The sequence below is a fragment of the Agrobacterium sp. ST15.16.024 genome, from assembly GCF_027956545.1.
Classification (GTDB): domain Bacteria; phylum Pseudomonadota; class Alphaproteobacteria; order Rhizobiales; family Rhizobiaceae; genus Agrobacterium; species Agrobacterium cucumeris.
On sequence record NZ_JAQKGO010000006.1, the window covers coordinates 1 to 57,671 of the forward strand.

The 57,671-nt window shown below is 58.0% G+C and carries 49 protein-coding genes and 1 tRNA gene (1 of these 50 running past the window's edge); 26 read left to right on the plus strand and 24 right to left on the minus strand.

All coding sequences use genetic code 11. The annotated features are described in order from the left end of the window. The first annotated feature begins 21 nt into the window (after positions 1–21). Positions 22–98 (plus strand) — tRNA-Met (locus PL640_RS17730). A 484-nt stretch (positions 99–582) separates the two neighbouring features. Here the strand turns inward: PL640_RS17730 and ureG are convergent. From ureG to PL640_RS17750, 4 genes are all read right to left on the minus strand, one after another. After that, complete coding sequence (gene ureG, locus PL640_RS17735; protein WP_269702265.1) at positions 583–1,194, minus strand: urease accessory protein UreG; 612 nt, start codon at positions 1,192–1,194, stop codon at positions 583–585. Positions 1,195–2,064: 870 nt separating this feature from the next. Continuing rightward, positions 2,065–3,126 carry an AI-2E family transporter gene (locus PL640_RS17740; RefSeq protein WP_405049196.1) on the minus strand — a complete coding sequence of 354 codons (1,062 nt, stop codon included), beginning with the start codon at positions 3,124–3,126 and terminating at the stop codon, positions 2,065–2,067. Between the two features lie 144 nt (positions 3,127–3,270). Continuing rightward, positions 3,271–5,082 (minus strand): SLC13 family permease, encoded by a 1,812-nt coding sequence (locus PL640_RS17745; RefSeq protein ID WP_271362855.1) that lies wholly within the window; start codon positions 5,080–5,082, stop codon positions 3,271–3,273. 216 nt (positions 5,083–5,298) lie between these two features. Beyond that, entirely contained in the window at positions 5,299–6,402 is a 1,104-nt protein-coding gene (locus tag PL640_RS17750; protein ID WP_271362857.1) for an alpha/beta hydrolase, read from the minus strand. Positions 6,403–6,717: 315 nt separating this feature from the next. On the opposite strand from PL640_RS17750, the gene PL640_RS17755 reads away from it, so the two are divergent. The 6 genes from PL640_RS17755 (at position 6,718) to PL640_RS17780 (ending at position 16,659) form a co-directional block, all read left to right on the plus strand. Beyond that, entirely contained in the window at positions 6,718–8,547 is a 1,830-nt protein-coding gene (locus tag PL640_RS17755; RefSeq protein WP_271362859.1) for an SLC13 family permease, read from the plus strand. A 145-nt stretch (positions 8,548–8,692) separates the two neighbouring features. Continuing rightward, positions 8,693–9,448, plus strand: coding sequence for an alpha/beta fold hydrolase (locus PL640_RS17760; protein ID WP_271362860.1), 756 nt, complete (start codon positions 8,693–8,695; stop codon positions 9,446–9,448). 241 nt (positions 9,449–9,689) lie between these two features. Beyond that, the gene (locus tag PL640_RS17765; protein ID WP_271362862.1) at positions 9,690–10,754 is read left to right on the plus strand and encodes a helix-turn-helix domain-containing protein; all 1,065 of its coding nucleotides are present in this window, start codon (positions 9,690–9,692) and stop codon (positions 10,752–10,754) included. 315 nt (positions 10,755–11,069) lie between these two features. Beyond that, a complete protein-coding gene (locus tag PL640_RS17770) occupies positions 11,070–12,134 on the plus strand; it encodes a helix-turn-helix domain-containing protein (RefSeq protein ID WP_271362863.1) in 1,065 nt (354 codons plus the stop codon). A gap of 245 nt (positions 12,135–12,379) precedes the next feature. Next, positions 12,380–13,516: an efflux RND transporter periplasmic adaptor subunit gene (locus tag PL640_RS17775; RefSeq protein ID WP_271362864.1), complete on the plus strand. Its 1,137-nt coding sequence runs from the start codon at positions 12,380–12,382 to the stop codon at positions 13,514–13,516. Then, a complete protein-coding gene (locus PL640_RS17780) occupies positions 13,513–16,659 on the plus strand; it encodes an efflux RND transporter permease subunit (RefSeq protein ID WP_271362865.1) in 3,147 nt (1,048 codons plus the stop codon). Before PL640_RS17775 ends, PL640_RS17780 begins: the two co-directional genes overlap by 4 nt. Positions 16,660–16,848: 189 nt before the next feature. On the opposite strand, the gene PL640_RS17785 is transcribed toward PL640_RS17780, so the two are convergent. From PL640_RS17785 to PL640_RS17830, 10 genes are all read right to left on the minus strand, one after another. Further along, a complete protein-coding gene (locus PL640_RS17785; protein ID WP_271362866.1) occupies positions 16,849–17,880 on the minus strand; it encodes an urea transporter in 1,032 nt (343 codons plus the stop codon). 86 nt (positions 17,881–17,966) lie between these two features. Beyond that, positions 17,967–19,670 (minus strand): urease subunit alpha, encoded by a 1,704-nt coding sequence (gene ureC / locus PL640_RS17790; protein ID WP_271362867.1) that lies wholly within the window; start codon positions 19,668–19,670, stop codon positions 17,967–17,969. Positions 19,671–19,679: 9 nt separating this feature from the next. Beyond that, the gene (locus PL640_RS17795) at positions 19,680–19,985 is read right to left on the minus strand and encodes an urease subunit beta (RefSeq protein WP_142842997.1); all 306 of its coding nucleotides are present in this window, start codon (positions 19,983–19,985) and stop codon (positions 19,680–19,682) included. 10 nt (positions 19,986–19,995) lie between these two features. After that, positions 19,996–20,298, minus strand: a complete 303-nt coding sequence (gene ureA / locus PL640_RS17800) for an urease subunit gamma (RefSeq protein ID WP_142842996.1) — start codon at positions 20,296–20,298, stop codon at positions 19,996–19,998. 25 nt (positions 20,299–20,323) lie between these two features. Next, positions 20,324–21,082: an urease accessory protein UreD gene (locus tag PL640_RS17805; RefSeq protein ID WP_269702289.1), complete on the minus strand. Its 759-nt coding sequence runs from the start codon at positions 21,080–21,082 to the stop codon at positions 20,324–20,326. A 135-nt stretch (positions 21,083–21,217) separates the two neighbouring features. After that, on the minus strand, positions 21,218–21,778 hold the full coding sequence (locus PL640_RS17810; RefSeq protein ID WP_237681451.1) for a YqhA family protein: 561 nt from the start codon (positions 21,776–21,778) through the stop codon (positions 21,218–21,220). A gap of 66 nt (positions 21,779–21,844) precedes the next feature. Beyond that, positions 21,845–22,525 carry an urease accessory protein UreF gene (locus PL640_RS17815; protein ID WP_271362868.1) on the minus strand — a complete coding sequence of 227 codons (681 nt, stop codon included), beginning with the start codon at positions 22,523–22,525 and terminating at the stop codon, positions 21,845–21,847. An 83-nt stretch (positions 22,526–22,608) separates the two neighbouring features. After that, positions 22,609–23,187: a HupE/UreJ family protein gene (locus tag PL640_RS17820; RefSeq protein WP_271362869.1), complete on the minus strand. Its 579-nt coding sequence runs from the start codon at positions 23,185–23,187 to the stop codon at positions 22,609–22,611. A gap of 84 nt (positions 23,188–23,271) precedes the next feature. Continuing rightward, positions 23,272–24,708 (minus strand): GntP family permease, encoded by a 1,437-nt coding sequence (locus PL640_RS17825; RefSeq protein WP_269702295.1) that lies wholly within the window; start codon positions 24,706–24,708, stop codon positions 23,272–23,274. 622 nt (positions 24,709–25,330) lie between these two features. Beyond that, positions 25,331–26,248, minus strand: a complete 918-nt coding sequence (locus PL640_RS17830) for a LysR family transcriptional regulator (protein WP_271362870.1) — start codon at positions 26,246–26,248, stop codon at positions 25,331–25,333. Positions 26,249–26,403: 155 nt separating this feature from the next. Between PL640_RS17830 and PL640_RS17835 the strand changes: the two genes are divergently transcribed. Both PL640_RS17835 and PL640_RS17840 read left to right on the plus strand, forming a co-directional pair. After that, positions 26,404–27,177 (plus strand): type 1 glutamine amidotransferase domain-containing protein, encoded by a 774-nt coding sequence (locus PL640_RS17835; protein ID WP_271362871.1) that lies wholly within the window; start codon positions 26,404–26,406, stop codon positions 27,175–27,177. A 358-nt stretch (positions 27,178–27,535) separates the two neighbouring features. Then, positions 27,536–30,583 carry an autotransporter family protein gene (locus PL640_RS17840; protein ID WP_271362872.1) on the plus strand — a complete coding sequence of 1,016 codons (3,048 nt, stop codon included), beginning with the start codon at positions 27,536–27,538 and terminating at the stop codon, positions 30,581–30,583. 54 nt (positions 30,584–30,637) lie between these two features. Here PL640_RS17840 and PL640_RS17845 read toward each other — a convergent pair whose 3' ends face one another. Further along, a complete protein-coding gene (locus PL640_RS17845) occupies positions 30,638–31,096 on the minus strand; it encodes an Lrp/AsnC family transcriptional regulator (protein WP_142842991.1) in 459 nt (152 codons plus the stop codon). A 123-nt stretch (positions 31,097–31,219) separates the two neighbouring features. Between PL640_RS17845 and PL640_RS17850 the strand changes: the two genes are divergently transcribed. Next, entirely contained in the window at positions 31,220–32,503 is a 1,284-nt protein-coding gene (locus PL640_RS17850) for a cystathionine gamma-synthase family protein (protein WP_271362873.1), read from the plus strand. Positions 32,504–32,620: 117 nt separating this feature from the next. Here the strand turns inward: PL640_RS17850 and PL640_RS17855 are convergent, their stop codons facing one another. From PL640_RS17855 to PL640_RS17885, 7 genes are all read right to left on the minus strand, one after another. Then, complete coding sequence (locus tag PL640_RS17855) at positions 32,621–33,349, minus strand: ABC transporter ATP-binding protein (RefSeq protein ID WP_271362874.1); 729 nt, start codon at positions 33,347–33,349, stop codon at positions 32,621–32,623. Then, entirely contained in the window at positions 33,346–34,215 is an 870-nt protein-coding gene (locus PL640_RS17860; RefSeq protein ID WP_271362875.1) for an ABC transporter permease, read from the minus strand. Before PL640_RS17860 ends, PL640_RS17855 begins: the two co-directional genes overlap by 4 nt. Further along, entirely contained in the window at positions 34,212–35,207 is a 996-nt protein-coding gene (locus tag PL640_RS17865) for an aliphatic sulfonate ABC transporter substrate-binding protein (protein ID WP_271362876.1), read from the minus strand. Before PL640_RS17865 ends, PL640_RS17860 begins: the two co-directional genes overlap by 4 nt. A gap of 149 nt (positions 35,208–35,356) precedes the next feature. Next, complete coding sequence (locus PL640_RS17870; RefSeq protein ID WP_269702307.1) at positions 35,357–36,685, minus strand: LLM class flavin-dependent oxidoreductase; 1,329 nt, start codon at positions 36,683–36,685, stop codon at positions 35,357–35,359. Between the two features lie 314 nt (positions 36,686–36,999). Continuing rightward, positions 37,000–38,754: a gamma-glutamyltransferase gene (gene ggt / locus PL640_RS17875; protein WP_271362877.1), complete on the minus strand. Its 1,755-nt coding sequence runs from the start codon at positions 38,752–38,754 to the stop codon at positions 37,000–37,002. A gap of 472 nt (positions 38,755–39,226) precedes the next feature. Continuing rightward, complete coding sequence (locus PL640_RS17880; RefSeq protein ID WP_271362878.1) at positions 39,227–40,129, minus strand: LysR family transcriptional regulator; 903 nt, start codon at positions 40,127–40,129, stop codon at positions 39,227–39,229. 141 nt (positions 40,130–40,270) lie between these two features. Then, complete coding sequence (locus PL640_RS17885; RefSeq protein ID WP_271362879.1) at positions 40,271–40,849, minus strand: hypothetical protein; 579 nt, start codon at positions 40,847–40,849, stop codon at positions 40,271–40,273. Positions 40,850–41,096: 247 nt separating this feature from the next. On the opposite strand from PL640_RS17885, the gene PL640_RS17890 reads away from it, so the two are divergent. From PL640_RS17890 to PL640_RS17945, 12 genes are all read left to right on the plus strand, one after another. Continuing rightward, positions 41,097–41,315, plus strand: a complete 219-nt coding sequence (locus tag PL640_RS17890; RefSeq protein WP_271362881.1) for a hypothetical protein — start codon at positions 41,097–41,099, stop codon at positions 41,313–41,315. Positions 41,316–41,341: 26 nt separating this feature from the next. Further along, positions 41,342–42,355, plus strand: a complete 1,014-nt coding sequence (locus PL640_RS17895) for a zinc-binding alcohol dehydrogenase family protein (protein WP_271362882.1) — start codon at positions 41,342–41,344, stop codon at positions 42,353–42,355. A gap of 110 nt (positions 42,356–42,465) precedes the next feature. Beyond that, entirely contained in the window at positions 42,466–43,530 is a 1,065-nt protein-coding gene (locus tag PL640_RS17900) for an L-dopachrome tautomerase-related protein (protein ID WP_271362883.1), read from the plus strand. Positions 43,531–43,587: 57 nt separating this feature from the next. Next, positions 43,588–43,890: a putative quinol monooxygenase gene (locus PL640_RS25825; protein WP_405049197.1), complete on the plus strand. Its 303-nt coding sequence runs from the start codon at positions 43,588–43,590 to the stop codon at positions 43,888–43,890. 18 nt (positions 43,891–43,908) lie between these two features. Further along, positions 43,909–44,049 (plus strand): hypothetical protein, encoded by a 141-nt coding sequence (locus PL640_RS17910; RefSeq protein ID WP_271362885.1) that lies wholly within the window; start codon positions 43,909–43,911, stop codon positions 44,047–44,049. 134 nt (positions 44,050–44,183) lie between these two features. Next, positions 44,184–44,762, plus strand: a complete 579-nt coding sequence (locus PL640_RS17915; protein ID WP_271362887.1) for a YybH family protein — start codon at positions 44,184–44,186, stop codon at positions 44,760–44,762. Between the two features lie 203 nt (positions 44,763–44,965). After that, positions 44,966–46,936, plus strand: a complete 1,971-nt coding sequence (locus tag PL640_RS17920; protein ID WP_271362888.1) for a TonB-dependent receptor domain-containing protein — start codon at positions 44,966–44,968, stop codon at positions 46,934–46,936. 2 nt (positions 46,937–46,938) lie between these two features. Beyond that, positions 46,939–50,835: a cobaltochelatase subunit CobN gene (gene cobN / locus PL640_RS17925; protein WP_271362889.1), complete on the plus strand. Its 3,897-nt coding sequence runs from the start codon at positions 46,939–46,941 to the stop codon at positions 50,833–50,835. 18 nt (positions 50,836–50,853) lie between these two features. Next, positions 50,854–51,312, plus strand: coding sequence for a MotA/TolQ/ExbB proton channel family protein (locus PL640_RS17930; protein ID WP_271362890.1), 459 nt, complete (start codon positions 50,854–50,856; stop codon positions 51,310–51,312). Further along, the gene (locus PL640_RS17935; RefSeq protein WP_271362892.1) at positions 51,312–51,638 is read left to right on the plus strand and encodes a DUF2149 domain-containing protein; all 327 of its coding nucleotides are present in this window, start codon (positions 51,312–51,314) and stop codon (positions 51,636–51,638) included. Before PL640_RS17930 ends, PL640_RS17935 begins: the two co-directional genes overlap by 1 nt. A 283-nt stretch (positions 51,639–51,921) precedes the next feature. Then, positions 51,922–52,668 carry a TOBE domain-containing protein gene (locus tag PL640_RS17940; protein WP_271362893.1) on the plus strand — a complete coding sequence of 249 codons (747 nt, stop codon included), beginning with the start codon at positions 51,922–51,924 and terminating at the stop codon, positions 52,666–52,668. A 115-nt stretch (positions 52,669–52,783) separates the two neighbouring features. Beyond that, complete coding sequence (locus tag PL640_RS17945; RefSeq protein ID WP_271362894.1) at positions 52,784–53,695, plus strand: HNH endonuclease; 912 nt, start codon at positions 52,784–52,786, stop codon at positions 53,693–53,695. A 122-nt stretch (positions 53,696–53,817) separates the two neighbouring features. Here the strand turns inward: PL640_RS17945 and PL640_RS17950 are convergent, their stop codons facing one another. Then, positions 53,818–54,123 carry a hypothetical protein gene (locus tag PL640_RS17950; RefSeq protein ID WP_046801073.1) on the minus strand — a complete coding sequence of 102 codons (306 nt, stop codon included), beginning with the start codon at positions 54,121–54,123 and terminating at the stop codon, positions 53,818–53,820. A gap of 265 nt (positions 54,124–54,388) precedes the next feature. On the opposite strand from PL640_RS17950, the gene PL640_RS17955 reads away from it, so the two are divergent. From PL640_RS17955 to gst, 4 genes are all read left to right on the plus strand, one after another. Continuing rightward, positions 54,389–56,077 (plus strand): dihydroxyacetone kinase family protein, encoded by a 1,689-nt coding sequence (locus PL640_RS17955; protein WP_271362896.1) that lies wholly within the window; start codon positions 54,389–54,391, stop codon positions 56,075–56,077. A 39-nt stretch (positions 56,078–56,116) separates the two neighbouring features. Beyond that, a complete protein-coding gene (locus tag PL640_RS17960) occupies positions 56,117–56,296 on the plus strand; it encodes a hypothetical protein (protein WP_142842982.1) in 180 nt (59 codons plus the stop codon). A gap of 36 nt (positions 56,297–56,332) precedes the next feature. After that, on the plus strand, positions 56,333–56,629 hold the full coding sequence (locus PL640_RS17965; RefSeq protein ID WP_271362897.1) for a hypothetical protein: 297 nt from the start codon (positions 56,333–56,335) through the stop codon (positions 56,627–56,629). A 184-nt stretch (positions 56,630–56,813) separates the two neighbouring features. Then, the gene (gene gst, locus PL640_RS17970) at positions 56,814–57,512 is read left to right on the plus strand and encodes a glutathione S-transferase (protein ID WP_271362898.1); all 699 of its coding nucleotides are present in this window, start codon (positions 56,814–56,816) and stop codon (positions 57,510–57,512) included. A 128-nt stretch (positions 57,513–57,640) separates the two neighbouring features. On the opposite strand, the gene PL640_RS17975 is transcribed toward gst, so the two are convergent. Beyond that, a protein-coding gene (locus PL640_RS17975) for a VOC family protein (RefSeq protein WP_269702320.1) crosses the window boundary here: on the minus strand, positions 57,641–57,671 show its end. The gene runs 374 nt beyond the window's last position; 31 of the gene's 405 nt are visible here — the last part of the coding sequence; its start codon lies off the right edge, out of view — the gene reads right to left on this strand; it ends in the stop codon at positions 57,641–57,643.

Consider the following 57,671-nt stretch of genomic DNA (forward strand, 5'->3'; position numbering starts at 1 on the left):
TCTGCGAACTTGCGCTGGTAACGCGGGGTGGAGCAGCCCGGTAGCTCGTCAGGCTCATAACCTGAAGGCCGCAGGTTCAAATCCTGCCCCCGCAACCAAATCCCCTCAAAGACTATCATACAATAAAATGCCCTCCCGCCGCGGAGGGTTTTTGCGTTCCAAGCACTCAAACCTATGCATCTTCTGGCTCGTAATCTGCCTCTCTTTCTGTGCCGATCCAGCCGTTCGAGATTGCCATAAATCCGGATTTGGCCATGATGCGCAAATCATCCAACGCAGAAGAAAGACGCCGTGACCGCCGAACCTTTGCAGATACTCAAGACCATCTACGGCTATGATACATTCCGTGGACGCCAGGGTGAGCTGGGTTCCGTGCTCGAGCCCGTGTCTTCGAGGATTGCTCTAATTAGACCCAGACCGCGCGCCGGGTCTTATTTGAACATGCGGCATTTCGTAGGCATGGTATCGCCCTGGAAGGGGTGGCCTAAGCGAGGCTATCATTCAGGAAGCTGAGATGCCCGACACGTGGCAGAATGGCTGCCGGAGCATACGTTGATTGTGTGAGAAGTCGCAGCATGCAGTCTAAAGCCCGCCCTGGACCTGCAGGAACTGCAACACCCTGTCGACCCCGTCTCCGCGTTTCATGTCAGAGAAAACGAAGGGCAATGCCGCGCGCATGCGCAGTGCATCCTTATTCATGACATCAAGATCGACGCCGACATGAGGCGCGAGGTCCATCTTGTTGATAACCAGAAGATCGGACCGGGTGATGCCAGGTCCGCCCTTGCGAGGGATTTCTTCACCCTGGCAGACCGAGATAACATAGATCGTCAGGTCTGCGAGATCCGGTGAAAATGTTGCGGCGAGATTGTCTCCGCCAGATTCGATAAACACCACGTCAAGATCCGGAAAGCGGCCATTGAGGTCTGCTATGGCCTGAAGATTGATCGAGGCGTCCTCACGGATTGCCGTATGCGGGCATCCGCCGGTTTCCACGCCGACGATGCGGTCGGATGACAAGGCCTGCATGCGAACCAGTGCCTCGGCGTCTTCCTTCGTGTAGATATCGTTCGTGACGACGGCGACCGAATAATGGTCGCGCATGGCCTTGCATAATTTTTCGGTCAAAGCCGTTTTGCCCGAGCCTACGGGACCACCGATGCCGACACGCAGGGGACCATTCTTCGACGTCATCGCAACCTCCAACGTTAGAGCGCGGGAAAAATCCCATCAACCGGTTAACAGTGTTTTCGCATGGAAAAACCACGCTTATTACGGATTTCGATACTGCAGGCATGAGAGCGGTTAGAGGAACTGCAACGCATATCGGCCCAGAATCTGCCGCAGGGTCTTTCAGACAAGGTACAACCTTTCACGGGAGGACGTGCGACGTCATGACCAGTGCGCAGGTGAGCAGGTCGCTATTCTCATGTCAATCCACACAATTCTGGCTGCCGAGAATTCACGTCGGTCTGCAGAAGCCGAAATGAAATCTGAAATGACCACACCGCGCCTTTCTCGCATGTGATGCGTAAATCGTCCCCGAAATTGGCGCTGCGTCCCTAATATATCCATGATTTACGCCCCGTTGTTGACATCGTCCCGCAGACCCAAACTATTCCCTGAGCGTCTCACTGGTGGAGGAAACAAGATGCGCCCCGCAACATGGTCTGCGTTTGCTCTCGCTGCTTGCCTTATCTTGCCTGTATCGGTACCGGCTCCAGCCTATGCCGTGTCGATCAACATTCATGTCGGTTCCAATCTCAATTTTGGCCGCGCGATAACGTGCAGGCAGGGTCAACAACTCATTCAGAACCGCGGCTTCCGAAATGTCCGCCGCGTCGATTGCAGGGGCCGGACATTCGTTTATCATGCCAGGCGAGGCAGCGGCGATTTCGAAATTTCGCTCAGTTCCCGCACTGGACGCGTGATGGAGATACGACGGCTTCGTCGGTAGTAATCCAAGGCGGTATTCGGGGCTGATGGTCCGTTGGGTTGCTGCGAACGTATCTCCCTGGATACTATTGATGCGTTCGTGCCGATACCGTGAAAGAGACCCGACATTCATGTCTGGCTGCCGCTGTCAGGCACGTCGTCTGTTGTATCTCGCCCGGAAGATGCGCCAAGAACCACTGCTATCCAGCGGGTTCCGGCGAACTGTGCGCAGAACGTGATGATCGCGATCGTGATCGGCACGCCGATGAATGCGCCGAACACACCCCATATTGATGACCAGAAAAACACCGAGAACAACACCAGGAAAGGCGACATCGCCAGCGCATATCCTGCAACACGCGGCTCTATATAGCTTCCGATCGCGAATTGTATCACGTTCAGGCCGGCGAAAATAAAGATCGCTGCTTCCGGCGATCCAAACTGCGCCAGAGCGTAGGCACTTGGCAGAAGCGTCGCAATGAACGGCCCCATGAAGGGAATGTAGTTCAGCGCAAACGCAATGACGCCCCATTCTGTGGCAAAGCGCAATCCGAAGACCGCCGACAACACCCAGACCATAATGCCAGTCGCAAGGCTCATCAGCGTGCGTACAAACATGTAGCGTCGGAGCTTGGCCGCGGTCTGCATAGCACCACCAATGACTGCATCCGCCGTGTCTTTTGCCAATGCCCTTCGGATATTGCGCGCGACGGCGTCGGTATCGAGGAGCCCGAGCAATACATAGACGACGACAACGATCCAGAAGGAAATCGTCGTATTCAGCCGGGCTGTCACGCCCTGCAGCATTCGAAGCAGCCAACCGACGTTAAAATGTTCGGCCCACAGCCCGGCGACAACGATGCCATGTCCTTCCAGCCACGTCACAAGATTGCTGTAAAGCATCTGGAAGCGGGGGGCGTCGCTGACGACGGAGCGACCGATACGGCCGAAACCCCATGCACTGACGGATGCAAGCGCTGTGAAGACACAGATGATTATCCCGACCACAATCGCCAGTGCCAGCAGTCTTGGAAGGCGGTTCTGGAGAGTCTTCTGAACCGGCCAGACAAGGGCAATCACAAGAAGTGCACCGGCGATCGGTGCAAAAACCGCAGCGGCGACCTGCAGCGCAGATATAAACGCGATCGTTGCGATCAGAAAAACAGGGCCGACCAGCGTTGGGTTACTCATAAAGTCGATGTCCCTTCCTGGAGAGGATCGCCAATGGCTGCGACCTGCGGTGCAGGGCAATCAGGCATAGTTGCAAAAATCCGAGTTGGAACAATCGGTTCACTGTCCCAAAACCATGCGTTCCGTCTCAAATCGATCATGCGGCTAGAACGGCCAGATCAGCGGAACCATGAAAACGGCGATCAGGAAGAAAAACACCATGAGCGGCGTCCCAAGCTTCCAGTAATCACCGAACCGGTAGCCGCCTGGTCCCATCACCATCATGTTGGTTGTCGTGGCAATCGGCGTCATGAAGGACGCGGAACCGGCAACACAGAGGCTCATGAGAACCGGCTGCGGATCAATTTGCATGGCAGATGCAGCCGCCATTGCGATTGGAATGACAAGCATGGTTGTAGCCGTATTGCTCATCACCTGCCCAAGAGAGGCCGTGAGCACAAATAAACCGGCAACGAGCGCTGTCGGACCGGCTGAGCCGATTGCCGAGACAAGTTCATCGGCCACGAAAGCTGCCGTACCTGATTGCATCATGGCGGTCGAAATCGGCATCATCGCCCCCACGAGCATTACCGTCGTCCAGTGAACGGCGCGATAGGATTGCTCGGGCGTAATAACGCCCGACGCGACCAGAACACATGCGCACAGAATGCCCGCAACCGCGGGCGGCACGATGTTGGTCGCCAGCATCACGACAAGGCCGATCAGTGCCACCACCGCAACCTTTGCTCCCGGCCCCATTGGAACGGCCTGCCGGCGAACGAGGTCGGGTGAATCGACAACCAGCACATCGGGATCGTTGAGGCGCAGGTCGAGCGCTTCCCAACTGCCTTCGAGAAGAATGGTGTCACCTGCCTCCAGCGTCGGGTTGGCGTAATCGATTTCCTCGCCCCTTCGATGCACCGCCAAAACGATCAGATCACCACTTTCCGTCGCAATGCCTGGAAACATCGGGCGCCCTATGAGGCCGGAGCGTGGCGGAACCATCACCTCTGCCAGGCCGGAGCGCCGGTTGAAGGCCGAATTTCCACCCTCTACAGGCGCGTCCTCGCGAATGGCAAGATGAAGCCGTGCGGCTGCTTCCGCAACAGCCTGTGCGGTGCCTCGAACGAGCAGATAGTCATCCGGTGTGATGCTCCTGCTGCGAGCAGGTAAACCAGAGGCAAGTGCCTGAACGGCCATGACCTGTATCTCGCTTCCACCGCCCAGATCGACGTTGTCCGCCGTTACTCCGACCAAGGGAGAACTGTCGCGGATCCTCAACCGGAAGAGCCCGTCCCGCAGACCGTAGTGTTCGACAAGCGTCTGGGCATGGCGGCTGAAGTCGGCGGGCAGCCGGACATTGCTTTTACGTGGAAGCAGGTATCTTCCGACCAGGAGTACGATCAGGATTGTTCCGGCGAGAAGCGGCACGCCGATATAGGCAAATTCGATGAACCCGAACCCCTCTCGCCCGGAATCTTCCAAAGCCTCGGAGACGAGGAAATTCTTGGGCGAACCAGTCAGAAGGAGATTGGCCCCGGCGTGGGCAGCAAAAGCGAGCGGCATCAGCAATTGCGCAGGCGATTGACCGAGGCGAACAGCCGCCAGCACGGCAACAGGCATCATCGCTGCAACAGCCCCGCTTCCGCTGACGAGCGACGTCAGGCAACCGACGGCGAGCATGAGAATAAGCAGGAGCCTGGTGCGATTGTTTCCGCCAGCCTGAGCGATCAGCCTTTGTCCGCACCATGCGGTCACGCCGGTCCGTTCAAGCGCAGCGCTGATGATGAAGAGACTGGCGATAAACAGAACGGCACGATCCCCGAAACCCGCAAAGGCCTGTTCCAAGGTGACAAGCCCTGCGGCCCAGAGCGAAAGTGTCGCCGCGAAAGCGACAGCAATAACCGGCAGCCTGTTCCATGCGAAAAGAGCGATTGTCGCAAAGATTATCAGACCGGTGCTCTGGATTGGCGACAAACAAAATCTCCCTGCTTGCAGCGCCGGCCTCGTTCACGCCCGCCTTCAGTGCCGAGTTGCGGGACATCACGTGACCGGATCTCTCTGCCGGGCAAGGTCACCTCGCTACGCTAGCAACTGCGGCAACATTAATGATGAGCGACAAATCCCAAAATTGGGCTGATCGTCCCATTTTCAGCGCCGCATCGAGGGCTTCGCAAAGCAGAATTGGAAAATCTAGGGGGTCGTGGCCATGTCGAATATCAGGATCGGAGCGGTCACCGCAAAGGTTGCGACAGCACCAATGGCATCAATTGTCGTTGCCGGACCTGCGACGTCGACATCCGAGATTTTCTGGCCTCGCAGCAGTCGATCGCCGATCAAGCGGACGGCCTCGGGCCGGGTGGCATAGAGCGCGTGGTTGGTACGATCTCCCGAACTCAGCGCGCTGAGATCAAGAACGGTCACGCCGGAAAGATCAGCCAAGGCTCGCTGGTAGTCTTCCTGCGATGGATCGATCCCCCCGAGACGGGCACCACCGCGCGCGATAAACTGCGAAAGCCGAAGAGCCCGATCTGTCTGCGCCGCGAAAATGGTGATCTGCGGACGCGTCGCCCCCATGTCTTCGACCTGTCGCCGGAAGACGCCGACGTCGAGATCCGGAGATGCAAGGATGAGGTTGGAGATTTTACGCGGGACACCGTGTCGTTGAAGAGCAACCTGTCTGACCGCCTCAACCGCAAGCCAGGCACCCATCGAATGGGCCAGCACGACAACTTCATCGATGGATTTACTATCTATGGCGGCTTGCAACAGGTTCGCCAGATCCGATCGGGAATAGGACGCGTTGTCGAAGTCGCGCTTGTAGTCCAGAAACTGCCCGCGAGATGGCCAGGAAAAAAGGATCGGCACGGCGTCTGCATCCGTATCGTGCACTAGTTGTGCGAAGCGGAAAACGGAGCGGTCAAACGTTGTTCTGAAACCATGCACATAGACGAAAGCCTTGCGCCGGTGTGGCCCCCGGAATGCAGCCGCAACATCCTCAGTTTTGATCGAGGTCACCGATGTCGCGACAAAATTGCGATCCGGATTTCCGGGCGGCCGCCGGGGGAGTTCAAGTGTACCGGGTTTTCGATTGCGAGGGACTGAAACGACGATCCTGCTATAGGAAACCGAGGCGCCGCGATCACCGCCGAACAATACGCCGGGATCTTTGACCGGCTCCCGCGTTGTTGCGGCAATAAGAGTAATCTGATCGGCGTTCGCGACAGGCGACGTTACGGTCAGCAATCCCGTTCGTGGTGCACAGGCCACCAGACAGGCAGAAAAAACAGCAACCAAGAATATGCTTCGCCTGCGCATTTTTACCTCAGTGAGCCGAAGCGCTGGTGCATTACCTTCCGGCACACTCAAAGCCACTGAGCGACCGGCGGCATACTAACTCAGCTCAAACCGGTCGTCACATGGGATCAACGGCTTACCACGAAAAATCGCCCTTGTTCCGCCAGTCCGGGACGGGTTGCGTAGATTCGGGACTGTGATCCCATGACTTATCGCGGCCTCCGGCTCATCCTGATCATCGAGGTTCAGGCGTGCTGGCGTCAGGCAGCCGTATTGAAAACCGTATCAAGTCGGGTTTGTCAAAGGGAAGCAGGATTGAGCCCGGTAGCCCTCGTTGCAATCATCATCGTTGCCGCAATAGTTTTGTTCATCTCGAACAGGGTGCCGGCCGTTGTCGTCGCCATGCTGACTTGCCTGTCCCTGTGGGCGACAGGCCTGCTCAGTCTTGACCAGACCCTTGCCGGCTTCGGTGATCCCGCTGTCATTTTTATAGCAACGCTTTTCGTCGTCAGCTCCGCGCTTGAGCTCACCGGCGTCACGGTCTGGATGGGCAAGCGGTTATTGTGGGATGCCGGGAAAAAAAGCCGCAGCCGGTTCTTCCTTATCATGATGAGCCTGGTTGCCATGCTGACGGCACTGACCGGTATCTATGGAGCGGTGGCGGCCTTTTTACCTGTCGTTGTCGTCACTTCGGTTCGGCTTGGACAAAAAACGTCCCAATTCCTTCTCCCGCTCGTCTTCGCCGCCCATGCGGGGTCGATGTTGACGTTGACCGGCACCCCGGTAAACGTTCTTGTCTCCGACGCGAGTATCGACGCCGGCGCTGCAGGTTTCGCATTCTTCGAATTTGCTCTTGTCGGGCTACCCCTTCTCGCTGGCAGCATGCTGATCATCATCCTGTTCGGCGAACGACTGTTACCGCAACGAAACGGTCCTTCGATCCCTTCGGATTTCAGCCGTCATGCACGGACGTTGGTGGAACAATACGGGATTGGAGCAAATCTCCACCGCCTGCGTGTTCGCTCCACCTCGCCCTGCATGGGCAAGGCTGTCTCGACGGTCGACATGGCCCCCTATGTCGGCGCCCGGCTGGTGGCGGTGCATGAGGGTGACACCGCCCAGCCGATAAGACGGGCGCATATCGAGGAAAATGATCATCTCCTTTTGAGCGGAAATCCCGACGTGATCGCCAAACTTGCCGTGGACCTGCATTTGTCGTTGCGGGAACACGAGGAAAACTCGGACGATATCCTTTTCAATCACCAGTCCGGACTGGCGGAAGTTGCTATCCCGCCGCGATCGCAACTGATCGGCCAGACAGTCTTTCCCGGCATGGTCACCGAAAGTGGTGATCTTATCATTCTTGCCGTCCAGAAGGCGGGCAAGTCTGTCGATGGCCTCAGTGCCAACGGCGATGCAGGCGCGACCTCGCTGGAGGCCGGAGACACGATGCTGCTGCAGGGAACATGGAAGGCACTTGATGTGCGCCTGAACGACCCGGACGTGCTCATCGTCAGTTCGCCCGAACTCGTTCGCAGGCAGGCTGTCCCCATGGGGGCCGCTGCCAGGCAAACAGTCGCAATCCTGGCCGCCATGATCGTTCTGCTTGTAACCGGTATCGTTCCTCCAGCCGTCGCCGGTATTCTCGCGGCAGGCGCGATCGTTCTTTCCGGCATCCTGACACCAGAACAATGCTTCAGGGCTATAGGATGGAGCACTGTCATTCTCATAGCAGCAATGAAGCCGCTTGCTGCAGTCATGATTGAGACGGGCGCTGCACCGCTGATCTCGAGGCAACTTGCCAATCTGGTTGGAGACATCAGCCCGACGGGACTTCTGGCCGGCCTGTTCCTGCTGACCGCAATACTTGGACAGTTGATCAGCAACACGGCAACCGCCCTGATCATGGTCCCGATTGGGATCGCAGCAGCGACCGGCATGGGCATCTCACCGCGTCCTGTTCTGATGAGCATCGCAATTGCAACTGCGGCAGCGTTCTTGACGCCGATAGCATCACCCGCCAACGCAATGGTCATGGGGCCTGGCGGTTATCGCTTTCGTGAATACTGGAGGCTTGGTCTGCCGCTGTTCGTCTGGTTCTTCATCGTTTCAGTCTTCGTCGTCCCACTCTTCTGGTCTTTCTAGGATGAGGGACTGGTGGCGTCATTACCTTGCACTGGTCGAAATCCGCGATCGAATTTCGCGCTGCTCATGAAGGATGGTCATATACAAACGTACACTCTGAAAATTTTGGAGTAACGGCATGCTGGCGTCAGGACACACGAAAGCCATGACGTATCTTGTCATGCTGATGTGGCTCGTTCTTCATGGAGAAACGGCAACCGCAAAACCGCTTCGCAATGGTTCGGGGTGCGTCGTCCTCGTGCATGGCCTCGCCCGCGGCGCCGGTTCTTTCTGGCTGATCGATAAGGCGCTGAGCCGGCAGGGCTATCAAGTGGTAAGCGCCGAATATCCCTCAACGACAGCAAAGGTTTCAGAACTGGTGGGCTACATAGGCCTCGCGGTAGAACGCTGCAGCGCACAACCCGTGCATTTCGTCACACACTCGCTCGGCGGCATTCTCATTCGTTACTGGCTGGCACAAAGGCCAGCCCCCGAATCTCTTGGCAGGGTGGTAATGCTTGCCCCGCCCAACCATGGCTCCGAGATCGTCGATGTGTTCGGCGATTTTCCGCCTTTCGACTGGATCAACGGTCCGGCCGGGCAGGAGCTCGGCACCGGAGCGGGTGCAATCTCGCGTATTCTCCCATCACCTGATTATCCGGTCGGGATTATTGCCGGTGACCTTTCCATCAATCCGCTGTTCAACTCGATTTTACCCGGCCCAAACGATGGGAAGGTGACGGTTGAATCCACCCGGCTCAGTGGCGCGGCAGATCATCTCGTCGTGCACGCAACGCACACCTTCATGACCTACAATCCAATCGTCGTCATGGAGACAATCAGTTTCCTGGAAAGAGGATCTTTCCGGCACGGACTGTCATTCATCACCGCGTCGCAGGAACTAGGATCGATCTTTGAATGAAACAGGCGTAGTCGCGCTGCCATATTTGCTGCTTTGCAACACGTTTGCCGCGAAGCAGAAGTTTTTGCATCTTTTCTTTACAGACCTTGAATTGTAATAATAACATTCACTTGCGCTTAACCTTCGGCACACGGTCAACATTGTGCTTCGTTAAAAATCGGCTTCCTATCACGATGCACCAGCGCAGCGTCGATGCTGGTTACTTCATGTTTTTTCACTCTTGGGTTCAAGGAGAGATATCATGAATGCACGGGTAGAATGTGGGCAGATGTCATCCGCCGAATTTGTGGATGATCCGCTGAGAAGCACGGTAGAATGTGACACGGCCGGCGTCAGCGCGCTTGAACGCTTCGAGTTTTTCCGGAACTGGCATTCGGATATCATCGATGTCGGCCTCGCGGAGGGAGAAACCGCCACCTTTGAAGCCAGCGAGAAAATCTGGCAGATCGCCGATATTGCGTTTGCCGTAATCGATACCTCCCCCGGCCATCTGCTCCGCTGGGAGCACAAGAAAAAGCCAGCTGTCGACAATTGGGTCGTGACAGTCAGAAACAGTGAGGCATCCGGCCCGAAGGACGGATCACCACGGCGACGGCTTCGCATGGCCAATCTTGCCGCGCCGGGTGACTTCGAGAGCAAAGGACGGCTGATTGCACTGTTCTTTCCCTACGGCGCGGTTGACGCACCTCTCCACCCGGAGATCGCTGAAAATTCTGTCGAATTTCTTGCCGATTATCTCATCCTGCTCCATCAAAATCTTGTTCACCTCAAACAAAGCAGTGTCTCCAGGGTCGCCGAAGCCACCACCCACATGCTGGCAGCCGTGCTGTTGCCATCGCACGAAAAACTCGTTCAGGCACAGGCACCAATCGACGCCGTGGTTACGACCCGAGCCATTCGCGCGATAGGCGTCCAGATTGCGGATCCGGATCTGAGCCCCGAGCATCTTTGCAAATGCGTTGGCGTCTCTCGTTCACGCCTTTACCGGATTTTTGAGCCGGCTGGAGGAATCTCCAACTACATTCGCCGCAAACGCCTGTTGGAAACATATCGCGCGCTCGCAGATACGACCAACGTGAACTCCATTTCACAAATTGCCGAGAATGTCGGCTTTACGGACCCATCCAGCTATAGCCGTATGTTCAAACGCGAGTTCGGACTTTCACCGAAAGAAGTCAGAGCTCTTGGTTGGCAGGGAATCCGCCATCCACTGGCCTTTAGCTGCAACCACATGGATACCGGCGCCGCCACGTTGAACACCTTGCTCATCAGCAATGCGCTTGGCTTGTCGGACGCCAGCGCGTGAAAAAATCGCAGTTTGCATGCTTCGGGCGCCGCCGAACGAGAAAGGGACATCCTGCACATAATTGGGATTAACTGCATATATTCAAATTCACTAATGTGAATAAAGTCGGCCATAACGTTTGTCCTCGACCATCCAATTTCAGCCCTTAAGCTTTTGCTTGGGTTCAGTTTTTATATAACGGTTGTCCTCAAGAGTTGTGTTCGGCCTTTGTTGCTGGTGAGGTGGCCTTCTGGCAGGCTCGTAAAAAACATGCGGCTTTCTGGATATCTCCCGGTTGCGATCTGCCTTACGCGCTCAAACGGTAGAGTGCCCCTAATGCAGCACCACGCTGATATTGCCGAAGAGAACGATGGCCAGGCCCGCCTGAACAGCATCATTGACATCGATACCCGCGAAGCGCCGCCTGCCGAACAGTTCGATCTCTATCGGTCCTGGAACTCAAATCTGGGTGATGTCACGTTATTACGGGAAAAATTCGAGGCATTTGCGGTGCGCCAGAGGGTATGGCAACTGGGCAACCTCGCGCTGCTGTCACTGGAATATCCCCGCACCGGCTATCGGCGGAGATGGAATAACAAGAAAGTGCCGGTCTTCGACCACTGGGTGTTAAGTATTCCGCTGACCCTGTTGCCGGACGGCCTGCTGAACCACAGTGGGCAATTCCACTGGCATTGCCTTTCTTCGCCATACGAGGCGGAAGGCGAAGATGACGGAACGATTGCTCTCATCCTGCCGCGTGATTTTGCGTTCTCGCAGCCCTATGATCTCGCTATCCGGCCAGAAATGTCCGCGCTGATTATCGACTACATCCAGCTGCTGCATCATTCGCTCCCCGGTCGTGTGGAGCGGGATGCCGAACATATGGCCGTCGCGACAACCTCTTTGCTGTCGGCCTGCATCACGCCGACGCGCGACCGTGTGTTCGAAGCGGATGGACCGATCAACGCCGTGATCATGATGCGCGCAAAAAAACTTATCGCCACACAGCTGGCAATGCGCGACCTTTCTCCCGAAAAATTGTGCCGCGACCTCAATGTCTCACGGTCCAGGCTTTATCGGATATTCGAGACCAGTGGCGGTATTTCCAACTACATCCGCCGCCAGCGTCTTTTACGGACCAGGGACATTCTGACCAATGAAAATGACAGGCGGTCCATCTCCGTAATCGCCGAAGAGTGGGGGTTTACAGACCCGTCGACTTACAGTCGCACGTTTCGACGTGAGTTTGGTGTCACACCCAAGGAGGCACGCGAAGCAGGACGGCTTCGCCCGAAACGGTCGTCGTTTCTGTCCGCAGAACCCTATGTAGAAGAAGGGCCGCCTCTTTACGCTATGTGGGCAAACTGCCGTGTTCCACAATATCAATGGTCGTCGGTGTGAGAGGTTACAGCAAGCAATCGAAGGTCACGGGTCAAACAGTCTTGTGCAGTTTATCCCGGTCTTGTGCACAGTATCCCTATTTAGCTAAATGGCTGCAAAATCCGTACTTTAACAGGAATTTTCGCTTCCCGACCCGCGCTTTACAGAAATATGCTCTGGCTGCCGACCTCGGGGCAGGGCGATGGCAAGCACGCTCGCATTTGCCGCATCTGCCCTGGCCACTAACGCTTTCCGGAGGGTAACGCATGGGAATTACCGACAGGTTTTCTAAAGTTCTCCTCGCCTCCATGATCGCGGCCTCAGTTGGCATGACGGTTCCGGCACGTGCGCAGGACGCGCCCAAAGTCGCAACGATGAAGGTCGCCGTGGATGATGTTTCTCCGGAATACGAGTTTGTGGGACGCATTGAGGCATTGAATGCCGTCGACATCCGCTCGAGGATAGATGGCTTCATTGATGCAAGGTCATTCGAAGAGGGGGCCGAAGTCGAAGAAGGCCAGGAACTTTTCAGAATTGACAGCCGGGCTCTTGAGATCGCGCTTTCCGATGCGCGAGCCAATCTTACCCGCGCAAATGCGACCCTTCTCGATGCCGAACGGCAGCTTGCGCGCAATCAATCCCTGAACCAGAGCATCGCGCGCGCAACCGTGGAACAGAGCGAAACGGCACGTGACACTGCGTCAGCAAGTGCGCAGTCGGCAGAAGCGGCCGTGAAGCAAGCCGAGCTCAATCTCAGCTACAGCCATATTATCTCGCCCCTGAAGGGACGGATTGGAACAGCTGCGTTTTCCGTCGGCAGTTACGTGACGCCGTCATCAGCGGCGCTGGCGCGTGTCGTTCAGCTTGACCCCGTCCGGGTGGTTTTTTCCGTCAGCGATCGTGCATTGCTGGATTTGCGCGAAGCGGCAGGCGGGGCGAGCAAGGATGAACTGGCCCTTCGCTATCATACGCGCCTGAGGCTCTCCAATGGCCAGATCTATCCCCAGACTGTACCGGTCACGTTCCTCGGCAGCGAAGTCGATGAGGGAACAGGGACGCTGCCGATCCGCTCCGTTTTCCCCAACAGCGATTTCCTGCTGATCCCCGGTCAGTTCGTAACGGTGGTCGTCTCGGAAAACACACGGTTGGAGCGCCCGACTGTGCCACTTGGCGCCGTACAGCAGGACCGGGAAGGACGTTACGTCATGCTGGTGACGGCGGATAAAAAGGCCACTCAACGCCGGATCACCGTGTCCGAGCAACGAAACGGAGCCTGGATCGTCGAGAGTGGTCTGGAGGGAGGTGAAGACGTCATCATCGAAGGTCTCCAGAACGTCACTGAAGGGTCCGTTGTCGACATCATCGCAGACAAGACGTCATCTCAGCCAGTGGTGCCAAAATGAACATTTCCGCCCCATTCATTGGCCGCCCACGTTTCGCGATGGTCATCGCAGTCGTGATGCTCATCGCTGGCACCGTAGCGCTTCTTCAGATCCCGGTGGCCCAGTTTCCGCAAATCACACCACCTGAAGTCCAGGTGACCGCCAGCTATCCCGGCGCCAGTGCGACCGTGATGACGGACAGCGTTGGCGCTCCGATCGAAGAGCAGGTCAACGGGGTCGAGGGCATGATGTACATGTCTTCGTCGAGCACCGATAACGGCACCTATTCTCTTACTGTGACCTTCGAGGCCGGCACTGATCCGGCTATTGCCCAGGTCAATGTCCAGAACCGCCTTGCACTGGCAACGCCCCGCCTACCCGCTGCCGTCACACAGGCCGGCGTGACGGTTCGGAGTCGCTCGTCAAGCATGCTGCTCGGTTTGGCGATCTATTCACCGAAGGGAACGCAAAGCGAAGTCTTCATCAGCAACTATGCGACGATAAACATTCGCGATGCCCTTGCCCGGCTCCCCGGGGTCGGCGAAGCGAGTGTCTTCGGCCCGACCTACAGCATGCGTATATGGATGATGCCTGACCGGATGGAGGCACTCGGTATCACCGCTGCGGATCTCACCGCTGCGATCCGAGCGCAGAATGCCCAGGCATCTGCTGGCCAGATCGGCTCGCCACCGGCAATGTCCGGACAGCAGCTGCAGCTTACCGTCATGGCGCGGGGACGCCTCGCCAACGAGGCGGAATTCGGCGATATCATCGTTCGCAGCAACCGTGATGGCGGTGTTGTCAGGCTCCGAGACGTCGCGCGCGTGGAACTTGGCGCCCAGTCATATGATACGGCCTCGACCCTCAATGGTCATCCAAGCGCGACCGTCGTCGTCTATCAGTCATCGGATGCCAATGCACTTGCGGTATCGAATGCAGTGCTCGGCGAACTCGAGAGGCTATCCACACAGTTCCCCGATGACGTTGCCTATACGATGGTATTCGACACGACGTCTTTCGTGCGGGAAACCATCCGCGAAATCTTCGTAACGCTCGCGATTACCTTCGTCCTCGTGGTAGCCGTCGTGTTCGCCTTCCTCCAGGATTGGCGTGCAACGCTGATCCCGACGCTGACGATCCCGGTTTCGCTGATCGGCGGGTTCGCCGTCCTCTACGTTCTTGGTTACTCTGCCAACACGATCACGCTTTTCGCAGTCATTCTGGCAATCAGTCTCGTCGTGGACGACGCCATCATCGTCGTTGAAAACGTCCAGCGACTTATGACCGAACGGGCGATAGACATTCGTGCGGCAACGCTTGCGACCATGGAGCAGGTCACTGGTCCGATCGTTGCGACCACGCTCGTTCTCGCTGCGCTCTTCGTTCCGGTTGCATTTCTGGCGGGGATCACGGGGGAACTCTACCGCCAGTTCGCCGTGACGATCCTCGTGACGGTCCTTTTTTCAACAATCAATGCGCTGACATTGAGCCCGGCTCTTTGCGTGCTCATTCTCAGGCCTGGCCGGGAACACAAGACCGGACTGTTCGGCAAGTTGAACAATGGCCTGGACTCCTCGCGTCGGTTTTATCTGAAAATGTTTTCGCTGTTCGCGCGACGTTTTGTGCTCGCAGGCGTGCTGTTTGCCGCAGTCCTGGTCGGCATTTTTGGTTTCTACCGCATGCTTCCGACCGGTTTTGTTCCTGCCGAGGACCAGGGATATTTGTTCATGAACGTGCAGCTTCCCAATGCTGCATCCCTCGAGCGCACCCAGCAGACAATCACGCAGGTAAGTGCGCTGCTGCAGCAAACGCCGGGGATCGCCAACACGATCGGTATTGCCGGTGTCAGCATGGTCGGTGGTGGCGGTTCAAACAGCGGAATGATCATTTCCGCACTGAAGCCATGGAGTGAACGTGGATCCGACCAGAGCGCATTTGCGTTGATCAACCGGCTCCGCCCACAGCTCGCGGCCATTTCCACGGCTTCAATCGTGCCCTTCAATCCCCCGGCAATTCCCGGTCTCGGCACGACAGGCGGCTTTGACTTCCGCCTGCAGGCCCAGGCTGGCCAGAGCCAGCAGGAACTGGCCGAGGTCATGCGAAATCTCATTATGCAGGCGAACCGGACACCGGGACTTGCCGGCGTTTTCAGTACCTTCTCCGCTGAGGTGCCGCAGCTTTATCTCGATATCGACCGGAAGCGGGCCGAGCTCTATGGTGTTTCGCCCGCTGCGATTTTCGCGACGTTGCAGGCTCATCTGGGGTCAACATATGTTGACGATTTCAACATTTTCTCGCGTGTGTATCAGGTCCGGCTGCAGGACGAGGCAGCCTATCGCCAACGTATCGATGACATCCAGCGTCTGAGGGTTCGCAGTCAGTCGGGGGAACTTGTTCCGCTCCAGAGCATGCTTTCCATCTCTACGGTCTACGGGCCGAGCTCGGTCAATCGTTATAATCTGTTCTCATCAGCCTCGATCAACGGCCAGGCTGCCGCCGGCACCAGCACCGGGCAAGCCCTGACGATCATGGGTGGACTGGCAAACGAGGCACTGCCTGCCGGTTTCGGGTTCGAGTGGACGGGTCTGGCGCTTCAGGAGCAGCAATCGGGGAACGAGACGGTCATTATCCTCATCATGGGCATCGTCTTCACCTATCTTTTCCTCGTCGCGCAATATGAAAGCTGGAGTGTCCCGGTTGCCGTGATGTTGTCAGTTGCGGTCGCAGTGGTCGGCGCTCTCGGCGCCCTCGTCGTTGGTGGCATCGATCTCAACATCTACGCCCAGATCGGCCTGCTGCTGCTGATCGGGCTTGCGGCAAAAAATGCGATCCTGATCGTGGAATTCGCCAAGGAACGCCGTGAAGAGGGTATGAGCATTTTCGAGGCGGCGTCCGAGGGCACATCCCAGCGCTTCAGACCCGTCCTGATGACGGCACTCGCCTCCATTCTTGGCGTTGTTCCACTGGTCATCGCAACCGGTGCTGGTGCGGGCAGTCGACAGGCAATCGGCTCCACGGTGCTCGGCGGCCTGCTGCTGGGTACCGTGCTCGGGCTTGTCGTCATTCCCGTACTTTACCTGGTTGTCCAGACCGGTCGGGAAAGGCTGAAGGAACGGCTCTTCGGGGTCAAACCGGATCCTGTTACCGAGGTAGCCGGCGAATAGCCGGGAGGTTCCGAGGCTTCAGCCAGACAACAACGGCGCCCTGTGGCGCCGTTTTGTGTCTTGTCCGAGGAGCATGATGGTCGGTGGAAAGCACTGCGGCACAAATCCTGTTCTTCGGCAGGTCGCCGAAAAATCAGAACAGCCACGGCGACAAAAACGACAGGCATCCTGTGGACGTCGTTTTGAAGATCAACCCTGGTGCCTGAGATAGCGCGCGCGATTATCTTCCGGTGTGGTGGATTCGGCGGGTGGGACTGGCACGAGTGCCTTGAATGCACCCTGACCCAGCAGCATAAGCCAGGTTACGAGAACAAAGGTTGACGTCAGGACCGGCATGCCGATCGGCGTCAGGAAGATGGCAACCGAGGCCCAGAGCCAGCTTGCTATGACAGCGCCAAAAATGGCGTAGAGGAGGCTGCGCCAGGTGAACACCAGAAAAACACCGCCGAGCGCCATGGCAGTCAGGGCCGAGTTGTAGCCAAAAAGGCCGTCACGTACCGCCCCTTCCGGTCCTCCATACAGGGCAGCCACCAGCGTGCCGACAATCGCTCCAAGCAAGCCCATCGCGGCGCAAATGCGGGAGTTCAGGCCAATGGCAATCAGGATGAGATATCCGGAAATCCAGTTGTCCTGGAAAAAGATCTGACCGATCGACGTGCCGATCCCTTCGTACCAGGTTGAAAGGACATAAGGCACCGTGTCGGAAAACTGCTCGGGCGAGATGGGTTTGGCCATGGGGCCGGCATCGATGGCATCGAATTTCAGAACAGCGAAGAGAAAGAGCCATCCGACAAGGACGAACGGCATCGTCAGCGGCGCCACCTTGTGAGGCGCCAGCAATGCACCAATGCTGGCAAGCGCCATTGTGGTGAAGGCGGCAGCACAGATGATGTAGACAACCATCGCGATGGACGGGATGGAGCCGGCCCGAAAATCCTCGCTGGTGAAGGCAACGAGCGCCAGGCCGACCAGTGCGCCATTGAACCCGTAAAGGCCGTCACGCAGCATTCCTCTGTCAGCCCTCAGGATCACCGCCGTCAACGTGCTCGAGATGACCCCGAGAATGCAGATGACGGCGTAGATCCATGAATTCCAGACAAGTGCGGCCAGGATGACGAGGCCTGACAGCGGGTTGTTCTGAAAGACGACCTGCCCGATGCCCCGCAGCGACCAGTCCACGAAAGAAAACAGGGGGTGATCCGGAAAATGGTTCAGCTTCATGAATACGTGCTCCTGTCGCGCAGGCTGGAGGCTTCTGCCCTGTTGTTGGAAATACCGGGCGCATAAACACCCGGTATTCCCGCTTTCTAGAAGAGGAAATACCGCTGCGACATCGGCAGCACGTCGGCCGGTTCGCATGTGATCAGCTCTCCGTCGACGCGCACCTTGTAGTTTTGCGGATCGACCTCGAGCTTTGGTGTGCGGCTGTTGTGGATCATGTCCTTCTTGCGCACCGTCCTGGTACCGCTGACAGCGATGAGCTGCTTGTTCAGTTTCAGTTTCTCACCGATGCCGTCATCAAGCGCCGCCTGCGAGACGAATGTGACGCCTGTCGAACCGAGGGCGCGGCCGAGCACGCCGTACATCGGGCGGTAATGCACTGGCTGCGGTGTGGAAATCGACGCATTCGGGTCACCCATCGGGGCCATGGCGATCATTCCACCGATCATCACCAGCTGTGGCTTGATGCCGAAAAATGCCGGTTTCCAGAGAACGAGGTCTGCTCGTTTTCCCACCTGAACGGACCCGATCTCATGAGCAAAGCCGTGCGTCAGAGCCGGATTGATCGTATATTTGGCGATATAGCGCTTGACGCGAAAGTTGTCGTTCCGCTCGCTGTCTTCCGCCAGTGGGCCACGCTGGACCTTCATCTTGTGCGCGGTCTGCCAGCAACGAAGCGTTGTCTCGCCGATGCGGCCCATCGCCTGCGAATCCGAAGACATCATCGAAAAGACGCCAAGGTCGTGGAGAATGTCTTCCGCCGCAATTGTCTCGCGCCGGATACGCGACTCGGCAAAGGCAACATCTTCCGGGATCTGCGGGCTGAGGTGGTGGCAGACCATCAGCATATCGAGATGTTCGTCGATGGTGTTGATCGTAAATGGCCTGGTAGGGTTTGTAGACGACGGAAGGACGTTTTCTTCACCGGCTGCGGTAATGATGTCAGGCGCATGCCCGCCGCCAGCGCCTTCGGTGTGGAAACTGTGGATGGTACGTCCCTTCATCGCCGCCAGGGTATCCCGAACGAAGCCGCTCTCGTTGAGCGTGTCACTGTGGAGCGCGACCTGAATGTCCATCTCGTCGGCAACCGTCAGGCAATTGTCGATGGCAGCCGGTGTCGTTCCCCAGTCTTCATGCAGCTTGAGACCGACAACGCCGGCGCGAATCTGCTCCCGCAGCGGATCGGGTTTGCTTATGTTGCCCTTTCCAAGCAGGCCGACATTGATGGGCAGCGCTTCCGCTGCCTCAAGCATCCGGTGAATTGCCCAGGGGCCGGCGGTAACAGTTGTCGCGAGCGTACCGACCGTCGGTCCCGCACCTCCGCCAACAAGCGTCGTCGTGCCGCTCGCGAGCGCCTCTTCGGCCTGTTGTGGTGCGATGAAGTGGATATGGGTGTCGACGCCGCCTGCGGTGAGGATGCGCCCTTCGCCGGCGATGACGTCGGTGGCGCCACCGACAATAATCGATATTCCCGGCTGGATATCGGGGTTGCCTGATTTGCCGATGCCGGAAATTCGGCCATTCTTGATGCCGACATCCGCTTTGATGATGCCCCAGTGATCAATGATGATGACATTGGTGATGACGACATCGGCCACCTCGGCCGCCGGCCGCTGGCTCTGACCCATGCCGTCGCGGATCACCTTGCCTCCACCAAACGTCACCTCCTCGCCGTATATGGTGTGATCTTCCTCGATCTCGATGACGAGTTCCGTGTCCGCCAGCCGAAGCCTGTCGCCCTTGGTCGGACCGTAGAGATCGGCGTAGTTCTGCCGTGTGATCGTTACCATCCTTGCCTCCTAGAGCTTGCCCATAACCTTGGCGTTGAAACCGTAAACCTCTCTTCCACCATCGAGCGCCACGAGCTCGACCGTGCGCTCCTGCCCCGGCTCGAAGCGGACTGCCGTTCCGGCAGGAATATTGAGCCGGAAGCCACGGCTGGCCTCCCGGTCGAACAGCAGCGCTTCATTCGTTTCATAGAAGTGATAGTGGGACCCCACCTGGATCGGTCTGTCGCCGGAGTTGGCAACGTCGATCTTGCGCGTCTGCCGATCCTTGTTGAGCTCGATGGAGCCATCCTCGATAAAATATTCGCCGGGAATCATGATAGCCTCCTCAGGGAATGGGGTTGTGGACGGTGACGAGTTTCGTACCGTCGGGAAAAGTCGCTTCGACCTGTATGTCGTGGATCATCTCCGGCACGCCCTCCATGACCTCTTCACGGGTCAACAATGTCGCGCCATATGACATGAGATCGGCGACGGTTCGCCCTTCGCGGGCGCCCTCCAGCAGTGCCCCTGAGATAAAGGCTACCACCTCTGGGTAGTTGAGTTTCAGGCCCTTTGCCCTGCGCCGTTCTGCGAGCAGTGCAGCGGTAAAGATCAGGAGTTTGTCCTTTTCACGCGGTAGCAGTTCCATGGGTAGCCCTCATCGTTTTGCTGGTTCACGTTGCCCAGATGCGTGGAGCGACGGCCTTTTTCATGAGGCCCCGTTCGCGAAGAATGCTCCACGCCTGGAGAAAAAGCGCCTTGCCTTCGGACATGCGCTGGCCGAGGTAACGGCAGACGATCACATGCTCGAGCTGGCTGACCGAAAAAACACCTGTCGCCTGTGTGCCAAGCGTCTCGCGAATACATTCAACGGTGTTTTCGAGCGCGGGTCCCGCATAGACCATTGTTCCGACGATCGGGCGCCCGGCAAAAAAGACCGGGGCGTCCAGAATCTCCGGTGAGCGCGAAAACGCCATTCGCTCGAACCAGATAAGCTCGCCATCGCGAAATATCTCGACACGTTGCTGAAGCCCACCGGTCACGAAACGTTCCCCCGCCGCTGGGCGGCCGAGGCTGATAAAGTCCCAGCCGGCATAAACGGCATTGCCCGCAAGCGTGACGCGGGTGTTGATGGAAGCATCCGCACCCTCAAAAAGAATGGTTTCCTGTGGGAGATTTTCGCAGATACCGTTTTCGCCAACGTCGATCTGCGTGCGTTGCACGCTCGCGCCGCCATCGGTTCGGTAGAATTTCGTCGCACCGGGGGTGGTGAGGACGCAGCGCGCCTGCGGGGCAAGGCGACAATTGATGTCGAGGACATCGCCACCTGCAACACCGCCTGGCGGATGCAGAATGTAGACATGCGCGGAGCCATCGCTTTCGGGATGAAAGGCACGTTGAACCGCAAGCGGCCCGCTATGGCGTCTGTGCATGAGGCGGGTCTTCCCGTGGGATTGCGCAAACCACAATTCGAGCTGCGCATTCCATCCGTTGACCATGGGCGAAAATCCCTCTCGTGATCGCTCCTGGCGGCCTGCGCTACGATTCAAGTCCACCGGCACCTCCAGCTATTCGGAAGGTGGTTGCTCAGCCGGCTTTGCGCCGGCTTGTCGCACCACGTCCTTCGTGTGATCGCTGCGTTTTTCGCTCCGTGTCCCTTCTGCCAGATGGTGCGAACTCGCGGTCAGCTTCATTGCTCCTGCCAAAAGGAGCGCGGATATCGGAAGCACCAGCGCTTCCCATTGCAAAGGCATCTGCATTTCACCGACTTGGGCGGCAAAATGGACAACGAGATAGAGGATGATCATCTGGAAGAAGAGGTTCTTCAGCTCCGCTACGGTATCGATGATCATCCATTGCGGCAGCTTCGATCGTTGCTCGGGCGGGATGTCGAGCGCAAAGCCAAGTGCAATACCGCAGCCCACCACCATCAACACGATGCCCAGGAGAATTTTGTCCGTTGCGCGCAGCACCGCGACGATGACGGACATATCGGGGTTCAGCCGGGCCATCCGGAAACTGTCCACAAGCATCAGTATGGCTTCCCAGAACATCAGGAAGGCGCCGAAAAGCACACCCGCGGCGGCAAGGATGAGAACGGACCGGAGGCCACGAAACAATGAAATCAATGCATAGCCCTCCTTGGACTATCGTGTGATACCGGCAAGATGCGTTCCTGCGGACTCCATTGGCACCTAGGAACGAAAGAGCCGGCTGTATTGCGTTTCATGCCAGGCACTCGCCATGGCCATGACGGGCGCGGCATTGCCTATTTCATCGTCGGTGACCGTCTCGGCCTTTCTCGCCGCCCGCTCGATGACGTCATCTGCAGCAATAAGGAGGCGCTGGCCGGCCGTGTGCCCCAGCGGGACCAGCCGAATGGCCGCAGACACCTGGCCTTCGACCGTACTCCATAGAAGCCCCCGCAGCGCATCGGTCTCCGAGATGTTCCAGTGCGTCGCCGCCAGCGTGAAGGCTGCCGGATATGTCAGCTTCGACCCCTTGAAGGATTTGGCGGACGACACGCCGAGATCCTGCAGAACCTTCAACATCGATGCGCCCATCTGCTTGTCTTCCAGTTCGATCTCCCGGCTTTCCCGCGCCGCCGACAGCCAAGCATCAGCCTTCAGGAACGCGTCACGATCCCCGACCTTCATCGCCCGCATCATGTGCAGGAACAAAGCCGCATCGCAGACAGAGTAGCTGTGCTCGACAAGACCGAATATCCAGGCTGCAGCACTTGCCTCATCGTAAACAATCCTGTCGTGGACTGCCCATTCCAGACCCCGGGAGTAGGAAAACGAGCCGACGGGCTGGCTTGGGCTCACCAGGCGCAGTAGCTGGATGGGCAGGCCACCGGATGTCTGTTGCGTCACATGGTTCTCCCGGAGCTATCGCTAAAGCCGGCCCTATGCCGACCCCTTTGGCTTCACATGTTTCATCACGTGCATTCGGCCAGTCAGCTTGCGAGTAAAAGGACGCCGCCAAGTGCGGTCGCGCCACCGGCCAGGCGCAGAGCAGTTGTCCCGCGCGTCAGCCGCTCGGCGACGATGCCCGTTCCCATGCCGATCATGTGCAGCAATGCCGTCGCGATACCAAAACCTGCTCCGAAGACCAGGGCGCTCTGGTTGGCCAGTTCGGTGCCATGGGCGTGTCCGTGGAAAAAAGCGAACCCGCCGACAATCACGGCGACGAGCACCGGCGAGACCGGACGCGCAACCGCGACCGAAAGACCGATGATGATTGTCGAAGCGAGAATGACCGGCTCGACCAGGGGGATGTGCACACCCGCAAGCGCCACGATAAAGCCCACCAGCATCAAAGCGACAAAAGTTGCAGGAATGGCGATCAGGGAACGTCCCCCGAGCATGGCAGCTGAAAGGCCGACCGCGACCATGGCAAGGATGTGATCCCAGCCGGAAAGCGGGTGCATGAACCCGGACATGAATGAGCCATGGTCGCCATGGCCGACATGTGCGAGTGCCGGGGTGCTTGCCATCAGTAACGGTATCAGGATCAGAACGGACATTTTCTTCATGGCACGGTCTCCATAACGTTGAACGGGTAAGCCTATGAATTGTCACCGGATCCCGAACAGGCGGGATCAGCGTGCGGTGCCCGCTCAGAATGAGCCGAACATCGAACCGAGAAAAAAGACTGCGATGAGAGAGAGGATGACGCCGACAATGACCGTCATGATCATGTCGAAATAGCTTCCGGCGTGCGTCTGCTTGCTGATCTGCAGGAGGAGCAGCACCGTACCATTGTGCGGCAGGGCATCCAGCGTGCCGGCGCTGATCGTCGTCAGACGATGCATCAGGGCAGGGTCGATGCCGTATTCGGCCGCAAGGCGCATATATTCCGCGCCGAGCGCATTGAGTGCGATTGCCATCCCGCCAGACGCCGTCCCGGTCAGCCCGGCCAGGGTGTTCATCGCCACGACCAGTGAAACGAGTGGACCGCCCGGTATTTGCAGCACCGCGTCCCGCACGACCATAAAGGCCGGCATGGCCGCGACAACAGCGCCGAAACCGACAAGGCTCGCCACTGTCATGATGGGAAGAACCGCTGAGTTTGATCCTGCATCGAGGCTCTCGCGCAGCGACCCCAGCCGGCCGAAGTTGATCGCAATGACGGTGATGATCGCCGCTGCCAGGGCAAGAAGGACAGCCCATACGCCAATGGTGGAGGCGATATTGATCCCGAGCGCGGCTTCCGCTCGCGAGAAATCCACCCTCGGCAATATCACCAGGGCCATCAGGAAGTTGACCCCAATCACGACGATCAGCGGCAGAACGGCGAAAAGGAACGATGGCGCCTGTTTGCTCCTCTGTCCGTGGGTCAGCTCGTTTGGATCAAAGTCCCCTGAAATGGTCGCCTGTTCGCGGGTCTTTTCACTGATGACAACCGGCTTTTCATCATCGGTATATCCTTCTCCGGCGGCACGGGCTTTCGCCTCAATGCGTGCCAGCCACCACATTCCGAAGGCGAATGTGATAATGGAGGCAATGATACCAAGACCGGGCGCCGCAAACGTCGTCGTGCCGAAATATGGCATCGGTATCGCGTTGTTTGTCGAGGGCGTGCCCGGCATCGCCGACATGGTGAAGGTAAAGGCGCCGAGACCGATGGCCGCCGGCATGAGGCGCGCCGGAATATTGGCAGCGCGGAACATTTCCCTTGCCATGGGCACCAGCACGAAAAATGCAACGAAGACGCTGACGCCACCATAGGTGACAACGGCGGATGCCAGAACAACGGAGAGCATGGTTCGCTTGACACCCAGCCGCTCCGTCAGGAAACGAGCGATCGACGTAATCGATCCGCTGTCATCCATCATTTTTCCAAAGATGCCACCGAGCAAAAACATGGGGAACCATTGCATCACGAAACGTGCGGTGCCGCTCATGAATGTCGACGTCCAGTGTGGCAAAAGCGGCTCGCCGGAGAAGACTGCGACTATAAGAGCTGCCGCAGGCGCCAGGAGCAACACGCTCCATCCGCGGTAGGCAAACCACATCAGAAAGCCTAGTCCGAGCAGAATTCCAAATAGCCCCATCAGCTCTGCCTCTCAATCTGATTACGTCATCGGCTACGCTTTCAGCGTGCGATCCCATCAGAATTATCACTCTAATTTCATGAACTACCGTGGTGCATTAGTCGACGGCGCGCGCGCCAGCAGCACTCATATTGCTGGAGAAATGGACGCCGTGCTTACTCATGGGATTCCGGACCCATCAAAAGCGTTGCCCGCGACACATGGGGCTCCGTTGCAAAAATTCAGGTTGGTTGGAGAGCTCCTGCTTCTCCGCCGTCAAGCGGTCTGAGCTTCGAGATCCTGCGCGAGCAGGGCTACCGCTTTCGTCAATGTGCTCGGTCCGACGCCGAACGCACGTTCAATGATGCGTGTTTCTCGAGAGCGTCGCGTTGTTTTCTCGCCAGAGCCAGGGCTCGTCGCTCAGAACCAACTGTTGCGGCGACAGCGATAGCGGAGAAGAAAGCCATTGGGCACCTGTCGTAACGCCACGACGCAGCCAGAAGACCACGACGGTCAGTCCCGGGACATTCTTGAGGCTGCTGCAGGCAGATCTGATTAAAGAGAGGCTGGATGTTGTTTCCAAGCCTGACAGTGCGCGGCAGGGCCGGAGGCATCACCGCTTATGGTCGGAATTAAATATACATCACGTCACTGACTTGGACTGTTTGCGCAGCTTCGAGCAGGTGTCAATGAATGCCCGTAACTTGGGCTGGCTTTGGGCGGCCTTGGTGAAGTAGAGAAAGAGGCCGTCCCCGCCGGGAGAGTAATCGAGCAAAGCGGGTTCGAGCAGACCCTGGGCGAGTTCGCTGGAAGTGTGGAACGTCGACGAATAGATGAGGCCCAGACCCTGGCAAGCGAATTGCCGCATAAGCTCCCCATCGTTCACTGTGATCGGTCCACTCGGTTCCAATCGAACGGTCTGACCCTGATCGAGAAACTCCCACCTGTAGATGTCTCCTTTTTCCGGGCGTCGAAATCGAATGCATCGGTGCTGTGTAAGCTCACCAGGTGTTTTCGGTTTCCCATGCACTTTGAAATACTCTGGAGAACCGAAAACGGCCCAACTGAACGGTGGTGAAAGCCTGATAGCGATCATTTCCTGGGCAACATAGGATCCAAGCAGGATACCAGCGTCATAACCCTGGGCAACAAAATCGTGATGCTGATTGCTGACCGTCACGTCCACATTCACCAGCGGCCAAGATCGTCTGAAAATGGGCATGACAGGATCCAAAACATGCGGAATAGCAAGCCTCTCCACGATAAGCCGCAACGTGCCGGACGGCTCGCTTGAAGACTGGAGCGTCTCCTCAAAGCTTGCCTCGATCAGATGAGCCGCCGGGCCTATCTTCCCCAGAAGCCCTTCGCCTGCTTCTGTCAGCGACATTTTTCTGGTCGTGCGATGAAACAAGGGTGTCGACAGCCTTCGTTCCAGCCGCTGCAACGCCTGACTGATCGCGCCTGGCGTCACGCCAAGCTCCAATGCTGCCTTGCGGATGCTTTTATGCCTGGCGATTGCCAGGAATTCCGACAGTCCGTCGAATGCATCGTGACGCGTCATTTGATCTTTCCATTCGGACCATTGTCGAAGGCAACACTATAAGGCTCCAGATAGATAACGAAGGTTTTCTAAACAATCCATATAGAAGCGTGGCACTTATGTTTTTAATCGAAGCTGGACATATGGAGAGCGTGTCAACAATTTGAGGAATGGATATGTCGCTCTTTAACCACGTCGCAGGCATCTGCGTCGCCATTGTCACCCTTGTCGCGCTGCCCGCCAGCTCGTTCGCGCAGACTGCTGAAACCGCGAAGAAAAAAATCCTGATCGTCGTGTCCAGCCTGGACAAGAAAACCCCCGAACTCGTCGGCGGATATTGGTTTCCTGAGCTAACGCACCCCGTAGAAGTTTTCGATGAAGCCGGTATCGATTTCGACATTGCAAGTCCGAAGGGCGGATTGTCGCCTTTTGACGGGTTCGATCTAAAGGACCCTGCGACGCTCGCATTCTGGACCAATCCGGATCACCGCAACAAGATCGCAAATTCGATCAAGCTTTCAGAGGTCGACGCCTCACAATATGCGGCTGTCCAACTTGTCGGCGGACATGGACCAATGTGGGATTTCGTCAACGATACCGATCTTCAGGATATCATTCGCAAGATTTACGAGGGCAATGGCATCGTCAGTGCCGTTTGCCACGGTCCGGCAGGCCTTTTGAATGTGAAGCTGAGCAACGGCGAAAGCCTTATCAACGGACGCCAGCTCACGGGGTTCACTGCAGAAGAAGAAGCCTCCCGCCAATATGACAAGATCGTTCCTTTCGAGCTTGAGGGCGCGCTGAAGAACGCTGGGGCGATATTTGAAGAGGTACCGATTTTCGAGAACAAGGTTGTTGTCGATGGCCGTCTCATCACAGGCCAGAACCCAGCCTCGGCCAAGGCATTCGGTGAGGCCATTGTGAAGGCCCTCGAAACAAAGACGCAGTAAACAAACGATCATGATGTCACGTCCGACGATCTGAGGACGTGACATCGCGATGCAAAACCACGACTTGAACCAGGAATTGGCCATGTATTCATCCAGGCCGAAAACAAGCCGGGCAATGCTCATAACCCTGGGCGAAACTGCATGCTCGATACGACTGTGTATCGGTCTCAGAGACGCTAAACAGCGGTGAAGCGATTTCGCTGAAAACTTCCTTCAACCAGGGTAGAGCGAAAGCATGCTGGTTGTCCGATCGACCGGGGAATACAACCGGAAATCCACTTTCTGTTAACCATAAACCCTTCTTATATGAGGAGATTCGAATGTGATTCATTCAAGGTAGTCTGCTTCGGGGCGCGCGATGCTGAAACAACGACGTCCGATGCCGGACAAGCCAAGTATCCGGAACTCGGGAAGCCCAAAAGCGAAGCACCTTCGTTCGTCGCGCAGCCTCCTGCTTGGATGCCTTTTTACAGCCGCCTCTTATCCAGCCCTGGCGCAAACTGCGAGCTGGACGGGTTCAGCCGGAAACAATGACTGGTTCGATGCCGGGAATTGGGACACGGGCCTTGTCCCGGACGCCTCAACTGACATCGGGATGGTTTCAGGAACGGCACTGATCTCAGGCAGTAGTGCTGAGGGTAACTACATTAACATCGATACGGGTGCCGTCGTCACAGTGACCGGTACAGGCTCGAGCCTGAGCACAATGGAAACGAGAACCTCCGGGGGCACTCTCAACATCAACGGCGGTGCGGTTGTGACCAACAGCAGCGGAGTTGTGGGCGGCACTGTCATCGTATCCGGAAAAGACGCAGGCGGTAGTTCGTCAACCTGGACCAATACGGATTATTTTGTAATCGGCGACGGTGCGGCCGGTGGTTTGGAAGTCCGAGCAGGCGGCAAGGTCAATGTCACCGCAGATGCGAGCCTTGGTGGGACGTATTTTGGAACTGCGCTTGTTTCGGGTGCGGGTTCCATGTGGGAAACCACCGGGCGTCTTTCGATCGACAATGGCAGCTTACGCATTGAGGACGGCGGAAGTGTCAGCAATGGCCTGGGGATCATAGGTGACACGTTCTTAGGGGGCAGCGTCATCGTGACCGGTCAGGGTTCAAAGTGGGTCAATTCTGACCAGCTTGCCGTCGGCAGCTTTTCCAACGGTACGATGTTGATCGAAGATGGTGCGACCGTCTCAAGCACCCAGGGATATGTTGGTGCAAATCCTGGTAGCGTCGGAAGCGTCACGGTGACAGGGATCGGCTCAAACTGGCAGATCACCAGCTCCAGCCTCACTGTGGGAAATCATGGTGTTGGAGACATCACCATCGAAGATGGCGGTCTGGTTTACGCGAAATCCGGTGTCTTGCTTGGTTCCTCGGTGACAAATGCGTCCGGAACGGTCACTATAAACGGTACTGCGACGGCGCGCGGCGTGCTTGAGACCAGCTTTTTTCGTGGAGGTTCGGGAAGCGCAAATGTCACGCTTGACGGTGGTATCGTACGGGCCATCGAAGACAAAAATACCTTCTTCTCGAATTTCGACGGCCAACAGCTGCGCCTTGCGTCTGGCGGAGGTTTTTTTGATACGAACGGTTTCAGCATCGGGATCGAGCCAGAAATATCCGGCGTTGGCGAGTTAACCAAGCTTGGTGCCGGAACCTTGACGCTGACCGGCACGAATACATATGCAGGCGGCACAACGATCACAGCTGGAACCCTGAAGCTGGGCGATGGCGGGACCAGCGGCAGTATCATCGGCGACGTTGCCAATGACGGTATTCTGGCCTTTGACCGTTCGGATGTGGTCACATTCGGCGGCACGATTTCAGGGGCGGGTGGCGTGCAGCAACTCGGTAGCGGACAAACCACGTTGACCGCCAACAATTCGGCGCTCCTTGGCACGTCTGGCGTCTATAACGGCATCCTCTCCGTAAACGGCTCCCTTGGCGGATCGATGCAGGTGGTTGGCGGTCGTCTGCAGGGCACTGGCCAGCTGGGCACGACCACCAATTTTTCAGGCGGCACCATCGCGCCGGGCAATTCCATCGGCACGCTCACTGTTGCAGGCGACTATATCGGCAGTGGTGGTACACTCGAAATCGAAACGGTGCTGGGTGACGACAGCTCTGCCACCGACCAGCTGGTCGTTACTGGCAACACGTCTGGCACGACCAATGTCCGCGTGATCAATCTGGGTGGCGCTGGGGGCCAGACGATTGAGGGCATCAAGATCATCGAGGTTGGAGGCGTGTCAGCCGGCAATTTTTCCCTGCTGGGCAGCTATCTGTTTAAGGGTGATCCGGCGGTGGTGGCCGGAGCCTACGCCTACCGGCTTTATCAGGGCGGCGCCTCCACACCCACCGATGGCAATTGGTATCTGCGCTCGGCTCTAACCGGTTCAGGAGGCTCGGCAACTCCGCTCTATCAGCCCGGCGCACCTGTTTACGAAGCCTATGCCTCGGCGCTGCAGCGTTTCAACAGTCTGGACACGCTTCAGCAGCGCGTCGGCAACCGCATCTGGAACCGCAACACGAACGAGGTTCAGGCTGCATTTGACGAGGCTGACGATAGCGGCATCTGGGCGCGCATGACCGGCAGCCATGATCGTATGACGCCGAAATCTTCGACAACAGCGGCAGACTACAGGGTCGATACCTGGCAGTTGCAGGCCGGTTCGGATCTGGAGCTTCACTCTGGAAAAAGCGGCAGTCTGGTTGGTAGCCTTTCTGTGCATTACGGCACCATTGACAGCGATGTCACCTCGGTTTTCGGCGATGGTTCGATCAGGGGCAATGGCTATGGTTTCGGTGGCTCCCTGACTTGGTATGGCGAAGGCGGTTTCTATCTCGATGGGCAGACCAACCTGACCTGGTACGACAGCAATCTTTCGTCCTCGACTGCAACGACGAGACTCGTCTCCGGCAATGACGGTTTCGGTTACGCGCTTGGTCTTGAAGCCGGTCAGCAGATCGCCATTGGTCGGGGCTGGGCAGTGACGCCGCAAGCGCAGCTTGTCTACTCCAATGTCAGCTACAAGGATTTCGACGACGTCTTTGGCACAAAGGTATCCCTCGATAACGACGATGATCTGACCATGCGTCTTGGCCTGTCGTCCGACTTTGAAACCACATGGGTTAGCGATGCGGGAGAGATCAATCGGATCCACGCTTATGGCATTGCCAATCTCTATTATGACGCCCTGCCTGAAACCAGAACCGATGTGGCAGGCGTGGCATTCACCAGCGGGCACCAACGGCTCCTGGGTGGTCTCGGCATAGGTGGAACATACAATTGGGCGAACGGGAAATACGCAATTTATGGAGAGGCGAACGTCAGAACTGCCCTGCGCGATTTCAGCGAAAACTATAGTTACGCCGGCAGGTTCGGTTTGAACATTCGTTTTTAAGCGGAAGACCCCTTTGGGAGCGCGAGAGCCGGGTGAAGGCAGGAATTGCAACGCTCAGATGCGTCGTGCCTTGATTGTGTTCATGACGAAGCTTGTCTCGATGGTATCGACACATTTCAGCTTTGCGATCTTGTCCTTGATGAAACGCTCGTAGTCCTCCAGCCCGCCACACATGACCTTGAGCATGTAATCCTTCGAGCCGGTGACCAGATGACATTCGAGAACCTCGTCCCAGTTGAGAACGGCCGCCTCGAACATTCGGATTTCGTCGTCGTGCTGGCGGCTGAGGCGGACGGATGCAAGGGCGGTCATCGTCCATCCCTCGATTGCCGGATCAATGATCGCGGAATACCCTTTGATCGCCCCTACCTCCTCCAGCCGCCGGAGCCGCCGCAGACACGCAGATGCCGACAGTCCGACCCGTTCGGCGAGTTCGTTGTTGGTGACCCGCGCATCGGCAGACAATTCCCTGAGTATCCGTTTGTCGATCTGATCCGCAATTTTCTGCGACATAAAAGAAGATTCTCCGCAATATATTGCGTTATCAGACATGTCTGCGCCTTAAAATGCAAGTTATTTTGGCCTGATTGCATGTAACCTGCAGTGAGTTCAACGCCAGCCAAGGGATCATCGGAAATGACCGCGCCGCATCCGTCCAAAACCCACATCGGCAATCACGCTCTCCATCCTGAAACCCAGATGCTCAATTATGGATATGATCCTGAGTTGTCGGAGGGCGCCGTAAAGCCGCCTGTGTTTTTGACGTCGACTTTCGTGTTCAAGTCGGCAGAAGACGGGCGCGACTTCTTCGACTACGTCTCCGGACGCAAGGAACCGCCGGAGGGCAGGGGCGCGGGCCTCGTCTATTCGCGTTTCAACCATCCCAACAGCGAGATCGTTGAAGATCGTCTTGCCGTTTATGAACGTACCGAGAGTTGTGCGCTCTTCTCATCCGGCATGTCCGCAATTTCAACGACGCTTTTCGCCTTCGTTAGACCGGGCGACACCGTGCTGCATTCCCAGCCCCTGTATGGCGGCACGGAGACGCTGCTGGCGAAGACCTTCCATAATTTCGGCGTGTCGGCGGTGGGCTTCGCCGACGGTGTCAGCGAGGCCTCGGTGATGGCTGCGGCAGAGGAGGCGATGGCGAAGGGCAGGGTGTCTGTCATCCTTATCGAAACCCCCGCCAATCCGACAAACAGCATTGTCGACATCGCGATGATGGGCCGCGTCGCCGACGTGATCGGCCAAAAGCAGGGGCACAGGCCGATCATCGCCTGCGACAACACGCTCCTCGGCCCGGTGTTTCAGCGACCCATCGAGCACGGTGCCGATATTTCGCTCTATTCGCTGACGAAATATGTTGGCGGCCACTCCGACCTGATTGCCGGGGCCGCGCTTGGTCGGAAGGATGTCATGAAGCAGGTGAAGGCCTTGCGTGGCGCGATCGGCACGCAGCTTGATCCGCATTCATGCTGGATGCTTGGCCGTTCCCTCGAGACGCTTCAGATCCGGATGGAGCGGGCGGACAACAACGCCAGGGTCGTGGCTGAATTCCTGAAGGCGCACCCGAAGGTGGAAAAAATCCACTACCTGTCGTTCAGTGAGCCGGCGTCGGCCGTCGGCAAGGTGTTTGCGGCTCAATGCACCGGCGCGGGATCGACATTCTCGTTTGACATCATTGGCGGCCAGGCCGCATCCTTCAAGTTCCTCAATGCCCTGAGCATATTCAAACTGGCGGTAAGCCTTGGCGGTACGGAGTCTCTTGCTTCCCATCCGGCAACCATGACGCATTCGGGAGTTCCCGCCGATGTTCGCCAGCGCATCGGCGTGCTGGATTCCACAATCCGGCTGTCAATCGGTATCGAACATCCCGACGATCTTGTCGCTGACCTGGCCCTCGCCTTGGACAAGTCATGACTCGGAGAAAGATGTAGCCTCGAACGGATGGAGGAACGGCGAATGCTGCGGCAGACTTTCGGGCTGCTCAGCTTCGCCTGCCAGCTTCACGCCGACTATTCGGGTGAGGCGCAGCCGTCAGATGACATGGGCGTTGTGCAGGGCGGTCAGCACCTCGTTCTTGAGGCTGGCAAGTTGCGGCGACCTTCGGTCACGCGGGCGCGGCACGTCCACCTCTATCCGCTGCTGGATACGGCCGTCATGGGCGCCCATCATGTAGATCCGGTCACCGAGATAGAGCGCTTCGTCGATATCGTGGGTGACGAGCAGGAAGGAAATGCCGCGCTGTTCGACGATTTTCAGCACCAGGTCCTGCAATTTCATCCGCGTGAAAGCGTCCACCGCACTGAAGGGTTCATCCAGCAGCAGGATGCGCGGCCGGGTATAGAGCGCCCTTGCGATGGCCACCCGCTGCGCCATGCCGCCTGAAAGAGCCTTTGGCAGCGCGCCGGCGTGGCCGCTCAGGCCCACATCGTTGATCAGGCCCTCGACCCGCTCGACATCATATTTCTTGCCGGCGGCGTAACCTATATTCTCGGCAACCGTCAGCCAGGGCATCAGGCGAGGTTCCTGAAACACGAAGGCGATGGGCGGCGAGGCCTCATCTTCCTCTGCCTGCTGAACCCTGACCGTACCGGAAAAACGTCGGTCGAGACCGGCGGCAATGCGCAGCAACGTGCTCTTGCCGCAGCCGCTGGGGCCAAGAAGAACAGCCGCCTCACCATCACCAAGCGTCAGGTGGATATCCTGAAGGACGACAGTATCGCCGAAAGCTTTTTCGCGCACATCGACATTGAGCAGGCTCATCGCAGCCGCCCTCCTTCATTGAGGGAATAGGTGTCACGCCAGCGCAGGCAGCGCTCCTCGACGATCTTGAACAGGCTGTCGGAAATCTTGCCCAGCACCGCAAGGCAGATGATGGCGATCATCACCAGATCGGGCCGCGAGAGTTCCCGTCCGTCGGACAGCATGTAGCCGATGCCTTCAGACGCGGCCAGAAGCTCGGCTGCGACAACGCTCAGCCAGGCGAGCGACAGCCCGTAACGCAGGCCGGTGAACAGATGCGGCAAAGAGGCGGGAATGAAGATCCGCCACACCAGAACGGGCAGCGGCTGGCGATACATCTCGCCCACTTCCACCAGCTTGCGGTCGACGTTTCTGATGCCGGAGAAGAGGTTGAGATAAACCGGAAAAAACGCGCTTTTGGCGATCAGCACGATTTTTGAAGTTTCTCCGATGCCGAACCAGATCATCAGCAGCGGCACCCATGCAAGGCTGGGCACGGCGCGCAGCGCCTGAAATGTCGGCTCGAGATAACGCTCGGCAGCAATCACCAAACCGACCAGCGAACCGACGACCACCGCCAGCAGCGAGCCGATGACGAAGCCGACAAAGACGCGCGCGGTACTGGCCGCAACATTCGTCCACAATGGACCTTCGGCAAGCCGCAGAAACGTCTCGTAAAGTTCGGAAGGCGGCGGCAGCACATAGGGGCTGACCCAGCCCAAACGAACGAAAAGCTCGAGCAGCACCAATGAGCCGACCGGCACGATTGCGCCGCGCAGATCAAAGCGGCCAAAGAAATTGCCCACCCGCTGCAAGAACGGCAGGCGGGAGGGGAATTGTTTGGCAGGCTGCTTCACGCGCTGGAATTCGCGCGGATGGGAATTCATGCGCCGAGTGCCTTTTTCGCCGGTGCCGGATCGATCAGCGATGAAAGAACATTATCAACATTGACGCCCGGGCGCAGAACATCATTGCCGAGCAGTGGCGTGACGATGCGGATCGAGTTCAGCAATTCCTCACCGGGAATAGGATCCTTCCAGTCGCGCTTGTTAATCGTCAGTTCGGTGATTTTGGGATCGTTGCCGGTGACCTTGGTGACGAAATCGATGAATTCGCGGTTATTCTCGCGGATCCACTTCTGCGTCTCCACCCAGACGCCGAGCAGTCGCTCGACCGCTTTCGGGTGCTTTGCCAGAAATTCTTCCGAAACGCTGAAGACGCTGCCATCGCGCCAGCTGCGCTCATCGAAAATCGCCCTGTCGCCAGCAAGTTCCGCTTGGGATGTATGCGGATCGATACCGACCCAGGCATCGACCTGACCCTGTTGCAGCGCGTTGAAGCCTTCCGGATGTTGCAGATTCACGACCTTCAGATCGTCGATCGACAGCTTGTTTTGGTCAAGCGCACGCACCAGGGTGAAATAGGGTGCCGTTCCCTTGGTGACTGCGATGGTCTTGCCCTTGAGATCGGCAACGGTCTTGACCGGCGAATCCGGGCGCACCTGAATGATGGAGGAACCACCCCAGCTGGCCACATAGATAACCTTCAGCGGCACGCCGTTGGCGCGGGCCAGAAAGGCCGACAGTGCCGCCGAACCGGCAAAATCGGTCGAGCCGACCTTCAGGAATTCCAGTGAATTGTTGCTGCCACGGGACTGCACCCAGGTGATCTTGGTGCCGACATCCTTAAAAGCCTCTTCGAGCCAGCCCTTGTTCTTTATCAGCAGTGTGTGGGAGGAATAAAATCCCCAGTCCAGCTTCAGCTCCGCAGGGAAATCCGAAGAGGCTTGAGCGAGCGCGCGGCCCGTGACCAGCGGTGCCGCGAGTGCGCCGGCAAGGCCGAACTTGAGGATCTGGCGGCGGGAATGTTCAGCCTTCATATTAATGCACCTAATTTATGTATTTTGTGTAATTAAAGGGTAAAGGCGGGTGTTTTTGAGGTCAATCCGACCTTCTGGAACCTCATGCCAAACTTCGCGGCGGGTGTGGAAAATCTCCCTAGCTTTGTCGCAATCGGCGCGATGGCCCTTTATTGCGGGAAAAAACGATTGGCTGGCCGTTGCAGCCCCAGATGATCACGCAATGTCGGCCCCTCATAGTCCTTTCGAAACAGACCACGCCTTTGCAGTTCTGGCACTACGCGCGTGGTGAAGTCATCAAGGCCGTCAGGCAGGAAAGGGAAGGTGATGTTGAAGCCGTCCGAACCCTCTTCATGCAGCCATTTTTCCATTTCGTCGGCGATGGTTTCCGGCGTGCCGACGAAAGCGAGGCCGGCATAACCGCCCAGCCGCTGGGCAAGCTGGCGCACCGTCAGACCTTCGTTTCTGGCGAGTTCGATGACCCTTTCGCGGCTGGATTTGCTCGCATTCGTCTCCGGAATATCAGGCAGGGGAGCATCGGGATCGAAGCCGGAAACATCGTGACCGAGCGCGATCGACAGCGAAGCGATCGCGCTGTCATAATGGACGAGGCTGTCGAGCCTGGCGCGTTTGGCCCTGGCCTCTTCCACGGTATCGCCGACCAGAACGAAAGCGCCCGGCAGTATGACAATCCCGTCTCGGGAACGGCCTGCAGCGACAGTCCTGTCCTTGACGTCCTTGTAGAAGGCCTTTCCCGCCGCAAGCGTGGGTGTCGCTGCAAAAACCACCTCGGCCGTTTCGGCCGCAAGCTGGCGTCCCGGCTCGGACGCGCCTGCCTGAACGATGACAGGCCAGCCCTGCACCGGACGCGCGATATTAAGCGGCCCGCGCACGGAAAATTCGGGTCCCTTGTGATTGAGGACGTGCATTTTTTCCGGATCGAAGAACAGCCCGCTATCGACATCGCGGATGAAGGCGTCGTCAGAGAAGGAATCCCAGAGGCCGGTGACGACATCGTAAAATTCCCGTGCCCGCCCGTAGCGCTCGGTGTGATCAGGCTGCTCGTCGCGGCCGAAATTCCGTGCGGCATCCGGGTTGGACGTGGTAACGATGTTCCACCCGGCACGACCATTGCTGAGGTGATCGAGAGACGCAAAACGCCGTGCCACATGATAGGGCTCGTCGAATGTGGTTGAGGCGGTGGCAACCAGCCCGATGCGGGAGGTGACGGCGGCGAGCGCCGAAAGCAAGGTAAAAGGTTCGAAGGACGTTACGGTGTGGCTGCGGCGCAGGGCTTCCGTCGGCATGTTCAGCACCGCCAGATGATCGGCCATGAAGAATGCGTCGAATTTTGCGGCTTCCAGCTGTTGCGCAAAGCGCGCCAGATGGGCGAAGTTGAAATTCGCGTCCGGGAATGCGCCCGGATAACGCCATGCGCCGGTGTGGAGGCTGACGGGCCGCATAAAGGCGCCGAGATGCAGTTTGCGATCATTTGCCATTCGGCTCTACCCTCTCGTCGATGTTTCTGATCCGGGCCGCTGGCCTTGTCGTGGAAGAGCAAGGCAGGCCCGATTGCCATCGCGACGATATCCCTGCCGCGAGCCGGGCGCGGCAAAGACCATTCCGATTATTGGTGGCAAACCGAAACATTTTTTCTACGGAGCTGGATAGCCGGGTTCAGCAGCGTGTGAGGTCAACCACGATCTTGAAACGACGCCCGTTGGCGCAGCCGAGATTTTGAAAGACGCGAGCAGTCACGATGGAGACGAGGTCCTCACCCCTTTTTGCGCCGGTGTCCGCCGCGCCCCGTTTCTCATTCCCCCACAACCACTCCTTCACGTCGTGGATCGGCACTGCCGACGAAACCTCGGGCGGTTAGTTCGATAGCATGCAAACCGGAATTCATCTCACCCGGTTTCACCTCGTAGCCCAGTGCCTTCAGCGGCCCGGCCAGATCTTCCGCGCTGGTGCCGGCCTCTATGTCATAGGTGCCGAACCGGTTGATGAGATGCGGCTGGGCGACGATCGCCTCCACCGGCATGCCCCAGTCGATATAGGCAATCAGCGCCTGCGCAACATAGCCGATGATCTGGCTGCCGCCGGGCGAACCAATGGCGAGCAGCGGCTTGCCATCCTTCATCACGATGGTCGGGGCCATGGAGGAGCGCGGCCGTTTGCCGGGCTCGACGCGGTTGGCGATCGGCAGGCCGCCATCATGGGTCTTGAAGGAAAAGTCCGTCAACTCGTTATTGAGCAGGAAGCCATTCGTCATAAGCCGCGAGCCAAAGCCGCTTTCGATCGTCGTGGTCATCGAGACCACGTTGCCCTCCTTGTCGGCGATGACAAAATGGCTTGTGGAGGGCAATTCGAGCGCGTCATCCCGGCCGAAAAGGAGCGCGTGGTCCCATTCCGGTTCGCCGGCCTTGATGGCATCGCTGGCCAACGCCTTGTCGCCGTCGAGTAGCTTTGCCCGCTCGCCCAGATAGGTCTTGTCCAGCAGGCCCTTGATCGGCAATGGCACGAAATCGGTGTCAGCGACGTAACGCTCGCGGTCGGCGAAGGCGAGACGCTGCGCATCGCCGATAATGCGCCAGCTTTCGACATTTTTCGGCCCCAGGGACTTGAGATCAAAATTCTCGGCCATGCCGAGCATCTGGCCGATGGCGATGCCGCCTGACGACGGCGGTCCCATGCCGCAAACATCAAGAGTACGGTAGGTGAAGCAGACCGGCTCGCGCTCTATAACGCGATAGTTGGAAAGATCGGAAAGCGACAGCACGCCGGGATTGTCGGTCGTCTCTCGCACGGTCTTGACGATCGCCTCGGCAATTCGCCCCTTGTAAAAGGCATCGGCGCCACCTTTGGCGATTGCCGCAAGCGTTTCGGCATAGGCCGGGTTCTTCAACGCGGCGCCGGTCTGGAGGGCGGCCCCGGAGGCGTCAAAAAAATAGGAACGGGCCTCATATTTTTTCAACCGATCGCCCTCGGACGCGATCAGGGAGGCAAGGCGCGGCGACACTTTGAAACCCTCGGTCGCCAGCTTTTCCGCCGGCTTCAGCAGGTTTGCCCATTCCGCCCTTCCATAGCGTCTATGGGCTTCCTCTAAAAGTCGCACCGTTCCCGGCGTGCCGACGGAACGGCCGCCGATTACGGCGTCCATGAATTTAAGCGGCTGGCCTTTGTCATCCAGGAAGAGCTTTGGCGAGGCCTCCATCGGCGCCGTCTCCCGGCCGTCCAACGTCGTCAGCTTGCCGCTTTTCGCGTTGTAATAGACGAGGAAGGCACCGCCGCCGAGACCGGAGCTTTGCGGTTCAACGAGGCCCAGCACGGTCTGCACCGCCACCATGGCATCTATGGCGTTGCCACCCGCGGCGATCACGTCGCGCCCGGCCTCGGCTGCCAGCGGATTGGCTGCCGCGACCATGAAGCTTCCTGACTCGACACGTCTGGCCGTCGCGATATCAGTCGCCTTCTCGGGCGCGACCATGTCGGACGCCTGCTGGGCGGAGGCGATAGCGGTGGAAAGCATGAGGGCGAGAAAAGCCTCAGCGAGAAATCTTACTTCCATTAGATTTATCCTCCAGAGGCGCGTCATCGGTAATGTCAGCAGGGCCAGTAATGTAAGCAGGGCATCCAACTGAGCCAACAGGCAGATCGAACCCGCAATGACTGAGATACGGATGACTTCCGAACTCGTCCTTCGCTCTCGGAAAAGACGCCGACCTTTGGCACTATGATGGCTGCTTCGCCACATGTCCATCATGTCTAAGGGTCGATATCCCGTTGGAAAATTGAAAGGCGTTGAGGTGGCATCGCTGCTTAAGTCGTCACCGAGTGCCCCGCCAGACGCAGATATTGCAGACGTAGCAAGTTTCTCATTAGCTGCCGATGTCTTCGGCCAATTCGAAAAGCGAAGCGGTCGCGGCGTTTGAATACGCACCTGCTTTGATCATGCCTGAAAAGGGACGAAACCATGAGTTCTCCCGCTCAGCCGAAATCTGTGGCCAAAGCTTTGGAGCGGCAGGATTGAAAAGCGCCTTTCACGGTTTCGCGATGTGCACAGTAGACAGCGCCTTGGCAATACGATCGATCAACATCCGAACGCGCCGCGGCTGCACAGCGCTCGGTGGATAGACGATTTGCAATGCCGTGCTGCCGGCAGCAAAGTCCGCGAGCAATTCGACAAGCGCACCCGAAGCCAGGTCGGCATCCACATCACGGATGGATTTTAGTGCGATTCCACGGCCCTGCCGGCACCAGTCGCGCACCACTCCACCGTCATTCACCACACGCCGCCCACGCACGGCAACCTTGCGCATCGCGCCATCGATGACAAATGGCCATTCGCGATCAAGATTTTGGCCGAAACGCATGATGATACAGTCGTGTTGCGCCAGGTCATCCGGATGCTCCGGTGTGCCGTTTTCTTGGAGATATGATGGTGCCGCGCAGACGATGCGCCGGTTTTCACCAAGAGACCTCGCCCGCATGCTGCTGTCGGCGAGAAGGCCGTGCCGAATAGCAAAATCGATGCCTTGTCCAACCAAATCCAAATTACCGTCTGTGAGATTGAGATCAATCGTTACGGCGGGGTGCTCGTCCAGGAATGTATCGATGATCGGCAATAGCAGCCGGCGGCCGATGTCCTCCGGTGCACTGATCCGGATCGGCCCGGAAATGACGTCTACGCCGTGGCGTACGCGGCTTTCAAGCTCCTCGGCCTCGGCCAGAAGCCGTCGCGCTCCATCGACAAGAGCCTTTCCCTCTTCCGTCAAGCTTATTGCCCGCGTCGTGCGGGTCAGGAGCGTTGCGCCGTAATAGGCCTCCAGCGATGCGAGACGCTCCGAGACGGTTGCTGCCGAAAGGCCTGCTTCACGCCCGGCCACGGAAAGGCCGCCCTTCTCCACGATACGCAGGAAGAGGGAAAGATTATCGAGAAGCATATTTCGGCCTTTCCGAAGACTGTTTTCGAAACCCACTCAATTATCTGGAAAGTACAGCATTGTTATCGGGTGGCAAGAAGGAGGTGTTGTGCACCTCGACCATGCCGGCATCGTCAGCCGCTTTCTCGAGGGGGAGGTGAATTAAAGGCCCATGACCATCCTCGTGTGCACAAGGTCAGATGCGCGCGGGGTAATTGTTCCCACAAGGCCAGCATAGAGTTCGATCTCGCCAAGGATCACACCATGTTCCGTGGTCAAGACGGCTTCATGCGTTCCTGCGATAAAGCGGATATGGCTGTCGTAAATTACCTGCTCGACCCTGTCGCCATTCACCTCAGCATTTGTGACCACTCTTTCGAGCACCTCGATCCGCGTGACTGGGCGGGAAAAGTAGTGTCCGTGAAAATGCGGATAGCCCTTGAAAGGGTATTGCCCTTGGCCGGGAACCGCGATCCGTTGCCCAGCCTCTGATGGAACTGAAACCCGAGTGACGCACAGTTGATGATAGTCATCGCCGAGGCTCGTCTGATGCCATTCCGTCGATATCTCGATGAATTCTCCAAAATATGCCGCTCCTGCACTGAAATCCCCGGTTGGGATGGCAAGGACGTGCGCTCCGACGAACATTTTGCCCTCATGCGTCAACCCAGCCGACGTCCGGGACGAAAGAAACGTGATGCTGTGGCCGAGCAGGTCTCTGAGATGATGAAGTCCTGACATCTGCAACGCAAACTCCTGTCTTCAAGCGGGAAAAGGATGAAGGGCGATTATGTAGCAGGGAGGGAGAAAATTATAATATGGAATATCCGAATTATAATTTTTGTTTTATGTCCATTATCAAAATACCATGAATGAAACTACCTTGAGCGGGTGTTCAACGACGCTTGCCTAAGGAAGTTGCCATGAGCAGTCATTCCATCGTCACCATTACCTTTGCGATATCTCTGGCGGCGTCTGCGGCCCAACATTGGCTGCGGATTTCGCGCTCACCGGTCCTGATATCAGCGAGGGCGCTGCGATCAAGCCCGCCCGCCGGTCGAAAGCACACTCCACAGTGCAGGCGTTGAAAACCGGGAAACTGGAGGTTCCGGCAGGCGCAACCGCGCCACTCACCGGCTTCTTCATCTACCAAAACACAATTGCGACCGCGACGCTGGGCGTTACCGCGGGACCGCGTCAGCAGTAATCCACTATAGAAACAGGAAGAATATTATGCGAGCCGTTGGCTACCAGATTCCGCAATCCATCGACGCCGAAACGGCGCTTGTCAATTTCGACCTGCCGCGCCCCGAACCAACCGGACGCGACATTCTCGTTGAGGTGAAGGCCGTTTCGGTAAATCCGGCCGATACCAAGATCCGCGCTTCGGCGAAGCCGGAGCCCGGCCAGTGGAAGGTGCTAGGCTGGGATGCGGCCGGCATCGTCACCGCCGTCGGTCCGAAGGCGACGCTCTTCAAGCCTGGCGACGAAGTCTTTTATGCCGGCGCGATCAACCGCTCCGGCACCAATGCGGAATATCATCTCGTTGATGAGCGTATCGTCGGCAAAAAGCCGGCCACGCTTGATTTTTCGGCCGCAGCCGCCCTGCCGCTGACTTCGATCACTGCCTGGGAAATGTTGTTCGACCGTCTGGATGTGAGCCGTCCCGTACCCGGTGCTGCAAATGCCATTCTCATTATCGGCGGTGCCGGTGGTGTCGGTTCCATCGCGATCCAGATCGTCCGGGCGCTGACGAATCTCACCGTCATCGCGACCGCTTCGCGACCAGAAACGCAGGACTGGGTGAAGGCGCTCGGTGCCCATCATGTCATTGACCACCGCAAGCCGCTTGCTGCGCAGGTGGCGGCGCTGGGTGTCGGCCAGCCAGCATTTGTCTTCTCCACGACGAATACCGACGATCACCTGAGCGAGATTATTGACTTGATAGCGCCACAGGGCCGCCTCGGCCTGATTGACGATCCAAGGGAACTTAGTGCCCTGCCGCTGAAGCGCAAATCGATCTCGCTGCATTGGGAGCTGATGTTCACCCGTTCGCTCTATGCGACGGCTGATATCGAGAAGCAGCATGAGCTTCTGAACCGCATCGGCGCACTCGTCGACGAAGGCAGGATCAAATCGACTCTCAACGAGAGTTTCGGCGCGATCAACGCGGAAAATCTCAAACGGGCCCACGCGCTGATCGAATCTGGCAAGGCCAAGGGAAAGATCGTTCTCGCCGGGTTCTAGCAGAAACAGGAAACGGGCGTCTTACGGCGCCTGCCATCACACCATCTCCGGTTCCATAACCGCCGTTCATACGAAACGGCGCAGGAACCCTGTTGTCGAAAGGACAGCTTATGATCAAACACACTTTATCGGTGGTCGCAATCTCGTTTCTCTTTGCCACCGCTGCCATTCCCGCAATCGCACGGACCGCGGTTGCTCCGCAGCTCGATGTTGTTGCCGCTCTTGAAAGCCGCCCCGGCAATGTCGCCGTTTCAAGCGGCGGGCGCGTCTTTACCACTCTTCACCCGCTTGGCTCCCCGGCCATGCAACTGGTGGAAATTGTCGATGGAAAACCCGTCGCCTACCCCAATGCGCAGTTGCAGCGTAAGGCCGGGAAATCTTCCGATGCCACGTTTGATACATTGCTCGGTCTCGTCTTCGACAAGAACGATCGCCTTTGGGTGATGGATATGGGGCTGGATATCGGCAAGACCCGGGTGTGGGCAATCGATATCGGGACCGGCGCCGTGGTGGAAAAAATCGAGGTTCCCGCGGATGTCGCGCCGAAGGGAAGTTTCGCGCAGGATCTGGCAGTCGATGAGACCAATGGCTGGGTTTATCTTGCCGATATTGCCAATCCCGGCATCATCGCCATCAATCTGAAAGACAAAAGCGCACGCCGCTTCGGTGGGCATCCGTCGCTGCAGGCCGAAGATATCGACATGGTCATCGATGGCAAGGTTACGCAGTTCGGGGGCAAGCCCGCGCGGGTGGCCGTCGATCCTATTACGCTTTCCAGCGATCGTGAGACGCTGTTCTTCGGGCCGATGAACGGAACGAGTTGGTACCAGGTGCCGGCAAATCTTTTCCATGAGGGCAAGGATGATGCCGCCATTGGCGCCGCCATCCGGAAAGCCGCGGATAAGCCCGTCAGTGACGGTGCGGTGACCGATGCGCAGGGAAACCACTACTTCGGCGACCTGCAGAACCATGCAGTCGTCAAAGTGCAGGCGGGCGGCACGGCGCCCGAAACGCTGGTGAAGGATAAGCGCATTCTATGGCCCGACAACATCGCACTGGGTCCGCAAAACTGGATTTATGTCTCGGCAAACCAGCTCAATTCGACGCCAGCCTTCACCGGTGCGGGCGACGAAGGAAAGCCACCCTTCTTCATCTATCGCTTCAAGCAGGACTGATCGGGCGGCCGACGTTCATCGGCCTGCATAACTCACAAGGACATCAGCATCATGAATATGACTGCCGAGAAAATCATATCGATCGCCATCTTGAAGGCGAAGCCCGGTAAACGGGAAGCTTTGCGGGAAGGCCTGCTCAAGCTCATCGAGCCGACCCGCCAGGAGGTGGGAAACCTCGATTATGTTCTGTTCGAGCTGAAGAATGAAACGGGCACTTTCTATATGCGCGAGGCTTTCACGAACCAGGATGCGCTCGATGATCATTTCAAAGCCCCATACTTCCAGGCGTTTGCCGCAACCATCGAGGATCTTCTCGAAGAACCCCTTCGCCTGATCTTCCTGGATCAAGTTTCGTCCTGACTTTCAAAGGAATTGAACGTGAATACCGATATTGAGAAGATCCGGACGCTGCTGCGCTTCAGCCCGTCAAGCACCAATATCCAGCCCTGGCAGGCCGACTACAATGCTGGCCTGCCCAAATCACGACTGCCGGCCAACAGCATCCTGACCGAGGTTTGAATCTGTCGGCCCCGAGATGCCGGTCGCATCACGTGGCCTGCCCATAGGCTTCCCGTCACTTAACCCAGATTTCGCAAGATTTACTCTTTTAGAGCATTCCGGAGAGCGTCAGTTCTCCTGAAGGAGGAATAAACGTGAATAAAATCATCAGGATCACACTTGCATCTATCGCTCTTTCGGTTCCGACGCTGGCTTCTGCGGGATCATCTCAGGAGGCAAATAGTTCGGGCACGCCCAGCGTTCGAAACGCCGAAGCGCCATCCTCCAACAGTGTTACCAGCCTCTCTGCGATCGCGGACGAGAAACAACGGGTTCTGGATATCGTCCGCAAATATACCCGGAGCGTGAATGAGGGCGATGTACGGCCGGAAATCATCGATGAACTGTGGGAACACAGTCCGGATGTCTCCAATATCAATATCAGAGGACATCAGAAGGGGTTTGAAGAAATCAAAAGCGGCTTCTATGCGCCCCTGTTTGACGTCCTGACCGACCGCAATCTGCGAATGGTGACCGACGAGCGGGAGCCTGCCATCTACATTTTCGACAATACCGCGATTGTGGAGTTTTACTGGAAGATTGACGCCAAGCTCAAGGAAGGAGGAAAACCGATCAGTGGTGCCGGTCGCGAGACCCATGTCCTTAGAAAGACGGATAACCGCTGGAAGCTGGTGCACCTGCATTATTCAGGCATGCCGGTGAAGGGTTTCTAACCGCTTCCTGGATACGGGCGCGTTTGCTGTCTCATGATTGTTAGACAGTTGGTTTTGGCAACGCGCTCAGACCTGACCAGCACACCAAAGGTGGACAGCGGACCTTGGGTGTTGACAAAATATTAATGCTGCCTTAGCTGCTCCGGAAACATATGTTATGATATAACATATATAATTGCTTGCCATATACCGGAAGGCTATCGATGAACCGCCGTTGCCTGTTACATACGTTAATGTTTGCCGCTTCCGTTTCTGGAGGCGCGATTGCCAAAGCCCAGACCATAGAACCGACGACAACCGTGCTCGACCCGATCGTTGTCACGACCACGTCGGGCAAGCGTTTCCTGCAGGATGCACCGGCCAGCGTCACCGTCGTGACGGGAGAGGAGCTGCGCGAGCGGCCGGTTCACGACCTTGCCGCCGCAGTCGAGGGTACGCCGGGCGTACAGATCACCGGGGTGGGCCTTGGCCGCAAGGGTATCTCCATTCGAGGCATGTTGCCGGACCAAACCCTTGTGCTTGTCGACGGGATGCGGATCAGCGGCTCGGCGTCGGCAATCGCGCATTCGGATTTTGAGCTAGGTTGGGTGCCGGCTGAAGCGATCGAGCGGGTTGAGGTGGTGCGCGGACCAATGTCCTCGCTCTACGGATCGGAGTCGCTCGGCGGCGTGGTCAATATCATTACCCGAAGTGCCACCGACAAATGGCACAGCTCGTTTTCCACTCTCGGCACCCTGCCGGGACGCGGGCTTGGTGGTGACGGCTATAATTTTTCAGCCTATGCCGGCGGCCCAATCGTTCCGGGTGTTCTCGGGCTCAACCTCTGGGGAGCGTTCAAGGGGCGTACCGAGCTGGCCTCCGGTCAGGATGTGCGCATCTCGTCGATGAATGACGAGAAGGCTTTCATGGGTAATGCGGCGCTGACATGGACGCCGGATGAGCGCCAGCGCATCGATCTTTCTTATGGCGCCGGCTTTGAAGAGCGCTGGAGAAACAGCGGGTCCGGTACCGGACGGTTCCCGACCTTTTATCGCTCGGATGATGATATATGGCGCCAGCGCATTTCGCTGTCCCATCAGGGTGACTGGGACTGGGGCTCAAGCCGCGTTCGAATCTACAACAGCACTCTGGAACGCAAGAACAGGCGCAGCGACGGCGCCCCGACGTCAGATCCGCAGGAGCTGATCGATACGGTCGGTGACGCCCAGGTCAGTTTTTCACCCTTTGACAGCCATCGGTTCACGGTCGGTACCGAAGTTCGGCAGGAGCGGCTGAGGGACACGACCGTCAACAGGACCGGCCGGGCGGATCAGATGCATTACGCCGGATTTATCCAGGACGAGATTTCTCTTGGCGAAAAATGGGAGATGGTCCTGGGTGGTCGATTTGACCATCATGAAGCTTTCGGCTGGCATGCAAGTCCACGCGCCTATCTTCTCTATCACGCCGATGAAGCGCTGACGTTCAAAGGTGGCGTCGGCGCCGGCTTCAAGGCACCGACGCTGAAGCAGCTTTCGGCGGGCTATGAAGCGATTGGCGGGGGCGGCCGTTTTACCATCGTCGGCAATCCCGATCTTGAGCCGGAGACCAATCTCTCCTTTGAGGCCGGTGTCGAGTACCAGCGGGATATCTGGTCGGCCCATGCAACGGTTTTCCAGAACGATGTCGAAAACCTCATCCAGACTGTCTGCATTTTGCGTTGCGACCGCGCCTCGGGTGCGGTGCGCACCTACGAGAACGTGGACAAGGCGCGCATAAGGGGCATTGAATTGGGTGGTGGCGTCGAGCTGCCCTGGGACCTGAAGCTGGACGTCAACTACACATTTCTCGACCCTTTCGACAGGATGACGGGCGAACGCTTGCCCGACCGCTCCAGGCACATGGCAAACGCCACGCTCGCCTGGTCGCCGCTGGACAATCTGACGACCTCCTTCAAGGCTCAATATGTCGGCACGCAGGACTATAGCGAAACGATCCGTGGAGCGGTCGTCAAACGAGAACGGCCCGATTACGTGATCCTGTCTGCCTATGCGGACTATAAGTTCCACGAAAATGCCGGCCTGCAATTCGGCGTCGAAAACATTACGGATGTCCGGCTTGCAGATGAAACAGGCGGTTATACCTTTGCGGATGAAGGCCGGCGCTACTTCGTTGGCCTGCGGGCAACGTTCTGACCATGCGCCTCTTTCACCTGCTGCCACTCGTGCTCACCCTGCTGGTCTCTCCCGTCGCGGCTCAGGAACCGGCTGCCACCGACCGTCCGCTCGTACGCGTGCTGACCAACAGCTTCGTGCTGCCAGAGAAGTTTCGCGGGCTGAAGCCGCTTGCGGCGGAGGAGGGCGTCACCCTGGATTCCATTGATGTCGAGGCCGTGACATCATCGCCCGATGAATGGCTGGCCGGTGCCGATCTTATCGTTCTTGATGTGCCGAGGCCCAGTGATCGTGCGCGTGTCGAGGAAGCACTCGGCACAAGACTGGCATCGTCTGTGGCGCCGGTCATCACGATCGGCGGCGGACGCCCGGCATGGCGGCAGATCAGGCCGGACGATGCCCGTATGTTGCTCGGTTATTATGCCGAAGGCGGCCGGGAGAATTTTCGCAATTTCTTCGCTGCGGTCCGCCTCTGGAAAACGGGTGGTGATCTTTCAGCGCTGCCTGCCGTTGAGCATCGGTCTGAAACGGGCTTCTGGCACCCGGATGCACCGCATGTGTTCCAAACACTCGAAGCATACCTGATTTGGGGTGAGAAACGTTGGCCCAAGGCTGCCGGGCGGGTTGGTTTCATCGTGGGGTCGAGCGCGATTGGCAACATGCAGACCGGGTTTCTGGATGGGCTGGTCAAACGCGCCGAGGCGGCCGGGCTCATCCCTGTCATGTTCTGGTTTGATGGTGAGGATGCGCATAGTCTCACAGATATCGCACGTCCGGCACGGCTGGATGCGATCGTCAATCTCACCCACCTGCGTGGCGGGCAGGCCCGCAGCGCCGAATTCCTCGATCTGGACATTCCCGTCATCCAGACTGTCGGTTACCGCGAGGGTGGAGCCGCGGCTTGGGCGTCGGCGGCATCGGGTATTCCGGCGCGCACGAACGCCGTCTTTCTGGCCGGACCGGAAGGTTGGGGCATGATTGATCCACTCGTTCTGACGGCGGTGGAAAATGGGGTCGAAGTTGCCCTACCGGCACAGGTGGACGCACTTATGGGCAAGCTGGTGCGCATTGCTGCCCTGCGGCACAAACCCGCCGTGGACAAACGGCTGGCGCTGTTGTTCTGGAATTATCCGGCCGGCGAAAAGAATCTCGGCGCATCCAACCTCAATGTGCCACTCAGCATCGAGACGATGGTTCAGGCTTTGGGCGGCGCAGGTTACGACGTGCCACCGCTCGCCGAGAAGGAGATGATCGATGCGGCCCAAGCCATGCTGGGCGGCCTTTATCGCACCGTTCCGCTTGAAGATTTGCTGGCAAGGGATCTCGCGGAGGTTTTTCCGGTCGCCGATTACAAGCGCTGGCTTGAAAAGCTGCCGGTAGCCAAACGCCACGCTTTTTCCCATGGCGGAGATCCCGGCAGGCACTGGGCCGTGCGCATGGTGGAGGGCGTGCCAAGTTTCATCATCCCACGCCTGAAGCGCGGCAAGCTCGTCATCATGCCGCAGATGCCGCGCGGGGAAACGCCCGGCGCGCATTATCACGATACGGCATCTCCGCCTGATCACCTCTACATGGCCGCTTATCTTTATCTACGCGAAGCGGTCGGCGCTGACGCCATCATACATCTCGGCACACACGGTACGCAGGAATGGCTTCCGGGCAAGGACCGCGGGCTGGCTGCCGATGACGAGCCGTTTCTGGCGGTCGGCGATGTGCCCGTCTTTTATCCCTATATCCAGGACAATGTCGGCGAGGCCCTGCAGGCAAAGCGGCGCGGAAGGGCAGTCACGATCAGCCATCAGACGCCGCCCTTCCTGCCTTCCGGCCTTTATGATGAACTGCGCGACCTCCATCACCTCATCCACGATTATGTTCAACTGGACGAGGGGGCGACGCGTGACGGAACCGTTGCCAGGATCGTCGACGCGGCTGTGGCGGCGGGCATGCATGCCGATCTGGGATGGACTGAAGACGCCGCGCGGGCGGAGTTCGACGCCTTTCTTTCCAAACTGCACGATCATCTTCACGAACTGGCGCGCACTGCGATGCCGCTTGGCCTTCACACCTTGGGCAAACCCTCCGATCCCGACCAAAGGCTCGCGACGATCATGCAACAGCTCGGCCACCCCTTTTACGATGCAGTGGGTGCGGGTGGCGATGAGCTGTTCGTGGATGATTTTTCGAAGCTCAAGGAGACGAAACCCTTCGCCACACTTCATCAGTATCTGCGAGAGGGCAAGGATCGCGCTGGGTTGGAGCCGTCTTTGCAGGAGTTTCTGACACGCGCCGACAGGCTGGATGCAAACCTTGCAACGCCGGGCGAAACCGAGGCACTGCTGGCCGGACTGGACGGCCGCTTCGTGGCGCCCGGCGCAGGTGGCGACCCGATCCGTAACCCGGAGGTCAAGAGCGGCAAGAACCTCTATGCCTTCGAGCCGGACAGGATACCGACGGCAGCAGCGTTCGACGCCGGGGCGGAAGCCTTCAATCAGCTTGTCACGTCCTTCCGCAAGGATAATGGTGGTGAATTTCCGCGCAAGATCGCATTCAGCCTCTGGTCTTCGGAAGCGATCCGCCATCTCGGCGTTACCGAGGCGCAGGTGCTCCATGCGCTCGGTCTTCGCCCGGTCTGGGATGAGGGCGGACGCCTGCGCAGTCTGGAGATCGTGCCGGTGAAAGAGCTTGGCCGACCGCGCGTCGATGTCGTGGTGCAGGTGACGAGCGTCTATCGGGACCAGTTCGACGGTTTTATGCGGCTGCTCGCCGGGGCCATCGAGCGTATTGCCGCCATGGATGAGGAAGACAATCCGGTTGCGGCCAACAGTTCCCGCATTGCCGCGGCACTCGAGCAAAAGGGTCTGCCCGGCGCGCAGGCACGCGAGCAGGCCGATCTGCGCATCTTCTCAAGCGCACCGGGAAGCTACGGCACGGGCCTGCCGCATCTGGCGCTTGATTCGACTGCATGGGATGACGATTCGGCCCTGGCTGAGCGTTTCCTCGCCAGCACGCAGTTCGCCTATGGCGCGCGACGCTGGGGGGAGGCTTCGCAGGGCGGCAACCTCTTTGCCGAACAGTTGAGAGGCGCGCAGGCTGCGGTCATGTCACGGTCATCCAATCTTCATGGCGTGCTTTCCACCGACCATCCATTCGAATTTCTCGGAGGGTTGTCGGTGGCTATCCGGCATCTCGACGGAACGGCCCCATCGCTTTACATCTCCGACCTTCGCAGCGCCGGCGCCACGCGCACGGCGTCACTCGCAGGTTTTCTGTCTGACGAGTTGCGTGTTCGCTACCTTAATCCGAACTGGATCGAAGGCATGAAGGCGGAGGGTTATGCCGGTACGCTGGAAATGCTGAACGCCGCCAACAATCTTTTCGGCTGGCAGGTGGTCGATCCGTCGACCGTGCGCGCCGACCAGTGGCAGGCCATGTTCGACACCTATGTTGCCGACAGACGCGATCTCGGCATCAATGCCTATTTCGAGGCCCATAATCCGTCGGCGCAGGCCCAACTCATGGAGCGCATGATCGAAGCGATCCGCAAGGGCTACTGGGACGCGCCGGAGGAAACCCGCCGGCAGATCACCGAGCGCTGGCAGGCGCTTGCTTCGGATCATGGCGTTGCGGTCGGGGCAGAAGCGACGAAAGCCTTCGTCGAACGCATGGCGGCAGGTTTTGGCCTTGCCGTGGCCGCGCCCCGCGGGACGGAAACGCCGATGGATGCACCAGCCAACGCAGATGGCGCGCCAACTGCCGCAACCTCGACCGCCGTTGCCGGGCAGGTGCTCGAAGAGGTCCAGCCCGCCGGCGAGACACAGGATCGCTGGCAGCCCTGGCTGACCCTGTCGATCATATTCGGCCTGACCCTGTGCGGCGCCGGCCTGCAATGGCGCATGAATGCCGCGCGCTCCAACCCATGAACCTTCCGAACGGATATTATGAACAGTCTCGAACTCAGTCTTTATGAGGCTTCCCGCCTCTTCCTTTTCCCCATTCTCCTGCTGATTGCGGCAGCTCTTGCCTATGCGTTCGTGTCGCTCGGCATGTTCCTTGCCGAAGCCTTGCAGCGATGGCGCGGCAGTCACCGCACTGTTCTTGAGGCTGGTCACTCGGACGATATCGAGCTGGCGATCATGAAGCGGCTCGAACTGCTTCGGATCGTCTCACGCACCGCGCCCATGCTGGGGCTTGTCGCGACGATGATCCCGATGGGGCCGGCGCTTCTTGGCCTCGGCCGCGGGGATGCAGCATCGGTGGGCGAGAACCTCGTCGTTGCGTTTTCTTCCGTTATCCTGGCTCTTGTCGCCGCAAGCATCACCTTCTTCATTCTCACGATCCGCCGGCGCTGGTTGCTGGAGGAGTTGCGTGTGATCGAGCGTGCACGGGGGGTGGTCTGATGCGTTTTCTCGACCATGACGAGGCCGACGATCCCATTCTCTCCGTCGTCAACCTGATCGATCTCTTTCTTGTGGTGATCGGTATCCTGATGATCGTCATCATCCAGAATCCGCTCAACCCGTTTTCGTCGCAGAAGGTGACGGTGGTCGAGAATCCCGGTGAGCCGGATATGCGGATCACCGTCAAGGACGGGCAGGAACTGACCCGCTACAGCGCCAGCGGCGCAATTGGCGATGGGCAAGGCGTTCGTGCTGGCGTCACCTATCGCCTCGACGACGGGCGGATGATTTACGTGCCTGAGGACGCGAATACCCCGGCGCGTTGATCAAAAGTACGAATGTTTCCGCCTGACGATGGAGATGGCCATGTGCGCGGTTTAGCGCATCATGGCTGTAACGCGGTCGGGATTGGGTTCGGGGCTGGCCTGATTTACTCGAATGAAACCGAAACCGCTGGTGTCGTAGGCAATCCCTCATAGCTTACGGTAATCGTCTGCCCGGCCTCGAGAGGGAAGAGTGGCGAGAAGGAACCGATGCTCACAAGGTCTCCAGCCTTTAGGCTACGTCCGGATGCGGCAAGGTCCTGCACCAGCCAGAGCACGACATTGAGTGAATGCCAAGATTATCTGCGCCGAAGCCGCTGCCCAGTACTTTGCCGTCGTCGCCGGTGATGACGATCTTGACGTTTGTAAGCGCCTTGACGGTTTTTGCCGCAGGCGCCAAAGACACCTCTTCGCCGGCGACGCCGAGGCGACCGACCGCGTTCATGGCGATAAGCTGGGTCGCCTCGAACTTCTCGCCCTTTATAGCGACCTCGCCAATGTCTTCGTCGCCGGATTCATCGGATCGCCTGAAATCAATCTGCTGGAGCTTGAAGCCTCCGGCAATCACGGCGTGACGGAAAGCGGGGATATCATTCCACTCCCGAAATCTTTCGCGAAGAAAACGAAGATCGTTTACGGCATCCATCCCCAGCATATCCGACTGTCGGATACGGGCATGGACGGCGTCGTTTCGCTGGTGGAGGCCACCGGCGAAAACCAGGAGCTGGTCGTGAGGCTCGGAAGCTGCGACCTGAACGTCGTCGTGCAGGGAGGCCCGTTAGTGAAAGCAGGCGCGGCCGTCAGGCTCGACGTGGATGCCGACAAGGTGCTGTTGTGTGACGCAGCGACGGGCGAGCGGTTGCGGTGCTTTTTCGCTTGCGACCTTTCGCAGAAGGCGTTCCCGTGGCATCACGATCAGCCATGGGGACGGGACGAAAAGGGGAGAACGCGGCGTCAGGACCGATACCTGATCCGTGAGGCCCCTCTCAAAGCTCGAGGCTCGAGAGGTTGTGAAGATTGGCGGATGTGTTGAGTTCGACTGAGACGAGGCGAATGCTGGCGACGAGGCACTGGTGGGGCTCACTGATTTCGCTTTATGTGAGAAGGCACATTGCGCTGTTGTATCCTGATCATGCTAATATTCGGGCATGGGATTCGGAATTTTCATTCATCGCTCAGATTCAATTTACGACGACAGTCCGGCTGAACAGTACCAGTTTCCGAGCCAATATCTCGGTCGTGTACAAGCTTGTCTCGGTGATTGGATCATCTATTACGAGCCGCGCAAGGTTGCAGCGACGCGGGGTTATTTTGCTGTCGCCAAAGTTGCACAGATCATTCCGGACCCTAAGGCGGCCGGCATGTATCTGGCGTTGATTGAGCCGGGAAGTTACCTTGATTTTATCAATTCTGTTCCGTTCGGCGGGCCAGACGGCATCATTGAGCGCGGTCTGTTGAATGAAGAGGGCCGGATTTCTGGTAGGGCACAGGCGGCAGTACGCCCGATATCAGCGGCGGATTTCAATCGCATTGTGTCGATTGGCCTGGATGAGCTGGAACCCGAGTTGCCGCGTTTGGACGAGCCGAGAGAGATGCGGCTTTCTGACGGATTTGACGACCGGGTTCAGGCGCCCTTCGTGGTCGAAGAAGAGCGTGAGCGTGTTGCCCAGCTTTTATCACGAATTGTGCGAGATCGCCTGTTTCGCCGGCTCGTTTTGCAGGCTTACGACAAGCGCTGTGCGATCACGGGCCTGAAGCTAATCAATGGTGGTGGACGTGCGGAAGTCGATGCTGCGCATATACGTCCCGTGGAGGCAAATGGCCCTGATATACTTTGCAATGGCATCGCTCTTTCAGGAACGGCGCACTGGATGTTCGATCGTGGGTTAATTGGCCTCTCGGATGAACTCGAGATTCTGATTTCACGTCATGCCAATGATGGAGAAAGCATCCGCGGTTTGATCAACAGGACAGGAAGAGCAATCGTGCCGTTTCGATCGATTGAGCGGCCACATCCACATTTTCTCCAGTGGCATCGGGAGAATTGCTTCAAGGTTTGAATATTTAGTCATGGCGGCGTGTAGGCCGCTCAGTCAGGGGCCGCAGACCCTCTATACCGCGCGGCCATCGAGAGACGACGATCGACAATGCTCTCTATATCGCGATATGGCCGTACCCTCTCTCATATCCCCGATCCATCGAGTTCGCGATCATCCTCGCCTTTCCAGGGAGATGGCATTGCAAGACCATCGGCATTGGCGAGGGGGACCGGCATCCAACACTTCAATTCCGGCTCGGCATATTCGATGATCCGGCCCGGCGACGAGTCTGAAGCGCGCCAGCCTTCCGAGCCGAACCGGTCGCTCTTTGCCCAATATGCAAGATCTACCTGGGCTGGTCCCTGTTCTGACGAGCGTATCGTTACGAGGATCCGGTTGCCGTTTTTCGGCGCACTTGCCATGTGGCGCCATTGCTGTGCCTCGTCCATCATCTTTCTCCCTGTCCGTTGCTACAAGTGTCACCTCACCATTGAAAACGGTCAACTCAAACTTTGCGCATGGTGCGCTCATTGGTTTACAAACCTGCCGCCCGTTTAGGCGGGGCGTTTTTCTCGCAACATTTATTGGGCAGTGGTTCGCACGTGACGAACGCCCGAGCTTGAAATTGGCCGGGAGATCGTGCTTGTTCAGAGCCAGCAGTGGGCGCGGCTCGTCCTCCACCAGCAACCGGCGACCCCAATCGAGGAATACGGCATGAAGAAGCTCATCAACGACCCATCCACCGTCGTACGGGACATGCTCGAAGGTGTGGTGGCGCTCAGTCCTGCCACAGTCCTGCTTGCAGACGAGAATGTCGTTATCCGCTCCGGCCTTCCGGAAACGGAAAAGCGCAAGGTGGCGGTTCTGTCGGGCGGCGGTAGTGGACATGAGCCGGCTCATGCAGGTTATGTCGGCGCGGGCATGCTGACTGTTGCCGTGGCAGGCGATGTCTTCACGTCGCCAAGCACCGATGCGGTTCTTGCCGGTATCAGGGCTGCGGCTGGACCCGCTGGTGCTCTGGTCATTGTCAAGAATTACACGGGTGACCGGCTGAATTTCGGACTGGCAGCCGAACTGGCAAGGGCTGAAGGAATTCCGGTCGAGATTGTGGTCGTTGCCGATGATGTTGCATTAAAGGACACGGTTCCCGCTGATCGTCGCCGGGGTATTGCAGGCACAATCCTTGTTCACAAGCTTGCTGGCGCGGCCGCGGAGCGGGGACTTCCCCTGCATGAAGTGGCCCGGATTGCACGGGACGCTGCCGACAGAACATCCTCCATGGGTATATCGCTCGGTTCCTGCACTCTGCCCGCCGTGGGCAGGCCGGGTTTTGTGCTTGGCGAAGCGGAAATCGAAGTCGGGCTTGGAATTCATGGTGAACAGGGCGTCCGGCGGATGCCCATAGCCTCCGCGGACGAGCTTGTGAAACTGGTCCTCGAAACGATTAAAGCCGATAGCAGGCTAAAGAGCGGAGACCGGGTCGCGTTGCTGGTCAACGGGCTGGGATCGACGCCGCCGATGGAACTCGCAATCGTGGCGCGATCTGCGGTCACGCAACTGGAAGAAATGGGTGTCGTGGTTGAGCGAGCGTGGGCCGGCACCTTTCTTTCCGCTCTGGATATGCCGGGTTTTTCGTTGTCGCTCATGCATGTCGACGAGGCAGCGCTCGGCCTCATCGACGCGCCAACCGATGCCGGCGCGTGGCCACGCGGCGGTGTGGTGAACCGCAGGCGAATCCTGCCCTCGGCAAGGGCCGAGAAGAGCCTGCCGGCCGGAAACAAGATGACCGCCGCCGGCGATCGCCTGCGCTCCACCGCAGATCGGATTGCCAAGATCTTGATTGCAGCAGAGCCCAAATTAACCCAGCTGGACAGTGTCGCCGGTGACGGTGACCTTGGCGCAAGCATGGTTCGTGGTGCCGAGGCGATCCTTGCACTGCCAAAGGAAAACTTCGGCGATGTTGCCGATGGGCTGATGGCGATGGCGAATGCGATGCGCAGGGCGATTGGCGGAAGTTCTGGTCCCTTTTACGCTACAGCGCTGATGCGCGCCTCGCGCCATCTTGCCGGGATTGAAAGCCCGACGGCTCAGCAGATGGCGGAAGCATTTGTGGCGGCGGTTGTCGCGATCTCGGACCTTGGCGGTGCGACGCCAGGGGACCGCACGATGATAGATGCGCTTCATCCGGCGGCAGAAACGTTTCGGGATAAACTTGCAGCGGGAGCTTCGACGGAAGAGGCCTGGCGGTCCGCAGTGGCGGCGGGCGTTGCGGGCGCCGAGGCAACGACATCCATGAAGCCACGGCTCGGGCGCGCCAGTTATCTCGGCGAACGGGCTGTCGGCCACCCCGACGCGGGCGCAGTCGCCGTCAGCATCTGGCTTGAAGCAATCGGCAGGGAATAGCCGGTGGACGATACGTCCACTCGTAGCTTGGGGGAAATCATGATCGCCGCTTATATCGACGAATTCATCATGTTTTGTGCCGGTCTGTGGATGACCGCCGTAGGTTTCGGTCATCTGCCCCTATCGAAAAATCCGACACAGCCGCCAGTGGTTCGTCACTTCAGGTGGATGGGTCCGTTGCTGCTTGCTATTGCGGTCATTTTGGCCGCTGCGTCATAGGGGCACCGTTCAGATGCGCTCGGGATCTGTTTTACAATGAATACCATGCTGGCCTGCACCTCGTGCGGATTGGACGAAACCGAATCTGTCATCCATTTCGGCTCGTATATTCTGCGATGCGCCGCTTGCGGCCAGCACCTTGTCGCGACATCGTTCATGGCGATGCTGAATTCGGATGACGAGTGTTCAGCCTTTGTCGATCCAGGTCCTGGAAAAACGCCTTTGCCGGAAACGCTTGTCGCGCGCGGACCGCTCCGGTTGATTGCAGGCGCAATCAGCGCCGCGGCGACTGACGGAACCCTGATACGCGTGTTCTTCGAACCAGAGGATTGAAGTCGCGGCTGATAGCTCTGAGCCCAGGCACGCCCGGTTGTCATCGTGAGCAATGCGTTAGAACATCGAGCCAATAGTGGCGTGTAGCAGCTTGTCGAAGCTCCGCCTTTGTTTCCAGCGTGACGTGGTGGAACTGGCGATAGCCAGTGCCGTTAGTGGTTTGCGTAATGAGCAGGAGGACGATATGAGCGATTTCGACCTTTATTACTGGCCAGTTCCGTTCAGAGGCCAGTTCATCAGGGGAATTCTGGCCCATGGCGGGTGCTCCTGGGATGAACACGGTGCCGATGCGATAGATGATATTATGCATCGTGAGGTGGGAAAACAGCCGATAGCTTTCATGGGGCCGCCGGTCCTGATTGATCGCCAGCGCAATTTCGCAATCTCTCAGATGCCGGCAATAACCATCTATCTGGGTGAGCGGCTGGATATCCTGCCGGCGGCGGCTGAGGGCCGCGCGCTCAGTGCCAAGGTCGTAAACGACGCCAATGACGTCCTTGATGAGCTGACACTCAATGGCGGGCGCGAGATGTGGACGCCAGAAAAATGGCAGGAGTTCGTCCCGCGTTTGCAGAAGTGGCTGCGCATTTTTGAAGATACCGGGGCAAGAAACGGTCTGACCGCTCACTCCGGGTTTATGCTTGGAACGGAAAAAGCCGGCGTCGCAGATATCGTTACCGCCCTGCTGTGGACGACGATGGCTGACCGCTTTCCAGTCATTAAAGGCATTATCGAAGATACTTCGCCAGTCATCTGGGGCCTTTCCAGTCGGGTGGGGGCTACAGCTCCGCTGGCCGCCTTGAGCCGCCGGAGTTTCGAAGACTATGGTGATGCTTATTGCGGAGGAGAGATTGAAAAATCACTCCGCAAAGTTACGGGCTAAGCGCAAATATATCTGGCAATCTGCTGCGCGGTGTGATGTCCGCGCGGCAGGGTTTTTGGGAGAGTCATGCGGGGCCGGCAAAGGCGTTACAGCACCCGAATTATAGTGCCCGAAATGCTGATCACAGGTCAGCCGTCATCGCCCAAATTCATGTAGGCG

Coding starts and splice junctions, on each gene's coding strand:
- ureG (WP_269702265.1), bottom strand. CDS start 1,194: ATGACGTCGAAGAATGGTCCCCTGCGTGTCGGCATCGGTGGTCCCGTA.
- PL640_RS17740 (WP_405049196.1), bottom strand. CDS start 3,126: ATGAGTAACCCAACGCTGGTCGGCCCTGTTTTTCTGATCGCAACGATC.
- PL640_RS17760 (WP_271362860.1), top strand. CDS start 8,693: ATGACGTATCTTGTCATGCTGATGTGGCTCGTTCTTCATGGAGAAACG.
- PL640_RS17765 (WP_271362862.1), top strand. CDS start 9,690: ATGAATGCACGGGTAGAATGTGGGCAGATGTCATCCGCCGAATTTGTG.
- PL640_RS17770 (WP_271362863.1), top strand. CDS start 11,070: ATGCAGCACCACGCTGATATTGCCGAAGAGAACGATGGCCAGGCCCGC.
- PL640_RS17775 (WP_271362864.1), top strand. CDS start 12,380: ATGGGAATTACCGACAGGTTTTCTAAAGTTCTCCTCGCCTCCATGATC.
- PL640_RS17780 (WP_271362865.1), top strand. CDS start 13,513: ATGAACATTTCCGCCCCATTCATTGGCCGCCCACGTTTCGCGATGGTC.
- PL640_RS17785 (WP_271362866.1), bottom strand. CDS start 17,880: ATGAAGCTGAACCATTTTCCGGATCACCCCCTGTTTTCTTTCGTGGAC.
- ureC (WP_271362867.1), bottom strand. CDS start 19,670: ATGGTAACGATCACACGGCAGAACTACGCCGATCTCTACGGTCCGACC.
- PL640_RS17795 (WP_142842997.1), bottom strand. CDS start 19,985: ATGATTCCCGGCGAATATTTTATCGAGGATGGCTCCATCGAGCTCAAC.
- ureA (WP_142842996.1), bottom strand. CDS start 20,298: ATGGAACTGCTACCGCGTGAAAAGGACAAACTCCTGATCTTTACCGCT.
- PL640_RS17805 (WP_269702289.1), bottom strand. CDS start 21,082: ATGCACAGACGCCATAGCGGGCCGCTTGCGGTTCAACGTGCCTTTCAT.
- PL640_RS17820 (WP_271362869.1), bottom strand. CDS start 23,187: ATGAAGAAAATGTCCGTTCTGATCCTGATACCGTTACTGATGGCAAGC.
- PL640_RS17825 (WP_269702295.1), bottom strand. CDS start 24,708: ATGGGGCTATTTGGAATTCTGCTCGGACTAGGCTTTCTGATGTGGTTT.
- PL640_RS17830 (WP_271362870.1), bottom strand. CDS start 26,248: ATGACGCGTCACGATGCATTCGACGGACTGTCGGAATTCCTGGCAATC.
- PL640_RS17835 (WP_271362871.1), top strand. CDS start 26,404: ATGTCGCTCTTTAACCACGTCGCAGGCATCTGCGTCGCCATTGTCACC.
- PL640_RS17840 (WP_271362872.1), top strand. CDS start 27,536: ATGCTGAAACAACGACGTCCGATGCCGGACAAGCCAAGTATCCGGAAC.
- PL640_RS17845 (WP_142842991.1), bottom strand. CDS start 31,096: ATGTCGCAGAAAATTGCGGATCAGATCGACAAACGGATACTCAGGGAA.
- PL640_RS17850 (WP_271362873.1), top strand. CDS start 31,220: ATGACCGCGCCGCATCCGTCCAAAACCCACATCGGCAATCACGCTCTC.
- PL640_RS17855 (WP_271362874.1), bottom strand. CDS start 33,349: ATGAGCCTGCTCAATGTCGATGTGCGCGAAAAAGCTTTCGGCGATACT.
- PL640_RS17860 (WP_271362875.1), bottom strand. CDS start 34,215: ATGAATTCCCATCCGCGCGAATTCCAGCGCGTGAAGCAGCCTGCCAAA.
- PL640_RS17865 (WP_271362876.1), bottom strand. CDS start 35,207: ATGAAGGCTGAACATTCCCGCCGCCAGATCCTCAAGTTCGGCCTTGCC.
- PL640_RS17870 (WP_269702307.1), bottom strand. CDS start 36,685: ATGGCAAATGATCGCAAACTGCATCTCGGCGCCTTTATGCGGCCCGTC.
- ggt (WP_271362877.1), bottom strand. CDS start 38,754: ATGGAAGTAAGATTTCTCGCTGAGGCTTTTCTCGCCCTCATGCTTTCC.
- PL640_RS17880 (WP_271362878.1), bottom strand. CDS start 40,129: ATGCTTCTCGATAATCTTTCCCTCTTCCTGCGTATCGTGGAGAAGGGC.
- PL640_RS17885 (WP_271362879.1), bottom strand. CDS start 40,849: ATGTCAGGACTTCATCATCTCAGAGACCTGCTCGGCCACAGCATCACG.
- PL640_RS17895 (WP_271362882.1), top strand. CDS start 41,342: ATGCGAGCCGTTGGCTACCAGATTCCGCAATCCATCGACGCCGAAACG.
- PL640_RS17900 (WP_271362883.1), top strand. CDS start 42,466: ATGATCAAACACACTTTATCGGTGGTCGCAATCTCGTTTCTCTTTGCC.
- PL640_RS25825 (WP_405049197.1), top strand. CDS start 43,588: ATGACTGCCGAGAAAATCATATCGATCGCCATCTTGAAGGCGAAGCCC.
- PL640_RS17920 (WP_271362888.1), top strand. CDS start 44,966: ATGAACCGCCGTTGCCTGTTACATACGTTAATGTTTGCCGCTTCCGTT.
- cobN (WP_271362889.1), top strand. CDS start 46,939: ATGCGCCTCTTTCACCTGCTGCCACTCGTGCTCACCCTGCTGGTCTCT.
- PL640_RS17930 (WP_271362890.1), top strand. CDS start 50,854: ATGAACAGTCTCGAACTCAGTCTTTATGAGGCTTCCCGCCTCTTCCTT.
- PL640_RS17935 (WP_271362892.1), top strand. CDS start 51,312: ATGCGTTTTCTCGACCATGACGAGGCCGACGATCCCATTCTCTCCGTC.
- PL640_RS17945 (WP_271362894.1), top strand. CDS start 52,784: ATGGGATTCGGAATTTTCATTCATCGCTCAGATTCAATTTACGACGAC.
- PL640_RS17950 (WP_046801073.1), bottom strand. CDS start 54,123: ATGGACGAGGCACAGCAATGGCGCCACATGGCAAGTGCGCCGAAAAAC.
- PL640_RS17955 (WP_271362896.1), top strand. CDS start 54,389: ATGAAGAAGCTCATCAACGACCCATCCACCGTCGTACGGGACATGCTC.
- PL640_RS17960 (WP_142842982.1), top strand. CDS start 56,117: ATGATCGCCGCTTATATCGACGAATTCATCATGTTTTGTGCCGGTCTG.
- PL640_RS17965 (WP_271362897.1), top strand. CDS start 56,333: ATGAATACCATGCTGGCCTGCACCTCGTGCGGATTGGACGAAACCGAA.
- gst (WP_271362898.1), top strand. CDS start 56,814: ATGAGCGATTTCGACCTTTATTACTGGCCAGTTCCGTTCAGAGGCCAG.